This is a genomic window from Gottschalkia purinilytica (assembly GCF_001190785.1).
Taxonomy (GTDB): domain Bacteria; phylum Bacillota; class Clostridia; order Tissierellales; family Gottschalkiaceae; genus Gottschalkia_A; species Gottschalkia_A purinilytica.
In genome coordinates, this window is sequence record NZ_LGSS01000002.1 from 230,686 (window position 1) to 288,356 (window position 57,671).

Consider the following 57,671-nt stretch of genomic DNA (forward strand, 5'->3'; position numbering starts at 1 on the left):
GTGGAACATCTTGAAATGTAATAGCAAATACTAATGAACTGTTTAAAATTATTACTATGAAAAGAACTAAAGACAGAACTTTGTTTTTTGTTATATTCAAAATACCATCCCCTTTTTCGACTTTATCTGCTACATTTTTTATATTCTTTATTATATAGTAATGTTCCTGTTTATTTTCCAACTTTGTAGTTAGAGTTTTTTTATATTTGAGAATTCTTATAAATACCTAGTGTCTTATCTTGATTCTTATTTAAGTATATATTGAAAAATTTATTACATATTTAATAAAAATCATTCAAGCCTAGAATGACTATATTACTCACTCTAGGCTTGAATTGCTTACTTAATTATTCATTTGATTTTTTAGTTCTTCTATTTCTTTTTGTGTTAGTTCTGTAACTTCTTTTATAAACTCCACTTCCATTCCTTTTTTTATTAAGTTTTTGGCTATTTTTACTGCTTTCTTATACTCTCCTTCTTCCCTAGCTTCTTCTATCTTAGTTGCTTGGTCGTGGAGTTCTGCTTCTCTTGCTTCGTATAGCATTCTTGTTTTTTTGTCTTTGCTCATAATTTCTAAGATACTCGTTGCTTTCTTTATTTTTTCATTTTTATTCCCCAACACGTCAAGCACCTCCTTTTTATCAGCTTCTAAGAACATCATCCATTCAACCGTTTCATCGTCCTCATCTATCTTTCCTTTCAACTTTTCATCCCTTAATTTTGGTAGCTCCAAGAAATGTATCTCCAATACATCTGTTAACTTGTATGATGTGTCATCTTCTATTATATGATACTTAGAGTGTACTTTATCGAGCGGTGTACTTACAAAGTCCAGTATGTTTATTGTTACACACTTTCTTAGTTTTGAGTAACTATCTCCTGATTCTATGTTTCCTGTGTACATTCGACTCCAATAAAAAAGAGTTCTTTCTGCCATATACTTTGTATAACTTAGTTGTATTTCTATATCTATTTCAGTTCCATCTTTTAATTTTACTCTTATATCTAATATTCCTTTTTTGTCTTCTACAAATTCTCTTGTCAGCTCTGTATTTATTAGTTCCAGTTCCTCGAATCTTTCTTCTTTTATTTTCATTACTGCACTTAAGAATGATATCAATATGTCCTTATTCTTTGGGTCACCGAATAGCATTTTAAAGGCAAAATCATTTTTAGGAGACATTAGAAATCCTTCATTTGATTCTATCCTTCTTACTTTACTTATACCCTTTTTAACCAAATCGTTCACTCCTAATTACTTTTATGATAATACTCTTCTAGACCGATTATTCTCATAAGTATATATATTAGATGATGATTATATTATTTGTAAATTTCGTATAATTTCGAGTCTTTCTTACCATATAAGAAATTTTTATACAGTATCTGCTTTATGGTTTGGTCTTTTCTTAATTTTTTAACTGTTTTTCATCCTGCGCAACATGTAATTCCTGTACTTCTGCAATTATATTAACTTTTTTACTTATGCACTCTAATAATAAAGTGTTTTTGTCAATTTTACTATCCATTTTCTTTAAAAGTTTTATTATATCTAAATTCACGCTATCACCTATTTAATAAGTACTATATTTATATTATAACATTTATTTCCTAATGATAGCTAAGAAAAAAGCTATCTATAAGAGTATATTCATATAATATTTTTAGTAAAAATATACAAGCCTAGAATATAGTTTTCATATTCTAGGCTTGTATCATTAGTTCGATTATTTATTCAATAATTTGCTTATATTAAATCTATTTTTATATAGCTTTACGCAAATAGAGACTTTATTTTTGAAATGATAGAATTTGCATGTTTCTTTGGTAGAACTTTAGAAGAATTTTTTTCCATTTTTAGTTCAACTACTATTGGATCATGGTCACTTACTCTTCCCCCTGCTTGAGTATATTCTGAGTTTATATTTACTATATCTACCTTTGTTTTATCCGCCGCTTTATTATCTACTAAAATATGATCTAGTACTTGTGAGTTTCCCTTATACATATAGTTGAATCTTTCTGATACTGGAAGATTTTCAATCGTATTTGTAAATTCATTTCCTTTTAATATGTTTAATGTTTCTGAAAACTCAAAGTCATTTAAATCTCCCAATATTACTACATTTGCATTTGGACTATTTCTAAGTATTTGTTTAGAAAAATTATTTATTACCTTTGCTTGTTCATGCCTTATAGTTTCACTACTTCTTAATGGTGGTTGTGTTGATCCAAACGCCTTATCATCCCCACTCTTTGAATTTAAGTGATTTCCTATTACAAATATTTTTTCTCCTTTAAATTCAAACTCTGCTACTATAGGCTTTCTACTAGACTTAAAAGCACTATTTAAAGGATCTATTCTTCCAGGATTTAAAGATAAGTTTTCCCCTTTCATAGATACCCCAGTTACAGCATCTCCCTTTTTACCCACGTCTACCAGACTTACTCTTTGTGGCTTATATACATAACCTACCCTTATATTTCCTCCTGGTTCTCCCCCATCCTGTCCATTTTCAGGTGATATATCTGTATATGCATATTGCGGTCCACCTGCTTCTTTTATTTTGGTTATAAGAGATTCATAAGTTTTGCTTCCATCTGTCACTTCACTTGTTGTATTTCCGTCATTGTCTTGCACCTCTGCAAGTCCTATAATATCAGGTGAACTTAAATCTTCTACTATAGATTTAGCTATTTTATTTATTCTATCAGTATCTTTTGGTGAAAGATTTTCAACATTATAAGTGGCTATTGTAACTTTATTATTTTTAGGCTTTAGTTTTGTTTTTTCTGAATCCCTTTTCTTATTTGAAGGTACTATCTGCGGAAGCTCCTCTGTATTTAATATATTGTAATTTCCGTAACTATAATCAACTATACCTACAATAGAATCTTTAAATTTATCTCCTGTTCTTACATTTAATGAATCTGTAACACTATTTGTAAACTTATCAAGTATTATAAGTATCTCGGGATTTCCAACATAGTCTGAAAGCTTTATACCATTATGAATTGTTAGTTTGTTACGAGAAGCTTGTCCATTATCTGGCAACACATATACCTCTTTATACTTAGGTGATGAACCTGTAATTAGTGGATTATTTACTTTTACTCTCATATACTCAATACTTTCGTAAAAGTCTATAGCGTCTTCTTCTGGATCAAATACTGTAAAATTATCATTATCTACTACATCTCTAGGCACTTGTTTTCCACCTATACCTAGTACTATAGGTTCTGGAAGGGCATTGTTACTTGAAATTACTTTCAATTTTGGATTTTTGATTTGAGTTTTACTTAATTCTCCTTTATATGCGAATTCATCAACTATTCCATCTACTTTTACTTTATCTCCTATCTTTACCCCTGGTGCTTTACTAGTATACACATATATTGCATCTGATGTTTTATCATTATTATCTGACAATACATCTTGCACATAGAATCCTTTAGATTCAACTCCAGTCACTATACCTAAAACATTCTCCACTGACTTACCTTTATATGGTGATATATGACTTTCTCCTTGAATAGAGCCTATTCTTAGGCTATTTTCGACATCTTCTGGATTACCATTTTCTCTTTTACTAATATCCTCTATAGTTCTTATCATAAGTTGATAGTTATCATATTGACCTACAGGTGAAGTTATAGTTATGGTTTCACCTACTTTAAAAGTATCTGACGGTATCTTAGGATCAAGATATCTGTCTACTCTAAGGTCTATAGTATCTTTTCCATCTGATAATACTACAGTATATCCTATATTCTCTTTTCCTACCGACTTTACTTGAACATTTTCTAACGTTACAAGTTGTCCTTCTACATTTTCGTCTAGTTGGAAAATCTTAAGCTTTTTAGCTTGTGGGAGTTTATTATTAGATGAGATTAATTCTACTAAAGGTGATTTAATTTCCTTTAACCCTCTATATTCATATAAGCTGCCTTGTATCTTTACAGTATTTCCAACAGAAAGGTCTTTATTAGATGTTTCTCCTAGGTATACATATATACCAGCAGTATCGTCTTGAATAAATACGTTATTACCGATTTTACCTGTAACTATACCTTGTACAGTTACTTCTGTTTCCAAAGGTTTTTCTCTAGCTTCTGATATAGCTATGTAGTCTTTTGAACTTTCTACTGACTTATTTACCTCTGTAGTTACAAGTTGCAAGTTATTACGCTTAACATTGTTTATATTTTCAGTTGTTGCGAATGAAGTAATGAACATTGTATTTGCTAAAGCTATACTCATACATACCTTAATAATTCTTTTAATTTTCATTTACATTCCTCCTAGTTTTTAAAATGAAAACTTGACCTTTTATAAAAGTATGGATATTAATTAAAGCCTTAGATTTGATACAAATGGTTTTTACTAATTCACCTCCTATGTTTTTTAATATTCTCTATTTGTTTTGCAGTTCCTTTCTTTTCCATGTTAATATTTGGTTAATATTTACAAAAGCTTTTTAGGTTAATAGAACCTAAAAAAGATAGAGTAAAACTCTATCTTTTCTTTTGAATAGATTATTAAAAATCTGCATTATCTTCTTGTTATATTATTAATTAAATCATATTTATTCTAGTTAGGAACTATAAGTACATTTATATTTGATTTGTGTATTATCTTAGTTGTTACCGAACCTATCAATAGTCTATCTAAGCCACTCTTACCTGATTTAGTCATTATTATCATATCGTATCCTTCTTTTGCTTTTTCTAATATTTCTTTATGAGGATATCCAACTGCATAGCATTTATCTGGATTAAATTCAGATATACGTTCACAAGCCTTATTTAAAATATCTTGGGATATCTCTTTTGATATTTCCATTCTCTCAGCAGTTAAATCTATTCCCCCATAAATTACTACTTCGTCTACATGCATTACTGTAACACTAACATCCTCTGGCTTGTACATGCTTTTAAGTGTATCAAAGGATTTCATACTTCTCTCTGACCCATCTATTGGAATAAGTATTTTCATATTTCCCACTCCTTTTTATATTTAATATATCAACCTAACCTCACGTAACTTTCTTAAATATTGTTATTAATATACCCTATTAGATATGCTGCTAACACAACTTTTATTCTAAAATATATACCAATTAGTAAAAAAAATAGTGTGGAAATAATGATATTTCTCGGGAAATTAAAAGTAAATAATCGAAATTAACTTTTTATTGGCAAAATATAAAAAACATTCAATTAGGATATAATAATTAAAAATAATTTAAAAAAATGATTCACATTTATAAGAATTTATGAGAGAATATAAGGATGTGCTTTGTTATTTTTTTTATACTTTATAATAAAAGCTTAAGAGAACTGAACAACTATTCTGATGAGTGAGGTGCAGCTAGTGAAAATAGGATTTGATCATAAGAAGTATCTTGAAGAACAGTCTAAATATATTTTAGAAAGAGTTAATAACTATGATAAACTCTATTTAGAGTTCGGTGGAAAACTTATAGGGGACTTTCATGCTAAAAGAGTCTTACCAGGTTTTGATGAAAATGCTAAAATCAAACTATTGTGTAAGCTAAGAGAGAAAGTCGAAATAATTATCTGTGTATATGCAGGGGATATAGAAAGAAATAAAATAAGAGGTGACTATGGTATCACTTACGACATGGATGTGTTAAGGCTCATAGATGACTTAAGAGGATATAACCTATTGGTAAATAGTGTTGTAATCACAAGATATGATGAGCAACCTTCAGTAACCGTATTTATAAACAAACTTGAGCGTAGAGGCATAAAAGTTTATAAACACAGATCAACTAAAGGTTATCCAACAGACGTAGATACAATAGTAAGTGATGAAGGATATGGAAAAAACCCTTATATAGAAACTACTAAACCAATAGTTGTAGTTACTGCCCCTGGACCGGGAAGTGGAAAATTATCAACTTGTCTTAATCAAATGTACCATGAATATAAAAGAGGAAAGATGTCAGGATATTCAAAATTTGAAACATTCCCTGTTTGGAATATTCCTTTAAAGCATCCTTTAAATATAGCCTATGAAGCAGCTACAGCTGATCTTAAAGACGTAAATATGATAGACTCTTTCCATTTTGATGCTTATAACGAAGTAGCTATAAACTACAATCGTGATGTTGAAACATTTCCTGTTTTAAAAAGAATAATAGAAAAAATAACTGGTGAAGAGGCTGTTTATAAGTCTCCAACAGATATGGGAGTAAATAGAGTGGGATTCGGAATAATTGATGATGATATAGTTAAAGAAGCTTCTAAACAAGAGATTATAAGAAGATATTTTAAAACTATGTGTGAATATAAAAAAGGATACGTAGATAAAGAAACTTCGCAAAGAGTAAAACTTATGGTTGAAGAGCTTAATCTAAAAGAGAGTGACAGAAAAGTTATTCTTCCAGCAAGAGAATACTCTTGTAAACTAAAAGATATGTATGGAAAAAAAGAGGCTTATCCAGTAGTTAGTATAGAACTTGAAGATGGAACTATATTAACAGGAAGAAGCTCTGAAATAATGGACTCAACAGCAGCAGTTATATTAAACGCTATAAAACATCTTGCTAATATATCAGATAATATTCATTTAATATCTCCAGTAGTACTTGAACCAATTAAAAACCTAAAAGCCAAGGTACTTGAAAATAAAAATACAGCACTAAATTGCGAAGAGATACTTATAGCTCTTAGTATATGTGCAGCTACTAACCCAACAGCTCAGGTAGCTATGGAAAAACTAGTAGAACTAAAAAATTGTCAAGCTCACTCAACTACTATATTGAGCTTAAGTGATGAACAGATGTTTAGAAAACTTGGTATTGATATAACTTGTGATCCTGAATATCCAACAGATGATCTTTTTTATAATTAATAATTATATATTTAAAGGGATAGAGTAACCAAATGCTCTATCCCTTTTATTTTATCTCAACTATTCATTATTAACTCAAAGATAATCGCTAATATAATTAACACTCAAATTGTATAAAACAAAGAATCTAACTAATAAGAAATAGTTAGATTCTTTGTTTTAACATACTTTATTATAATGTCTTTATATTGTAATTTTTTACCATCCTAAATCATATACTTTAACATTTGCTCTTAATAAACTATTATTAGTTTCAAACTTAAGTTTATATTTTCCTGGTGCTAAACCGCTAAATAATTTAGTTCCACTTATAGCTGATGATTTACCTGCAGCTATTGTGTCTCCAGTTATGTAATGTGCGTTTCCATAGTTATCAACTTTATATACTCCTATATAAAAATCCCAATTTGATGTTGGTGTACTAACTGGAGATACACTATAGTCAACTCTAGCAACACCATTATTAAGTTGGAATTCACTAGTAAAACTGCCGTAACCTCCAACATAATCGTTATATGTCACAACTTCACCAGCAGCAAATGCCTGAGTAGTAAATGTTAACATCAAGAAAGTAAAAACTAACATAATCAGCTTTTTTGATCTTTTCATTTAATATCCACCTCGTTTTTAATTTTTTAAATACCTACTTACTCTAGAATTAAGCATATTAAAATGCTTGTCCATATTTTATGTTTTCCATCTATCCCCCCTATCTATCGTATACATAATATTCTGAGCTCTATTTTATTATACATCATATTCATTTCCTTTTTTGTCAAATACTGGATAGTATTTCATTGATATTTATTGCATATATTGACATATGCTTACATATTTATATTTATTAATTCAATAAACTACATATAGAAAATAAAAGTATAGTAAAAAACTTTATTATGATCAACAAATTCAACTCAAATAAATATATACATTACTAGATCAAGAGTTTATTTATATGTGTCTATGGAATTATCAAATAGACCTTCAATAATTAATAAATAAAGAGTACATTTTTTAGCTTTTATATATTCTTCTCCTCTGTATTCTTTAAATTATTTTTTCATACTATATAAAGTCCATGTACTATATTTTTCAAATAATTCTTTAATACTTTTATCATATTTAATTATAAGTTTTATGCATCATCTCTTTAAGTTCAAATATATAATGTTTCATTTTTTCCAGCTATAAAAATATCTCCTGTTGTAGAATAGAGACTACAACAGGAGATATTTTTTTCTAGCTTATAAACTACTTTACAAGCCCTTATACTTTGTAAGATTAGTTAAATAAAACTTTCCATCATCTTTTCTTACTGCCCTATAAACCCAAATATGATTAACTTCTTCTTCAGTATTGTTAGAATAAATCATTTTGTGTCTTTCTTTAACAGTTACATCATAGTCACTTCCATCTATTGAAACTGATCTTAAATCTATTATTTCATAATCAATAAGTTCTTCTTTAGTACCTTTACTTCCTAGATTTTCTACCAATTTTAACTGCATTTCTTCAAGCTTACTATTTGATAGAATATATGGTTTTACATATCTATAATCTTTATTATTAATAGAATTCACTAATTCTACTAAGTAATTAACAACCAATTCTTTCAACTCATATTCAGTAAAACTATGACTACCTTCTTCGTATTCCTTATCAATATCTAAATAGTAGCTATTTTCAGTTTCTGCAACATCCATCTTCATACTTTTTATATATCCTTTTGGAGCTTTAACCTTCGATTGTATACTAATAGATCCATCTAAAGCTATAGGTCCAAATTTGCCTATATCTTTGACAAGAAGCCCAGTATCTTTATCATTTACATAAAGCTTTGCTTCATCATTATTTGAATAAACATTTATATATCCTGCATTTAACTTCACATCTTGTTCTATTTCTTTATCAGTATCATTATATAAATAAGCCTCTTCTTCATTTTCTACCTTACTGTATTTATCACTATATACTGCCTTTATCTTATATAGTCCCGGTACATTAAGATTATATTTTAAAGTAGAATCTTTATCAGTTTTTCCAATATCTTTTCCATCCAAGTATACCTTAACATTTGGAATATTAGAGTTTATAACTAACTGCTGTGGTTTAATATAAATTACATATTTATCGTAGAATATTTTCTCTTTGCCATCTTTCATTAAATAGATATTTCTCTTAATATTTTTATCAGTATAATCATTAAGATTTCTACCTACATCTAAATGATTTAATAACTTTACTATCTTTGAAATTTCATCTTTAGCTAGTTCCTTTGAATGATTTTCGATTCTTATACGATCCTTTAAATATTCTACGTCTCCTTTAACAATAGCATTTTCTAACTTTGACAATGGTTCATCAGCATTTACATTTTCTTTAAATAGTCTAGTCCCTATAAAAGCAAAAAATAATACTATAATAATTATTCCTATAGATAGTTCAAGTTTCCTACTCATAGGCTTCAACCTCCTGAGTAGATTTTTCCTTACCTATGAGACTACCTGAAAAAGTTGCTACAAAAGAAAAAGCAAATGATTTTATAAAAGTACCTATAACCTTAAATCCTACAAATATACCTTCATAATTTCTCCCAATTATATTTGAAACCGAGCCACTAACCTGAACCTTAATATTAGATACTAATACAAAGGCTATCATAAATAAAGAATAGCTTATTGAAAAATATAGTATATCTTTAACCAAATTACCTTTACTACTCTTCTTCATTTTTATCCCTATAGCAAAGAACAACATAAAAGATATTATTAGTCCTACATATATTAAACCCATGCCTGTACTATCAAATATCTGTCTTAATTCTTCTGTATTTATCACAGAGAAACTTTGAAGCATATTTCCATCATTAACATGAAAAGTATTAAAGTTTAATATGTACCATATATATGATGGCATTTGTAATGTAAGGATTTTATCAACAAATCCTGAATATGTATCTATCATAGTTCTATTTATGAAAAGTAAAAAAAGAGTAAAAGAAACTATATATCCAGTAAATAAAGTTAAAAGTCCATTAAACAAATACTTATATCTTTCGATAATTTCATTTTTTCTTCTAAATTTAATATATATCCCATACCCAATAAGGTAAAATAATATCGAAAGTATGAATCCATTTAATATAGCTGTTAAGAAAGAATACTTTTTAACTAAATTAAGATCAAAAATTCCTAAAGGAATATCAAACTTTCCACTTCCAAACATAGTTAATATTCCAAGTATCAATCCATAAAATAAACTGATAAGTAAACTATTCTTAATACAAAACTCTTTACTATTCTTACAATCTTTCCTTGCATTAAGTATTCCTATTATGCAGAATACAAAGAAAGGAATTATAGCTAAAATCAAAACTCCCCCTTGATATGATAGCTCACCACTTACTCCTTTACCTACACCACTAATTAATTTTAATTTGATGAAATTTGATATAAGAGTAAAATCAATAAAGTTTATGTAATCTAGACTAAAGAAAGGTCCTATTTCTCTTACTATCGCATCATCTATAGTTTTGTTTCCAAGTAATGATATAATAATGTTTATAATAAGTATTATTGCAAAAGATATACCAGAAGTTTTAAGTGAGTATAATAAGCTTGTTTTTTCTAATGTTACATTAGGAATTTTGTTAATGCTTTTTTTCTCTTTTACTTCAAATAAAGATTGTCCACAACTGTTACAATATAAATCACTCTTTTCTGTTTTTGATCCACAATCTTTACAAAACTTAGTCTCTTTTTTTGAAAGTCTTACATTTAATTTCTTACCACGTAATGCTATACCATCTTTTGAACAGTAATTTGAATAATCATCATTACTTTGTCCACATCTATGACAAAACATAAAATACTCTCCTTTAACTTATTTTAGCTCCACAACAACCACAAAAGTTTGAATCTGAAACAATCTTCTCTTCACATTTAGAACAACTTATCATTTCAATTGTTTCATTTTCTTCTTTAGAGTCCAGTTTCATTCCACAACCTTTACAGAACTTATCTTGATGGCTAAGCTTCTCTCCACAATCACAAATGATAACTGATTTTTCACTTTTAGTCTTTTCATCAATTACTTTTAAAATAGAGTATATAGATTTATCCACATTAGTAATATCAGCTACTGTATTTTCAAGCTCAGTATCTTTTAATTCATTCTCTCTCATTTTCTTATAAGCTAATTCTCCTAAAGAATATATAAGATTAAGTCTTTCATCTTCATATTCAGATAACTTTAGCTTTAATGACATAACTTCTTGTGAAGTCTGTATCTTTTCTTTTCCCTCCTTTAACTCTTTTTGAAAAGTAGAAATCCCTTTGTGAAACTTTTCTTTAAAATCGTTCATAATTTCACATCCTTTCTTATTCTCCTAAAATATGTTATATATTCTGTATTTTTATATAAATACCTCTATATTATGTTGATTTTATTAATGAATATACAGTCTAAAATAATTAAAAGAAAGAGATTGATTGATATGTGTTTGAGAAAATAGATTTATCCATATTATATAAAACAAAGAATCCAACTCATAAGAAAGAGTTAATATCAAGTTTTATTTAATGTTTTCTTGGTGACAAATCCTTTTATTTTTATATCTTTTATCTATAACTTTGGTTTTAAAAACATAATAAATATCCACAAGCTAATGAACTGAACTCTGTTTATTAGCTTGTGGTTTTCTTTATACAATTAAAAAATGAGATAGGAATATATTCCTATCTCATTTTACTTTTCTAAAGTCTATAATTATGCTACTATTGTGCTACTGTGAAGTTTATTGTATATTCTTTAGTAGTTGTTCCATCTTCTGCAGTTACCACTATTTTTGTTGCTCCTGGTAAACCTGTCGCATCTTTTACTTCTACTGTCGCTTTTGTATCTGTTGTTGTAGCTGTTACTGCTGGAACAGCTGTTGTTCCTGAAGCTAACTCAACATTATATACATCTTTATCTGAAGCAAATTCAGCTATCAGTTCTCCACCAACTTTTATTTCACTTAATGTTGCATCGTTACTTTTTGCTTGTTCTGCTACTGTGAAGTTTATTGTATATTCTTTAGTAGTTGTTCCATCTTCTGCAGTTACTACTATTTTTGTTGCTCCTGGTAAACCTGTCGCATCTTTTACTTCTACTGTCGCTTTTGTATCTGTTGTTGTAGCTGTTACTGCTGGAACAGCTGTTGTTCCTGAAGCTAACTCAACATTATATACATCTTTATCTGAAGCAAATTCAGCTATCAGTTCTCCATCAACTTTTATTTCACTTAATGTTGCATCGTTACTTTTTGCTTGTTCTGCTACTATCACTTTAAACGCTACTTTAGCAGATCCACCTTTTCCGTCTTTTGCAATTACTTCTATATTAGCTTCTCCAGCTTTTATTCCTTTTACAGTTACTTTGCTTCCTTCTACTTTTTCAACTATAGCAACTTCGCTATCTTTTGAATTAGCTTCGTAAGTTAAACCGTCAACATTTTCGAAAGCTGATTTTACATCAACTTCAACTGATTCATTAACTTTTACGTTTTGACTTTCTATTTTACCAGCATCTAAATCGTATCCTATTTCAGCTTTAACAACATATTTAATGAATCTTGAGCTATTTCCATCAAAGAATATTGTTACATTATCACCTTCTTTTAATTCTCTTAGTGATATTTGATCTAATTTATCATTATATACTTTACCTTTTGAATCTAATTCATATTTATCATTTAAAAGTTTACTTGTTACTTTTTCAACTTTAACTACTTCTCTCTTCATTTCAGTAATATTTGTGATTTCTTTACTCTTATCTCCAATTTCTACTTCTATACCTTTTACTCTAGATATCTCTTCTTGACCGCCAGCTTTTGCAACAACATTAGTACTTGCTAAATAGCTTTCTTCTCTTCCATCGATTTCTAAAGTAATTTCATATTTGTCGCCTGATTTAAGTTTTCTGATTCCTGTAACTATACCTTGTTGTTTTTCTTGTTTACTATCAGCATCAGTTTTATCTACAAAGATAGCTACTGCTCTAGATTCTTTGTCAGAGTATGACATACCTGATAATATTTTAGTAAATTCTTTTTTAGCTTCTTTTAATGTATATACTTTATATTCTTTGTGATCTTGATCATCTGCTACAGTACTATTAGCAACGAATATCAATGTACTGTCTTGTAATTTGCTTCCATTAACATATTTATCATCTAATTTAACTTCTGATTTAATAGTATCTGAAGTTCCTGCTTTTTCTATTTTTGTTACATCTCCACGATCATCAATACTTAATTTAAGTATATCATTTGTGTTTACATCTGCCCAACCTTCAAACTTTTCAACTACTTTTTTTGCTACATTATGTTTAACTATTTTTCCTTCTGAAGTTAACACATCTAGTGCATATTCATCACCATATCTTCCTGAAGGCGTTTTATTAACCTTAGCTACTAAAGCATATGAGCTAACAGCAGTTTCTCCTGTTTCTCCTACTACTAAAACTACGTTACCTTTAAAATCTAATACTACTTTTACTTTACTACCTTCATCTTTCATGCTTCCTAAAATATCTGAAGTTAATTCTCCTAAGTCTTTTCCATCTAAGTATTTAGCATTATCTCTAGACTTATAAGTTTCTCCACCTAATTTAAATTCTACTTTATCATAAACTCTTTCAATTTTTCCTTCTTTAACATTATCGCTTGTTAATACTACAGCATACTTAGCTTTTAAGTTGTAAAGAACCACATCTCCTTCTTTTAGACTACCAGATGATATTTCTTTACCACCTTTCACTAAAGTGAAATCTTTTAAATCTAGTTCGTCATCATCATAACTAAATATAACATTTTTGTTTACGTCTTCAACAACAATATCATCTTCAAGATTATAAGCATCTACATATTTTACGTCTCCATCGCTATCTAGAAGTACTCTTGCATAATCTACTCCTTTTTTAAGCGTAGTTAAGTCTGATGTATTTCCATCTATTTTGATGTCAGCATTTTTTGCTAAATCATAATCTTTTTCTTCTCCAACAAGTCTAATATCATATCTGCTATCTTTAGCTTCTTTAATTGCATCATACTTAGCATTGTCTTCTATATTATAGATATGAACAAGATCATCCTTATCATACCATACAGTTATTTTAGATTGATTAGCTCCTGCAAAGTCAAAATCTTTGTTAACTTTTAATGTTTTTGTTGCAACGTCGCCATCCTTGTCTTTATATTCAATAGTTATTCTATTTCTATCTTTGTCTACTTTTGAAACTGTACCTTTTAATTTAGTAAATCCTAATTTTTCATAAAGATATTTTGCTTCTGTTCCTTTTGTACCTGATTTAACCCACTCAGGTTGATTGTTTCCAAAAGTAACTTGAATCATTTCAGGGATTTTTAATGCATTATCTAATAATAATGCAACTAATCCTCTTGAAGCTGGTTGACCAAAGCTTCCTTTAACTCCGTCAAGTAATCCTTCTTCAGCAGCTACTGCAAGATATCCATATGGGAATCCACCTTTAGCTACTGCTGCTGGTTCGTATCCTAAAGCTCTTAATACTAAAGTAACTGCTTGCTCATAAGTAATTTGAGCTTCTGGAGCAAATTGTCCATTTCCTACACCATAAACTATTCCATTTTTTGAAGCTATGTTGATGTATCCGCTTGCCCAATGGTTAGCTGGAACATCTGCAAATGAAGTAGGGCCTTTTGCTGCTTCAGCAGCGCTACCTAATCCTTTAACTCTTACCACTGCTGTTGAGAACTCAGCTCTTGTGATAGTGTTATTTGGTCTGTATTCGCCATTTCCATATCCTCCTAGGACACCTAATGACACTAATTTTTCAACTGCTTTTTCATATTCTGTACCAACAACATCGTTTGGTGCTGCTGCAAATACAGAAGTAAAGCTTGTAAGTACTAGTGATAGTGCTATTACTAGAGATAAAATTTTCTTCATGTTTTTTGTAACCCCCTTGTATTTTTACTTTTTTTTAATTTTCTTATATTGGAGGAATTATGTACATTTGGACAGGCCGATATTCCTCCCGAAACAGCCCATCAGTTAAAAACAGGGATTAAAGGTAATCCCTGAATTATATACCTTATTATAACATGTCTATATTTGGTAGTCAACTTATAAATATGGTTTTTTAGAAATATAGGTATGATTAACTATTTTATTCTAAATTTCCTTTATTTTATAAATTTCTACCTCATATCAACATTATATAACAAATTTTAACCAGTGATATTACAGTTATGTTACAATGATAATATTTTTTGTATTTATCGACTTTTTTTGACAGTCCACGACAAAAAAAGATGCACTTTTTATATGCATCTTTTGATTTTTTATATTCTTCTTTTATGTTTTTAACACCCAGCTTTTTGTTTTGAAGCTTTTATGAATTCTCTAAATAATGGATGACTTCTAGTTGGTCTTGATTTAAATTCTGGATGGAACTGTGCAGCTACAAACCATGGATGATCTTTTATTTCCACTATTTCTACTAGCCTTTCATCTGGTGATACTCCACTTATTATTAGTCCATGTTCTAATGCCTTGTCCCTAAATTCATTGTTAAATTCATATCTATGCCTATGTCTTTCATATACTAGTTTTTCTCCATATGCTTCATATGCTTTTGAACCTTCTAATAATTTACACGGATATAATCCTAGTCTCATAGTTCCACCAATATCAACTACATCTTTTTGTTCTGGCATAAGGTCTATTACTGGATAAGGAGTCTCTGGATTCAACTCAGAACTATGAGATTTTTTTAAATCCATTATGTTTCTCGCAAATTCTACTACTGCCATTTGCATACCAAGACATATTCCTAAGAACGGCACTTTATTTTCTCTAGCATATTGTATTGCTAATATTTTTCCTTCTACTCCTCTATCTCCGAATCCACCTGGTACTAATATTCCATCAACGTGTTTCAATACTTCTTTATAATTATTTTCTTCTAACTTTTCTGAATGTACCCAATCTATATTTACATCTACTTCATTAGCTATACCCGCATGTTTTAGGGATTCTGCTACCGATATATATGCATCTTTTAATTCTACATATTTACCAACTAGTGCTATTCTTACTTTTCCTTTTGGATTTTTAACTTTTTCTATCATTTCCATCCATTCTTTTAAGTCTGGATCTTTTGCACAATTTAATTGTAAGTGTTTTATAGCTAGGTCTGGAAGTCCTTCTTCTTCCATTAATATAGGTACATCATATATAGTATCTGCATCTAAATTTTGAATAACATTAGAAACATCAAGATCACAGAATAGAGCTATTTTTTCTTTCATCTCTTCTGATATTGGATATTCTGTTCTACATACTAGCACATCTGGACGAATACCTATACTTCTAAGTTCTTTTACACTATGTTGGGTTGGCTTTGTTTTTAATTCTCCAGCTTTAGCTAGATATGGTATTAATGTGACATGAATATACATTACATTTTCTTTACCTACATCATATTTTATTTGTCTTATTGCTTCTAAAAAAGGTAAGCTTTCTATGTCTCCTACTGTACCACCTATTTCTGTTATAACTACATCTACTTCTTTTTCCTTTGAAACTCTAAATACTCTGTCTTTTATTTCATTTGTTATATGAGGTATGACTTGGACTGTCCTCCCTAGGTAATCACCTTTTCTTTCTTTATTTAGTACCGACCAATAAATTTTTCCTGTTGTAACATTGCTGTACTTACCTAGATTTATATCTATGAATCTTTCATAATGTCCTAAGTCTAAATCTGTTTCTGCTCCGTCGTCAGTTACAAACACTTCCCCATGTTGATATGGACTCATAGTCCCTGGGTCTACATTTATATAGGGATCAAATTTTTGGATTGTTACTTTTAGTCCTCTACTTTTTAGTAGTTGTCCTAATGAAGCTGCTGTTATACCCTTACCTAATGATGAAACTACACCACCTGTTATGAAGATATACTTGGTTGCAGACATGGATCGGCCTCCTTTATTTTCTATACTAAATTAAATATATAAATAAAGTATTATTTCACAGTTACACAACTATAGCATTGTATCTCACTCTAAATAATATGTCAATGAACTAACTATTCTATAAATTTTTTCCATATAAAGAACATAAAAAAGCATCCTTTAATTTAAAGGATGCTTTTTTTATCTTATCTAATTATACCTTCTCTATAATCATATTTTAGGTCTTCTTGTATATGTTTTATCATTCTGTTTATAAAAGCTGCTGCTTCTGCTCTTGTCATAACCTCGTTTGGATATATATAGCCTTCTGGTGTACCTTTTGCAAGTCCTATTTGATTTGCAACATATACTGATTTTTTAGCCCAAACAGGTATATTATAGTCATCTTTAAATGGTGTTTTAAAGTTGTAGTTTGGAGCTAATCTTTCTAATCCTAAAGATCTTATACCTATAGCTATAACTTCAGCTCTAGTTATTTTACCATCAGGTAGGAATCTGTTATCTCCTACTCCATACATTATTCCTCTATCTTTTATAGCTTTTATATAGTCATAGTCTGGAGATTTTTTACTTACATCTACAAACAGGTCTTGTTTGTCATCTTTTTTCTTTGTAGCTTTTCTTGTACTTCCTTCTTTTTCATCTTTTAAATCCATTGATTTTACTAACCATTTTGCGAATTCTGATCTTTTAGTAGGTAGATTAGGTCCAAAATATTGTTTTGTTTCATCTATAGCTTGTATACCTACTAATTTCTTAATGTCCCATTCTCCCCAATGTCCTTTTATATCTTGGTATCTAGGTATAAACATTTTTTGTTGAGTAGGTACAGTTTCGTAATATTCTTTACCGTCTCCTCTATTTCTATAAGTATCATGTAACTTACCTGAACTAGTAAAGTGGGGTAAATCATATGAATATTTTAATATAGTTTCATCTCTTTCTGTAAGTGTATATGCACCATCAAAACTAGATTGGTTCGGTATATTGTCTGAATAGTCCATTCTCTTTGTTCTGTTAAAAGAAACATCCATGTCTGCACTTCCATACCATGATACAGCATCTTTTCCTGTTCCTCTTGTATAGCTTATATCATGACGAACTTTTTGAGTTTCAGTTCCACCCCAGTAGTGATCATATCCATATATATTTCCTGTTAGTCCAACTGTTACGAGACCTTCAGTTTTATTGATATTGTAAGTCTTTTTGCCTTGCCAGTTCCCTTGTGAGAAGGTCACTATTGGTAAGTTATCGTCTAATGTAGAGTTATGAAACTGATAGTCTTGTAGTTCATATTTTGTTTTGTTACTTCCTTCAGTTACGTCTATTGTCTCTTTATATTTCTTCATATTATTTACTTCTACTACTTGTCTATTATCTGCTGATGGATTTAGTTGTCTTTCAAGGTCTAAGCTTCTGGTTAGCTTTATAGTTCTATCTTCATTGTATAGTTGATACTTATATGTTATTGACTTATCTTTTATTTTTGTTTCTATCTCGCCTTGTAATAGAGTAGGCTTTCCTGTTATATATATCATTTCTTTATATAGCTTACTCTTACTAAAGTCGCTTTCATTCTTGTGTATGCCACCTTCAAATCCAGCACTTCCTCTTTGGGCATAGCCCGTAAGAGGAAGTGTTATTATTATAGCTGTCATAATCAATGCTACTAATCTTTTCACGTTATCAGCTCCTTTTTTGGATATAAAGGATTATCTACAAATAATAATATATCCTTTGTTATTTCTTCTCATTACGTAAATATTATCTTTCGTAGATATTTGGCTCATATCTACAGGTTTACCGTTTTTGATAAATATTCCATCTTCTATATCTAATGTTATACTTGATGAATTATTTATCTTCCATGTTTGTGTTAAGTTACTCCAATCTTTTATATCTTTAATTGTGATAGTTTCGTTGTCTAAGTTTATATTTCCAATATTAGCTGTAGTTATAGCGTCTGCTTCTGAATTTGGATTTACTATATTAATAGCTAATGCAACTCCGTCTCTTACTACAGTGTATACATATTCGTTATAGTATTCATTGTATTTATTTGAACTGTGTAATCCACTGTCTAAGAAATCTTTAACTGATATTTTCTTTGGTGATGCTTCTCTAACATCTAGAATTTGAGTATCGTCAGTTATCTTAACGTAACTACGTCTAGAGCTATCTTTTTCTATACCGTCTACTATAGTAGGTCTATAAAGTTCTAGTTCACGATTAAGAACTTCTTCTATTCTACCTCTATATACCACTAACTCTGTTGTTGGCTTAGTTACTCCTTCTACTGTTATAACTGAAGCTACATTACTTCCATGAGTTACTACTGATATACTATCTCCTTGTTTTAAGTTGTATGGACTTATTAGTCTACCATCTTTTAATATGATTGTACTATCGTCAAAGTAAACATCGCTATAGTCTACTCTTATTCTTCTATCTCCATATGTTATATTATCTATTGAATTAAAGTAAGTTCTTTCATATCCATTTTTCAATATAACTCTTGATCCTTCTTCTTTACTAAAGTTATTTTCACTAAGGATATATACTTCTACCCCTACATAATTTTTAAGTTGTTGTTTAGTTATTGCTTTTCCTTCTCTAAATACTTCTAAGTTATATTTTAATGGCAATAACTTTTGACTTGATTCATTAGTCCATTTACCTTGTTTATATACTGAAGGACTTCTAAGGACTATTTCATTTTTATCAACATTATAGTGTGATATTTCACCTTTATATATATTTGATATTTGTTTTGTATTTTCTGTTAATATATATATCTTAATAGGAGTATTTCCTTGATATTCGTCAAAATCAAGTTTTATTATATCTCCTTCTTTTAGCCCATCTATTCCTACATTCACATTGTTTTTAAGGATTGGAGTATAAGATGGTACTGTATATTTAATTTGTTTATTTTCACTTATTACTGTTACTTCACCATATCGTTTGTCTACATATAGTACTGTTCCTCTTTCTACTCTTTCTCCAGGATGAATATATCCATCATCTCCTGTATCAAGATATCCATCTATTCCTACTACTTTTCCATTTAAAAGTTTCAATGTGACTTCTTGCCCATATATTAAGTTACTTAGGTTAGATCCTTGTCCATTTATTTTCACATCTACTTCTTTTATAATGTTATAGTTATGGATTCTTCCATAGTAGTCTTTTACAGATATAGTGTAATTATTTTGATCTACATTTTCTATTACTCCTTTTACCGATGCATTTTTATCCCAAAGAGCTTCTACGAATACTACTTTTCCTTCATTATTAATGTAGTATTTTATGTCGTCATAAGTATTTATACTTTCAGGTAATACCAATTGTCTATTTTTATATCCTATGAACCCACCGTTATATTTTGCATTTGATGAACTTTTAACTGATATCTCAGTTGCTGTATTGTCGTCATTTTTTATACTAAAGTGTCTTTTTTGTATATACGATCCTTCTATATACTCTGACATAGGTACTACATTATCAACTGTTCCTACTTTTATAATGTATCCTTGTTCTTTTAGTATATCTTCATGAATATTGTCCATTAGCTTAGCCATTTCTGATCTTTTAAGAGGTGATTTTGGATTGAATCTTCCTTTGTCATCGCCACTCATTATTCCTTTTTGTACTACTGCTTCTATAACTGGTATATATCCCGTGTTTATACTTTTCCAGTCTACAAAGTTAAATACCATTTGTTGATTTCTACCATCTGTATTTTCAAGTTTTGCAGCTCTGGCTATCCATACTGCTACTTGCTCTCTACTAATAGACTTTTTCCATGTATACTCTCTTTGTATTTTTTGATTTAATTGTTTTTTAATTTCATCTAACTGTTTTTTTCCTAGATTCTTATTAGCCTTATATGTTTCTAATCTTTTTGATGCTTCTCTTTCTATTTCTTTCTTTTGTCCTTCTGTAAGTTCAACTATTTTTGCTTCTTCTTCTTTAGTTATTATTCCACTTTTAGAAGCTACTTTCAGATGTCCATTAAACCAGTAATATCCCGCATCTAGTATCTGATATCCTCCTGTATCTCCTTTTTTTATTGTACCTTGTCCAATTCTTTGTCCTTCTCCTTCAAGTCCAAGAAGGCGAACTATCAAGGTCAAGGCTTCTTCTTTTGTTAGAATACCTTCTGGATTAAATCTACCTTGACCCATTCCTTTTATAACTGATAAAGCACTCATTTTATATACTGAATCTCTCGACCAATGATTCTTTACGTCATAAAAGTTAATGTTATTATAGAGTTCTTTATACTCTCTTATTCCTTCATATGAGTTCGCCGTAGCAATACTTACTCCTTGTATAGGACTTGATAGAGATGTTATTAAAATAGATGCAGTTACTAAAGCTGTCGTTATCTTACTTTTTAATTTTCCCAATCTCAACACCCCTATTTATTATGTGTGACTACATATTTACCATTTAACGTTATATAACTATAGATTCTATATACGTCTTTCCTTATTGTATAGTCAAACTCTGATTTTACTGTTGTGTTTTGATAAACTAGACCATTCTGTTCCGGAACATATCTATTGAAAGCAAATTGTGGGGAACTTCCTGAATATTTGTCTGTTATAAAAGTAAATCCTAGTCCCTCAATTTTATCCATATTGTATGTCTGCCTTCCATCTTGCAGATAGAACTTAACTTCATAGCCTTCTGACGCTTTTCTATATGCCGGTAAATTCTTAGTTATTCTAGATTTTTCAGCACTATCTAGTTTCGATATATCTATAACAACATTAGTATCATCACTTTGTCTAAAATATGAGCTATTTCTTAAAGAACTAAGAGCTACACCTACTTCTAAGTCTTTTAATCTTAAAGATGCATATCCTACTCCTTTATTAATAGTAGTTGTAGGTATAGTAAGCTTTATTTTAGTATAATTATCATATTTAGAATCTGTTAAAGCCTGTTGATATTCTTTGTAGCTAAATTCTTTAGGAAAAGCTATATTTAGCTCTCCATTAGTATAAGTTATTTTTGCTGTAGTTATATCTTTATCTTCGTATTTGCCGCCACCTTGATCATCTTTACTTTTAAGTGTGGTCGCATAGTCATATGCATATCCTCTTGATTCTCCATATTCATTTACTGCCCACAATTTAAAATAGTATCTTGTATCTGGCTTCAAGTCTTTTATTACATATTTTAAATCTGTAGTCTCTCCTAAGAACTCATAGTCATCATTTGATCTAGACTTAGCATATATCTTGTATCTATCAGCTTCTTCTACCTTATCCCATTCTAGTATTATAGATCTTTCATGTCCTGGATAAGCTCTGAATCTAGTTGGTTCACCTGGTATAGGTAGTATGAATGTTATACCATTTTTATAAGTATAAGTACCACCATCAGGATTCTCTATTCTAACATCTTTAGTTACACTTTCTTGTTTGCTATTTAGCTCAACTTTTGGAGATGTAATTTCTATAGTATTGCTGTCAATGAATTTTACACCTGTTACTTGTGTATCGCCTATAAAGATCTTTGCTCCTTGTTGGAATCCTATCCCTGATATTGTTACTTTATGTCCTCCTGTATGATGAACCTCTCTTGGATTTACCCTTGTTATAACAGGACTTGATATATAAGTAAATCCGCCTTTTTTAACAGTTTCTCCTAATGCAGAATTGTTCTTTATGAACACGTCTACTGGTCCTAATATATCACTTGGAGGAGTTATAACTACAAGTTTGTTATATGATGACTCTTCTTTTATGACTTTTGCTTCTCCTGCCCCTATTCTCACAGTTATATCATTTACTCTAAAGTCATTACCTATGATAGTTATCTTTTCTCCACCTTTTGCACTACCTTTGTTTGGTATGATTTCTTCTATAACTGGATTACTTTCTTTGTCTTTATATATATAGTACAGTGGTTTTTTAGCTGGATCTATTTGTGCAGCTGAAGAGTCTGCTATACCTCCATCTTCATTAACAACAACTATACGAAGTGGTTTGTTTACATCTCCAGCTCTTCCTTTTGGAGATTTTACGACTATTTTGTCATCTCCATTACTTCTACTTACAACTTCTGCTTCTTGATTTCCTATAAATACTTTTACTCCTTTTCTAAAGTCCTTACCATATAGAGTAAATGTTAATCCTCCATCTAGTGTAGACTCTACTGAGTAATAGTCTATTTCACTTGTACCTTTTTTAAGTACTTCTTTTTTAGGCTCTGCATTGGTAATTAAAGGTCTACTATCTGGATTTTTAACTATGATTTTACCTTTTGCAGTTCCTCCGTCTTTATTTACCACTTTAACTTCTCTTTCTCCTACACCATCCATTGGTGGAGATACTACTTCTAATGTATTTGAGTTTATATATTTTACTTTTGGTGCTAATCTTCTTGTAACTATTAATCTATCTGATTTTACTTCTATTTTTATACCTTCTAATCTAGGGTTTCCATTCTCTGTAGGTAATGTTACTATAGCTGGTTTCCCTGATCTAACTTCTAGTGAACTTTTTAATTCGTCATTTATATATACAAATATGTTCTCTTTTGAACCTGGATCTCTATTATCATATTTTACTTTTACATTTCCTAGTTCTACTTCTGAGTAAGCTCCTACTATTTGAGCCAATCCTGATTCATTTCCAAATATAACTTCTGTGTCTATATTAGGATTTATATTACTATTATCTGTATTGCTATTTATGAATCCTTCACCTACTATTGTTACTTCTGTTCCTCCAGTCTTAACTATAGTATCTGGAGTTATTGTTTTTATAGTAGGTTTTGATGTTTCATAAGTAAATCCTCTTTTTAAAGTTGTAGTACCTGCATCTGGATTCACTAATATAACGTCAACTGCTTCACCTTTTTCATATGGTGGTATCTTAACCATAAGTGAACTTTGACTAGAGTATTTTACTTCAATAGCTTCTACCCCACCAAAGTATACTTTTGGAATTGGTTCTCCTTCATCATATTTTCCATTGCCATTTGTATCTACATATCTAAAGTCTCTACCTGTTATAACTACTGTTTGGTATCCTGCTGTTGAACCTTTATTAGGATCAATTTTTTCTATAACAGGAAAACTTCCTGGTACTCTAAATGTAAATCCATCTCTTTTGGTATCTGTTGCTCCGTCATAGTTTACTACAGTTACAGGAACAGTAACTCCTGTTTTTGCATCATCAGCTACTGGATAATTTGGAGTAGTTACTTGAATTTCTGTACCATCTCCATTAACTTTTACATTTGTACCTTTTTTCTCTCCAAAATATACATCTACTTTATCTGTAAATCCTGACCCTTTTATGGTGACTACCGTCCCACCATCTCTAGTTCCGAAATCTGGTGACAGTTCATCTATCTTAGGTTTACTTTGTGGAATCTTATAGTCAAATCCTTTTTCTCTTATGTCATAAGAAGCATCTGGATTCACTACTTTTACATCTACTTTAATAGGTAAATCACTTAATTTAGGAACTACTACTCTTATTGTTTGTTTATCTATTATATAAACTCCTGGTTCTTCGTTATCTTCTTTTTTAACTTTTAATTCAAGATCTCCAAAGAATACCTTAGTTCCTGTTTCTTTCATTTCTTGTTCATCTTCTATATCATATTTCGGTATTACGAAGTCATCACCTTTTATGATTACTTCTGTACCCTCTGTACCTTCTGATGGAGCTATTTCTTTTATTTTAGGTGCTGTTTTTATAGTTGTATATTCTATAGCCCCTTCTGCTGTTCCACCATCTGAGTTTATAACTTGAACTACCTTTTTACCTGGTGTACCAGATGGTGTAATTATAGTTATTGCTTCTATATTCTTTCCTTCTTTAGTCAGTCTTTCTACTTTTTCTATCTTTGCCACTTCTCCATTTATAGTTACTATCAGTTTTATTTGATTTGAGTAATACTCAAAGTTCTCCCCTGTTATAACTACTCTTTCTCCACCGTCTGAACTAACTTTTGATGGTGATATATCCAATATCTTTGGATCAGTTTGTGGATCTTTATATAAGAATGAATCTTTTATTCTAGTTATTCCACCGTCAGGGTTATATACTATAATGTCCCTATATCCTGGATTAGTTGAAGAAGGAAACTTTGTTACTAATCTAGTTCCAACTTTATTAAATACTCCATCTACCTCTACAATTCTTTTATCCTTTTCTATAGTTACTTCTTGAACTTCTGCTTCATAGTTTTTCTTAAATTCTTCAGGGTTACTTAATGTTCCACTTAAATATAACTTTATGGTTTCATCAGTTACATTAGGTGGCACAACTAACACCCTAGGTTTGGTTATCTTCCGTTGATCATTTTCATCTACACTACTCTTTACTAAGAACCTATCACCTTTTATTACTACTCTAGGATTAATCTCATCTTCCCCATCTTTAGAGATTGATCCTATGTTAGGTGTAACTTCATTTATTATAGGTACTTTTATAGTTTCATATATGAAATCTATCATTTGCCTTTCTACATATCCATAACCATCTAAAGGCTTAGCATCACCTTCTTTTTTATAACTAGTTTCAACTTGGACAGTTACTTTTACTGCTGTATCTTCTTTTGGGTTTAATGTTACTTTAGGAGTTTTTACTTTAAGTATTTGTTCCCCTCTTTCTCCTATGCTAGTTACCTCATTTAAGTTATTAAAATCAACATCATCAAGTGAAAACTCGGCATTTTCTCCATGGAATAAAACTGTGATTTTCCTTTCTCTTATTACACCTGTTTGTCCTTTTAAAGGATTTTCGTTATCATTTTCATCAATCTTTTTTACAAATACTAATCCTTTTTTATTAGGCTCTAATTTGGCACTATCTTCATCAGATACTACTATTCTCTTATCGCCCTTAATCTCTGTTTTGGTTCTTTGAAAGTTTTCTCCATATATAGATACTACTTCTCCGCCTATTTCGTCACCTCTATCTGGATCTATTTTGGTTAAGAACATATAGCTTCCTGAGCCTATATATGTAAATGTACCTACTCTTTTTCCATCTATAGTTATATCAACTGGAACTGCAACACTTGACGCAGGTGACTTAACTACTATTATCTTGTCATTTCCATCTTTAGTTACATTTTGTATAGGTGCAACTTGATCTCCAAATTTGATACTCATTTTATCATGAAGACCTGTACCTTTTATGTGGACTTCTGTTCCTCCAGTTATAGGTCCAGCATTAGGTGTTATCTCTGTTACTTCAAATGGTGTTGGTTTTGGTAATATTTCTAATTCTCCTATTAAAGTTACTGCTGTATTATTGTTGTTATCTATAACCTTAATGTTATGTTTTTGATTAGATACAGGTGATGGAACTTTTACCTCTATCTTATCAGCATCATTATCTTGTATTTCTGCAAGCTTTCCATTACTGTTTGGATCTAGTATATATACTTCTACGTTACTCGTAGGAAAGTTATTACCAAGTACTGTTATAATATCATCTTCATTAGCTACTCTCTTTGAAATATTTGATATATTATGTACTGGTAATTTAATTTGTTGATCAGTTAAACTTGATCTTCCACCATACTTAGTTTCTATATTAATATTGCATTTTCCATCAGTGAATCCTTCTGGCAAAGTAGCCTTTATAAATCCTTCTCTTTGTTGTACAATTGGCACTATAGCTTGGATTCCATCTTTTATGATCTCTAACTTAGTTACATTATCTCTTTCTCCTACTAGGTTAAAGTTACTTCCATATACTTCTAAATATGTTTTTACTTCTTCTTTTCCATTAGAAAGCATCTTTATTTCTTTATTTACTATAATCTTTTCTATTTTAGGATCTGGGATATATTGAAATGTAGCAAGATCTCCATTTCCGTCTTTTTCTATGGTAAGAATAGCCTCACCTACATAATTATCTGACTTAGGTATATCAACCAATAGTCTTGAATCATTAATTGATTTAACCTCTGCTTTTTCCTGGCCTGATCCTGATCCTCCTTTATAATGAACAGTTGCTGTAATCTTAGTTTTATCAGTTCCAAACCCGCTACCTGATACTTCAACAAGATTACCATTACCTGCTGATACTTTATTAGGTTTTATAGATGTAATCTTTGGAGTGTCATTGGCAGCAAATGCTACTATTTGACCAATGGGTAAACTTGTAAATATCATTGCAAATAATAGCACAAATGAAATTATCCTCCTTTTCATACTTTTTCCCCCTTTATTTAAAAGTTCTTTTATTTTACTCATAATATTACATATATGATATCGGCATTATTTGTGTAAAATTTACTCTTTGTTTTGTTACAACATTATTACACAAACCCCTTGGAAAAATTAATATAGACTCTTTAATATGCATTAATAGGTGGGTAACTTAATATATTTTAATATATTAAATATTAGGGAGTGAAAGTTTATGATAGACTTTGGAACTGCTAACCCACCTGATAACCCAACAGATAGTGAAAGACATGAACTTATTTTAAATAACTTACGAGATTTAAATAGAACGGATGACTATTATAACATAATAAAATATCTAGGTCCTATGAAAGAGATAACTAAAATAGCTCCTCCTGGAAAGTTTAAGGGTAAAAAAATAGGAATAATCGGTGCGGGTGCTGCTGGACTTTCTGCTGCGTTTGAACTTAGAAAGTTGGGATTTGACATAACTATACTTGAATCCTCTAATCGTATAGGAGGTAGAATTTATACATATTATTTTGATAAAGATAAAAAGTTATATGGAGAGCTAGGTCCTATGAGGATACCTGTTAGTCATGGAACTTCTTGGCACTACTTGAATATTTTGAACTTGAACACTACATACTTTCCTCAAGACGATCCAAATGCATTTATATATATAAATAATGTTAGAGTTAGAAGTGATCCTGAAGGTGAAAATGTAAGGAGAGAAATATACCCTCTTTTTAATCTTTCCAATTGGGAAAAAAGACTTCCTTGGACATCTCTTTTACAATATACTCCTGAGTCTACACTGCTAAGTATGCCTTCAGATATCCGTAAAGAAATATTACAAATAAGAAAGCATTATCATCCTATGGTATCTTACTGGGATCATTTTAATGCTCGACAAGCCTTTCAGCATTTTGGCATTAGTAATTGTGCTTTAAATATGTTATCTGGTTTGTCTCCTATTCTAGCTGCCTTTTGGTACTACGGATATATAGAGATGTTATTTGAATTTCTTTCTCTTTCTTTTGTAGATCTATATAGAATAGAAGGAGGATTCTCAAATATAACCAAAGCTTTTTTTGAATCCTTAACTAGTTCCAATCCTAAGGAATATGAAAATATTCCAAGTAGTTCTCTAGGTAAAGTTGATTTTAGATTAAATACAAGGGTATCTGGAATATATCAAAGTTCAAATAGAAACAAAGTTATATTAAAATACAAAGTTAAGAAGAATAAAGAATATGAAGAAGAATCTTTTGACTATGTGATTTGTACTATGCCTTTTTCTATTCTTAGAACTACAGATGTTTTTCCTCCTTTTTCTAACAGAAAGCAACAAGCCATAAGAGAACTGGAATATGTTGATAGTCAAAAAACTGCATTACTCTGTAATAGAAGGTTTTGGCAAGAGGGTGGTCCTGCTCAGAGAATAGTTGGTGGAGATTCTAATACTGACTTGGCTATAGCAGATATATGGTATCCTCCTTATACTCCTAATAGTAATGAACCTGGGGTATTAATTGCATCTTATAACTTAACTACTGATGCTGTAAGAGTAGGGGGACTTCCTATAGATATAAGGATAGAAGTGATAAAAAGACAAGTAGAACAGGTTCATGGTCTAACCCCTGGTTATTTGGATTCTATAGTTGAAGGCTATGCGTCTATGGATTGGATAAGCGAGCCTAACTATTTAGGAGCTTTTGGCTATTTTAGACCTGAACAAAAAAGACTTTTGTCTTATTATACTATAGCTCCAGAATATAATAATAGACTCTTATTTGCAGGTGATCATACTTCTATTAGTCATGGATGGCTAAATGGTTCTTTTCAAACTGCAATGAAAGCTGCAAATGATATAGCAATTCATTGTAATATGTGTTGCTAGAATAAAAGAAGTGCTCAAAAGGTAACTTTAAGTTGTCTTTTGAAGCACTTATATTTAATCTTTTTATCATATCTTAACTTCCAATCATGTCTAATAATATACTTATGAATCTATTAACCACTTTCATTATGTAAAGATGACCTAGTACTTCTTCTTTTGATTTGGTTCTTAATAGTAGGTTGCTATTATACCTGTGAAATAATTCTGAATATGTATGTATATAGTCGAAAAGCTTATATGGTTCTAGAAATTTTATAGATTCTGATATTACATCTTCTAGTTTAAGTATACTAAAAATAAGTTCTTTTCCGTCTTCATCATTAAAGACAATCCCTTCATTATTTTCCGGTAAGTTATATCCTTCTTTTTCTAATATTGATATGACATTAGATGTTCTTTCATATAAGTAAGTGATTTTGAAATAGTGACTACCTAGACTATTTTGTCTTGATACTTCAAGTGGTATATCTATATCACTTTTAAATGTTTTAGATATTGACCAGAAATTTATTTCTTTCCTTGTAAGTATACTTTCTATAGGATCTTCTAATTTTACTCCATTTCGTAATATTGTTAGCTTCCCTAAGTTTATATTTTTCTTTATGACCTGATTGTCACTTTCTTTTAGTTTATGTGAATCTATCATATCATATCCTTTAGATGAAAGTATATTCTTTAGTACAAAATAGTAAGACTCAGCTCTGCTTTTTATATCTATATCTTGTTTATTTTCTATATTTAACACTATTTTTTTATTAGGAGACTTATCTATTATATTTAGTCCATTTTGAATTACCATATCTCCTACTATAGTTATCCATTTTGAATCTAAGAAAATATTTATAAATCCTGGTTCTACTATTTCTACTTTTTTTATATTTAACTTTTCTTTATTAATTGAATTAACTATAATTTCTTTTTTGTCTATGTCTTTATAAAAATTTTTTACTTTTAATATTACATTTGTAGATAAGTCTCCATTTTCTTTTGTTTTAGGAACTAAAACATCAAACTCAATATCTTTTTCTAAACTTAATGCTTTTTTTATTTCTTCTTTAAATAGTAAAAATATATCATTTATTTTTCTTATTTTCAACATTGCTACCTCTACATTATATCTATTGAAAGTTTATTAGTAGTTTCTATTGAATCTGAAATACTTAGTTGGTATATTAAGTCTATGTTTCCTCTTCCTTTATCAGAAATATTTACGTCTACATGTTTTGTAAGTATTTCCATATCCATATCTCCATACACAGTTCCATACTCTGATTTATATCTTGTACCCTGTTGAAAAACTAAGCTTGATTTATTATTTCCAAATCTCTTCATAGAAACTTTTCTATCTTCTATTTTTAGCGTGGTCGTTGCTCCTTCCATTCCTGAAAGTTCTGTTTCATCATATACTAAATAATATGTTCCTTTCTTATTATAGAACTTTCCTTCTGTTATTAACTCTATAACATTTTCTTCTCCATCTAGTGTTGTTTGAGTACCTTTTATCTTAAGAGTAACTTCTTTCATGATGCACCTCCTATAGATTCTCTATATCTACTTTTTTTATTTCGTGTATATTTCTATTTAAGATATTCCCCCCTATTCTTCTAAACTTTTCTGGATCATCGCTTACGTAATAACAATGGATAGGCTTGTCTACTTTTCCTGATAATATGTTATTCTGCTTTAGTATTTGCTTTGCTTCCTTTGCTGTTTCAAAAGCTGGATTCACTAGAGATACTCCTTCACCCATAACTTTAGTTAATGTATATCTAAGTATAGGATAGTGAGTACATCCTAGTACCAAAGTATCTACGTTGTGTTCCTTTAAGTCTAATAGGTATTTTTCTGCTGCTATTCTAGCTACATCTGTATCTTGCCATCCATCCTCTACAATTTGAACAAATAATGGACATGCTACTCCTATTACTTCTGATGATTTTTTTAGTTCTCTTATTTCTTTTTGATATGCTTCACTATTTATAGTTCCTGTGGTTCCTATTACTCCTATTTTTCCATTTTTACTTTTAGCTGAAGCTGCTTTGGCTCCTGGCTCTATAACTCCTATTATAGGTACATCGAAATGTTCTAATGCTTCTTTTAATGCCATAGCACTTGCTGTATTACAAGCTATAATAATAGCCTTTACATTCTTACTTAGTAAAAATTTTATACATTGAAAAGAATACTTCATTACTGTTTCTTTTGATTTAGTACCATAAGGTATTCTTGCTGTATCTCCAAAGTAAACTATATCCTCATTTGGCAATTGTTCTGTAACTTCTTTTAGTACAGTTAATCCTCCAATTCCTGAGTCAAATATTCCTATAGGTCTGTTATCCATATTACCGCTCCTTTCGGTTACCGTTTACTTTTAAGTGTTAATTTATATTTTCTATAGTATATATGTTAGTATTGTATCAACTATAGTATATTATATGTTAAAAATATATAAATAGCCAAATAAAACTTTAGTAAAAAAATATGAGGTAGGCTAATTATATTAGCCTACCTCATATTAAAATGTAAGTGTTCCATTTTCATCTATTATTAACCTTAAAATTTGTTCCTCTTTTCCTGTTAGTGCATTTATATATACTATGAAGTCTTCGTTTTTATATTTTCCTCTAAACTCATAACATAGCACTTCTTGATTTATTCCTTTTGGAATAATTGCAAGTCTTGTACTTGTAATGTTATAGTCTTGTTTTACTCTACTTCTAGCTTCTTCTTCACTTATTTGTGGCTCACTTATTTGTCTTTGGTGATGTTGTTGTAAGTAAAGTGTTGAATCAATTCCTACTATTTCTCCATTGTCCAATGCTACTTTAACTTTTACAAGATCTGGATACACTGTTACATTATTTTCTGTATATGCATAGTTAAATACAGCTATACCGTCATTTCTAAGAGAATAGTTCGGCTCCATATTTTTAAATCCTTTTTCTTCTAAGAACAGTCTTGCTTTTTCTTGAGCTTCTCCCATTGTTAACTTATGTTTTCCTACAGTTCTTGGATTCGCCATCCATACTACGCTTCCACCTTTTTTACTTACACTAATATATATTGCTTTTTCTTTGTCTGCATTTTCAGGTGTTACGCTAAATGTATATGAAGGTATAGTAGCTTCTGAATCTAGATTCTTTCCTGCTTCAAATTGAGTTATTTTTCTTACTTTTTTTGCTCCTAAGAAATCTTTTACTATTTTTTTAGCCTCTTCTAAAGTTACATTTTTATCTCCTAATGCTTTAGGTTTTATCTTTCTTGCTTGATCTGAGAAAGGTCCATCATATATTAACTCTGGATATTTTGTCATTTCTTCTTCAAGCTTTACTAGTTGAGTGTTTAGCATATCCTTATTTGCTTTTCTCATTTGTTTATCTTCTCTATTTCTTATTTCATCAAAGTTTAGATCACCCTTCATAATTTTTCTATGAAGTCCTGATAATTCACTTGATAAGAATGTACTATATTTACTAAGTTCATTTAGAGAGTTTCTTTGTTCTTCTGTTAGTTCTTTCCCTTCTAAATGATCTTTTATAAGTGAGTTACAATAATCTGAAACTTGTGTTAAAAACCTAGTTGTCTTACTCATGTCTGAATGCCTTATTGGCATTTGTGATAACTTTTCTTGGGCTGCAGCAGATTGTTGCATTATTTGTGATAGTAATACTATGTTTTGCTCTTTTGATTCAGAAAGTAAGGCTTTAGATAAAGATACTTCTACATTTTCTATATGATCTTTTGTATCATAGAAAAGTCTTTGATATCCATTATTAAGAGCTGTTTTATATTCTTTTCTCATGTTACTTTGATTAATTCCCCAAGCTGCCAATCCTATTAAAAGTATAGCTAAAGGTATAGCTATAAGAGCAGTTTTGTTATAATTTCTTTCTCGTTTATCCAATTATCTCACCTCCATATCTATAATCCAAACCAGTGTTTGCCTATTTTTAGCATAACTTTTCTAGACCAAATCCATTTACTAGTAGCTGTCTGAGGATTCCAATAGTATAAGCATCCATAACTAGGATCCCAACCATTTAATGCATCTCTTGCAGCTTTTATAGATTCAGCATCTGGCGTTAAATTAATTTGACCGTCTGCTACTGCTGTAAATGCAAGTGGTTGATATATAACTCCTGCTATAGTGTTAGGAAATGCTGCATCGTTTACCCTATTTAATATAACCGCTGCAACTGCTACTTTTCCTACATAAGGCTCTCCTCTTGCTTCTCCATGTATCGCTCTAGCTAGTAAATATACATCATCTTCTCTATTTACACCTGTATTTCCTGGGCTTGAAGTATTAGTAGTAAAAGTTAATCCTAATGCTCTTGCTGTTTCTCCACCTACTATTCCATCTTGTGCAAGTCCATTACTTCTTTGGAAGTTTATAACCCCTCTGTATGTATCTGCACCATACACACCATCTACTTTTCCGTTAAAGTAACCCCATCTAAGTAGTTTATCTTGAACAGTTTTTACATCTTCTCCTGTAGATCCCCAATAAAGTTGTTTCTCTTGTTGCATAAGAGCTACTTCTTCAGAAGATTCTTCTTTATTTACAACTTTATCTAACTGTTTACTTGTTTCTTTATTCGTAAGAGTATCTATTTTTGGCTTATTGTTTATATATGTCAGTCCTAGTATTGAAGCTAAAAGTATAGATCCACTAAGAAACAGAACTATTTTTTTCAAATTTTTATCCTCCCTTCAATATTGAAAAGGTTTTTTATTTTATTTGCTTAAAGTGTGTACATATATTTTCTGTAAATAATTAAGAATTATTCAAAAAAATAAGAAATAAAAAAAATAAAGTTAGAACTTTAAAGTTTTAACTTTATTTCATTATTTCTTTCATTTCATCTGTCTCATTTTTAGTTACGAATATTTTTTCAAATACCTCTGCTATTTTAGATTTTAATTTTATAGGTTGATCTTGTGGTGATTCTTCATATGTACTTGACACAATACCATATTCATCTTCTGTTAATACTTCTTTTAATCTATTTTCTGTCTTTTTATCCGTTAATCCATTTTTTGCATCTACAAAACATAGTGGAGGAAACATAACACACCACCAGTTTTGTCCATTTCCTTCACCTATGATTATTCTTACACTTTCATATTCTCCAGCAGGAAGTGTAAAATTTCCATATGATTTAGTAGGAAAAGTATGTTTTCCTAACTTTATATCTACATCATAATCCTTACCACTTTCTTTTATTTCTTTTAATGCTATATCTCTTATTTCGTTCATATTTTGCTTTATTATTTTTCTCGTCTCTTCTATAGACTTAGAATTTATAAATTTATGACTTATTTCATTAAGTACTTTGTCTCTTACTTTTAATTTCAATTCTTGATCTTCTGGTAAGTCACTATTTGCAAGAACATGAAATCTTATAAGTTTGTCCTTATAAGTTTCGCTAGTTTTATAATATTTTTTTGATGCTATAATTCCAATACTTATTATAACTAAAGAAAACATAATAGTAATAAAAAATCCCTTTTTATTCTTAATAGACATGATGATAACCCCCTAATAAAAAAATAATTATAATTAACGTTCGTATTTATCAATATTTTTTATGGTTATCATTAAGTATTAACAAAAAGGAACTTTCTAAACATATTATTTTATACTTCCTGTCCTTCTAAATCTAGCATCCACACTCACATTTATCTTTACTTCTGGAAATATGTGATCCCAATCATTCTTTATTTCCTTCCATAATTTCGGCTCAAACTTACTTATATAATCACCTATTCCTACAACATCAGTATTAAGTTCTTTTTGTAACTTATTTAACGTATAATCTATTTCACCTTTTATTACCTGTTCTGCTTTCTTTTCTAACTCTTTTAAAAAATTGTCATTACTTAATTCAGGTTTACCATTCAATATATATTCTGAAGTTCCACCTTCAGTTGTTACCTTTATATCCATAACTATTTTGTCATCTTCTATTCTCAGGTTTCTAAATACGTGTATGTCATGAGTTATATAAGGGATTGTTATATTTTTATGTATTACATTGAATATGTCATTATTAGACTTTTTCTTTAATATTGATACTGCTCTAGTTTCTTTTACTCCTAACCAGTCTATAAATTTATAGTCTTTTATTAATGCACTTCCTTCTACCTTTACTTCATCTTTAGCTGAACTTACTGTAACTTTAGGTATTAATGCCGTCTTAGAAGTCTTTAAAGATGCAACAACTTCTTCAAGGTTTTGAGGTATATATGTAGAAGTAACTTTTGGTTTTTCAGTTAAGTCTTGTAGATAAGAAGCTACTAACGGCTGTATTTTAGGATTTGCTTCTACTATTTCGTCTCCTCTTCCTTCTGCCACAAATAACTCTAGTTTACGAGTTATGTCGTCTTGTCTATTTAGTGCATCTATCATTTGTCTAAAATAAATCGGATTTTTTGTTACATCTAATCCCATTACTGCAACTTTCATATGCTTAAAAAATGTATTTCCTGTCGCCTTAGATGAAACCTGTCGACTTCCTTCATAAGGGTTTTTAGCTACTGTTTTTAATACATGTTTTACTTTGGGGCTCTTACCTGTAGTCTTAGTTTGTATGTTTTCAAAGTTAGGCATAACATAAGTCATAGTGAATTTATTTTCTGAAGGTTTTTTAGTTTTTCTACCTTCTCCGTTCTCATCTTCATCTTTATATAAATCCATTGCAACAGACATTATAAAGAGTCTTTCATTTATCTCTACTCTATCCCAACATCCTGTTGTTAAAGTTAGTATAATAATAAATACGATTATCATTTTTAATAATCTATTTATCATATTGTGTCCTCCATTTCTTTTTAAACCACATTACTAGAATAAATACTATAGGTATAACAAATATAGTAATTCTATCTAAAGTTCCTGTATATAAATCAGTGTATTCATAAACTTCAGATATATTTTGTGGTACAGTGCTTAAAAAATATATTAAAAGCATAATTGGTATTACAAAAGGTTTTTCACTTTTAGCTTTAAATAGTCTGCTTATAGTAAGTGAAGATGTAAAGAGTATAGCTGATAAAGTTGTAAACATTATAAGAATCCAAATTGTTATCATAATACCATCAATATTCTCAATAAAAGCACTTGGTATTTTTACACTTCTCATAAGAGACATAAATGGCCATATTTGACTTTCTAATAGCTCTTTTCCATACTTTCCTAGTGTCAATAAATATATTACTAAATTAAAGGCAATTACTATAACTACAGCCCATAAATTATATTTCAGCAGGTCTTTTTTATCATCCTTAATGAATGGGGTAAATATGTAAATCATCTCAAATCCTGAAATTGATAAAAGTATTTTTGATATAGAACTTATTATATCTTTTATGGAAACATCAAATAAAGGAAAATAGTTTGAAAAATTTATGTCTACCGCAACAACTAAAATTACAAATATAACTGGTACAAATATTACAGGAGTAACTAAAGTAAATATCCTAGCCATACTTTCTATTCCACTTCTTACTGAATGTGCACATACAATAACTATTGTTATTCCTATAACTTGTATTGGTGTTGCATTTAGTAAATATACTCTTATAACTTCCATGAAAATCCTCAAGACTAAAGCTCCAGCACTTAAAATATGTAGAAAAAATATAAAACTAATAAGATTTGCTATAGGTGTAGGGAGTAAATCTTTTCCAAACTCCACCAAAGTTTTTCTTTCATATCTTGCTGCTACCTTTGTCATAATCACTACTAGAATCATTAAAATTATACCTGCTATTATTAAGGAAATCCATCCGCTACTTCCTACTTCAGCAGCAAGAACACTTGGTAAGTTTAAAACTCCTACTCCTATTACTGTATTGACTAGCAGTAATAAGTTCTGAGTCTTATTTATATTATTATTCCTATCCATCATATAAAAACCCCCCTACCTTATACTTCCTATTCTTCTGATTCTTGCATCTACTTTTACATTTATATCTACTTTTGGAAATATGCTATCCCAATCATCTCTTATACTTTCCCATAAATCCGGTTCAAATTTACTTAGATGTTCTCCTATTCCTATGAGATCTATATTAAGGTCTCCTTGTAACTTATTTATTGTAAAATCAATTTCTCTTTTTATTCTTTTTTCTGCCGATTTTTCTATCTCCTTTATTATCTTACTATTCATAAGCTCTGGCTTTTCATCTTGTAGATATTGCTGTATTCCCCCACTTGTAGCTATCATTATATCCATTGATATTTTATCATCTTCTATTTTTGCCTTTCTTCTGACTCTTATATTGTCTACAATATATGGTATATCTACTTCTTTATAAGGCACATCAAAAATATCAGCTTGAGATCTTTCTTTTAAAAATGCAACTGATCTAGTCTCTTTTTCTCCTAACCATCCTATAAATCTATAGTCCTTTATTGCTGCACTTCCTGCTACCTTTATTTCATCTTTAGTTGCTGTAACTCTAGGTATTAAAGCTGTTTTATATTGTTCTAAAGATGTAGCTACTTCGTCTAAAGTTTGGGGTACATATATTGACATCACATTTTTTTTATAAGCTAGTCTCCATAAATACTCACCTACCTTAGGGATCATTTTAGGATTAGTACTCAATATGTCATAAGCATCTCCTTGTGCTACGAATAAATTTAATTTACGAGTTAACTGATTATTTCTTAATAATCCATCTAAAAGCTCCCTTAGATAAATTGGATCTTTCACCAAATTACTTCCAAATACTGTAATTTTGCAATGTTTATAATAAGGATCAGTGCTCATCTTATTTGCAAATTGAACACTTGCCTCATAAGGATTTTGAGCTTCAGTTTTAAATACAAAGTTAGCCTCCTCTGGGTGTTCACTACCTGTTTGCACTGTTTTAAGATTAGGCATAGAGTAGCTAATTGCATATCTATTAACATATGGATTTTTTAGTTCGCTAGCTTCTTCTCCCTTATGTTGTTTAGCTAAATCCATTCCCATAATAATTACATAGTCACGTTCATTTATTTCTATTCTGTCCCAACATCCTGTTAATAAAATAGATATCATAGTAATTAATGCTACAATTCTAAGTCTTTTACTCACTACTCTTTACCTCCTTTCTATTCTTATATAAATATATAAAGAATAGTAAAATAGGTATTATAACTGTTGTAACTATTTCTATTCTATTAAGTATTAATAATCTAAATTTAATTATCTGATCATAATTTTGTGGTATACTAGCTATTATATAAGCAATAACGATACAAGGTATTACAAATGCTTTTGAGTCTTTGCTCTTAAACATCTTACTTAAAATTACAGATCCACCAAATAAAAAAGTTGTTAATGAAGAGAATATAAGTAATATCCAAATAGCCATCATTATGCCATCTAAGTTTTCAATAAATGCATTTGGTATATCTATACTAATCATAGCAGCCATAGTTGGTACTAATTGACGACTAAGCATTGCTACTCCTTGCTTTCCTAGTATTATTACATAAGTTGATATATAAAATACTGTAACTATTAACATTGCAAAAACATTATATTTTAATAATCCCTTTTTATCATTTTTTATATATACAGTAAATAGAAATATAAGTTCAAATCCTGAAAAATTCACTGGCATTTCTTTTAAGGATGTCATTAAATCCTTAAAAGAAAATCTAAACGCGGGTAAATAATTCATAAAATTTATTTGTGTTATTAAGACAATTCCTATAAATAAAGTAGGTATGATAATTACCATGGTAATTATCATATACATTCGCCCCATAGATTCTATCCCACTTCTAGCCAAATGTGCTATAGCTATAATCATTATTACTCCTACAATTTGTGGTGGGGTCCGTGGTAATAAAAATATTCTTACAACCTCTATAAGAGACCTTAATGCAGCACCAGTTTTCACTGTGAACGCTATGAAATATAAGATACATATAATCTTTAATATGAAAGCAGGAACTAGCTCTTTTCCAAATTCAACTATTGTTTCATCAGAGTATTTTAATGCTATTTTAGTTACCATTACAGTAAGAATCATACTTATTAATCCAGCTATTAATAGAGTTATCCAACCACTTGTCTTCATTGTACTTGCTAATACATTTGGAAAGGTAAGAATTTCTATACCTATCACAGCATTTAAAATTATAATCATATTTTGAGTTTTATTTATTCTATTATTTTCATGCATCATGATATATCCACCATCACATCTTATATTTTATTCATCACTAGGAGGCTGTAAGTCTTCATCTTTAAGTTTTCCATAGTGAGGTCTATACCTCATTCTAGGTAATGGAACTCTTATGAATGTATCTTTAAGATCATCATTAAACTTTCCTAAAACTGATATTGGAGAAGTATAAGGAATTCCAAAGCTTGAAAGATTACACAAGTGAGTTCCCATCACAATCAGTCCTATCATTATTCCATAAAAACCAAAGCTTGCTGCAAGTACCATAAATGCAAAAGTTAATATTCTAGTAGCTATAGAAAAAGTATAGTTTGGTAATGCAAATGAAGCTATGGTGGTAATAGCTACTATGATAACCATGAGAGGACTCACTATACCTGCTTCAACAGCTGCCTGACCAATAACAAGACCACCAACTACTCCTATTGTAGTACCTATAGGTCCTGATATACGAGTTCCAGATTCTCTTAAAAATTCTATTGTAAACTGCATCATAAATGCCTCTATGAAGGATGGAAAAGGTACATTAAGTCTAGTAGCTGCTATATATAGTGCTAAATCTGATGGAAGTATTCCTGGATGAAAAGATGTTATCGCTATATATAAAGCAGGTGTTAAAATAGAAATAAATGCTGCTGCATATCTTATGATTCTCATAAGAGCCGCAAGTGGCCATCTTTCATAATAGTCTTCTGAAGATTCAAAAAAAGTTGTAAATACTGCTGGTGCTATCAATGCAAAAGGAGTATTATCTACAAGTATCCCGACTCTTCCTTCATATATAGCTGCTGCTACGGCGTCTGGTCTTTCTGTACTTTCCAATTGTGGAAATAATGAATAGTTACTGTCCTCTATAAATTCTTCTATATAAGCACTATCTAATACTGCATCAATATCAATCTTTTCTATTCTAGATCTAACTTCTTCTAATACTTCTTTATCAATTATATCTTCAATATAAAGTAATGCTATATCTGTTTTAGATCGTCTTCCTACCTTCATGTATTTTACTTTTAACTTTGTATCTTTTATTCTTCTTCTAACAGAGCTTATACTAATCTTCAAAGTTTCATTAAATCCATCTCTAGGTCCTCTTACTAATGCTTCTGATTCTGGCTCATCTATTCCTCTCATATGCCAGCCTCTAGACCCTACTATTATAGCCTTTTTATAACCATCTATAAGAAGTACTGTGTCTCCTGACAACATAGCATCTATACATTCTGTTAAGAAGTCTACTTCTTCCATTTCTGAAGCAGATAAATTTCCTTCTTTTATAAGCTTATACAGTCCTTTTTTTATGTTCTCAGGTTCTCTTCCCCTTGCTTCTTGCATTAAAGCTTTTGTAATATTTTGTGTTATTAAGGCCTTATCTATAAGACCATCTACATAAGCTATAGCCAGTCTGCTACTTTGATCTGTTCCTACTAAAAATTCTTTATAAACAATATCATCACAGTCTTTGAATTCTTCCTTCAATATGTCTAGATTCTTATCTATATTTTTTGAAATAGGGATCCTATTATCGTCATAATTATTATTATCATCATTGTTATTTTTTTTTCCTTTTCTACCAAATATTAATCTCCTTAAAAGACTCATACTCTTCCTCCTTAAAAGATCCTAACACCTATAAAAGCAACTACTCCTACTACAATACACAAAATGTCTAATACCTTTACGATCTTCCACACTCTCTCTTCACCTTTTAGCTTTAACCATCTTCCATCTACTATTAGCCCGTATACTCCTGCGAGAATAACAAAAACAAAAAAGTATGCATCAAATATATATCTTAGAGTTTGTATGTCCACAACCATCATCCCCCTAGTTATTTTTCAGTTATTACATATTAAAAAAGTTATACATTTTCATTTATTAATCTTTACCAATTTGAACAATGTTATACAAAAAAATAGTGACCATATTAATATGGTCACTAAATATATTTTAATTACATTTGGCTTTCTGTTTTCTTCTTTGCTAGGTAGTCTCCTATACTATATATATGATCCTGAGAAGCCTCCTTAGCTTCCTCTGACTCTCTTTCTTTTATTGCATTTTTTATTTTTTCATGTTCTTTCATAAGCTCTACCCCATTATCATATTCAGTAAAATAAATTACTCTAAATCTTTGAACATGATCTCTAAGTCCCTCTACTATGCTTGTAAGTTTTTCATTTTTAGCTGATCTTAATATAACATCATGAAATTCTGTATCTTTATCAATCATTCCTTCTGTATCTTTAGCTTTAACACAGTCAATAAATTCTTGAGATTTTTTTTCAAGTATTTCAATTTCTTCTTCTGTCATTCTTTCTGCAGCTAATGAAGCTGCTAATCCTTCTAGTAAAGCTCTTATCTCTAATACATCTAAAACATCTTTTAATGATACATCTGCTACATATGCTCCTTTTCTAGGAATCATTACAAGTAGCCCCTCTAACTCTAACTTTCTTATAGCCTCCCTCACTGGAGTTCTACTAACTCCTAGTGTTTCTGCAAGTTGAACCTCCATAACTCTTTCTCCAGGCTTTAATTTGCCATTTAATATAGCTTCTCTTAATGTTTCAAAAACTATATCTCTAAGCGGCCTGTACTCTTCTATATTTATCTTTTCTATATCTTTCAACACAATTTCTCCCCTCCTAAATAGTTTTGGATGTAATGACTGTGTTTACTTTTTTGTTTAACTTTTCCTTACATTTTTCTAGATCATTTTCATTTTCAAATATTCCAAATACTGTAGAACCACTGCCACTCATTATACTGCCTATAGCTCCATTTTCTATCATGTCTTTTTTTATTTCATTAATTATAGGATAGTCTTTTATCGTTACTGATTCCAATACATTTACCATGTTTTTTGCCAAATAATTTGTATCTTCTTTTTCTATACTCTCTATAAGTTTACTGGTATCTGGACGAATTTTAATATTTTTAAGATCTAATGAGTTATATACATAAGCTGTTGATACCTCTATTCCTGGATTTGCTAGTAGTATCAGTTTATTTGAAAAACTTTTAAGCTTTGTAAGTTTTTCTCCTATTCCTTCTGCTAGTGCAGTTCCTCCCATAATACAATAAGGAACATCTGCTCCTATTTTTACTCCAATGTCCATTAGTTCTCTTTCTGTAAGTCCAAGATTCCAAAGTTCATTTAATCCTTTTAATACTGCCGCTGCATCTGTACTTCCACCTGCAAGTCCTGCCGATATAGGTATATTTTTATTTATATTTATTCTTACACCTTTTTTTATATTAAATTCATTAGACAGTGTATACCATACTTTGTATACTACGTTTGACGAATCTATAGGTAATTTTTCATTATCTGTCACTATTTCTATATTTTTATCTGTTTCTTCTATAGTTAGTGTATCTTTTAAGTCTATTTGTTGCATTATCATCTTAAGCTCATGGTATCCATCTTCTCTTCTTTTAATTACATCTAACGAGAGATTTATTTTCGCATATGCATTCATAGTAATGATTCCCATTTGTCTATCTCTCCTATTGTAAATTTAATCCTTTAGTATAGTATAATATATTTTGTCCATAATATAAAAATTATTTTAGCAAATCTAAGCAATTTAAATAAAAAATAACCCTTTTAAGGCTATTTTAATAAACCATTCTAATGTTAACATTTATAAAAATAAAAAATCTTCTTTGACATATTATATATTAATCAAAGAAGATTTTCATTTACTTAATTTGCTTTATTTAATTAGTACCCAAACATCTGACTGTCCTGGAGTATTTCCTTGTGTCCAATACTTGGCTTGATAAGTGTGACCATTATAAGTTACTTTATCTCCTCCGTTATATGGTTTATTTTTACTCCACTCTACTACAGTGTCACTTAATAACTTCCATACATCAGATTCTGATGGATTATTCCCTTGTGTCCAATACTTAGCCTCATATTCAAGTCCATTATAAATGACTCTTTCTCCACCAAGATACACTTTATTAGGATCCCACTGAGGTAAGTCATTACTAACTTTCTCTTTTGTCTTTACAGTTATAGGTTCACTAGTAGCATAGTTTCCAGCCTCATCGAATGCCTTTACTGTATATATATAGGATATATTTGGTGTTAACCCTGTATCTGTATATGTAAGGCTAGTTGTTGTACCTATCTTTTCATCATTACGATATATTTCATATCCTTTAACGCCAATATTATCTGTAGATAGATTCCATTGTAATGTAATAGAATTTTCAGTTTCAGATATAGACTTTATTTGTGTTGGAGCTGTTGGAGCTTGATTGTCTTTATCTTGTTCTCCATCTTCTCCATTCATTATTTCATCAACATTTGAGTCTGTTAACTGCCAAATAGGCTTTGTTAATTGAGGTAAGTTTTTTATCTGCCCCTTTGTCTCTGTAGTAGGATATAGTCCCCACTTTTCAAAAAACGGTGTTAGATTATAATTAGCAGTTTTAGATGCTGTAACTATAAAAGTTTGTATTTTCTCAGCATCAGTTCCTGGTAATTTTGATTGTGGCATTTCACGATACGTACGTTGTATTGTTGGATAAAAATCATCACCAAATCCTAAATGAAGTTGCCAAAACATCACTAGCTTTAAAAATAAATCATCATTACTGTTAAAATCTCTAGATGGTTGTTGTAAATATTTAAATGCTTTATCATATACTTTTTCTTCTTCTAGTCTAGTTTGGTTTCCAAAATGTTTTTGAATTGCTAATGAATATATATTGTTTGTAACTTCACCTGTACCTCCCCACATCCAAGCTCTCTGTTGATATGTATGTCCAAGTTCATGCCAAGGTCCCCATCCATCATGTTTAAATTGATATGAATTTAATATCTTATCTACAGCTGCCGAAGCATATGCAGTGTGATTATACCATGCATACATCCAATATCCTTCTTCACTAGTTTCTCTAAAGTGGTATCTATATGTTGTAGGTTTATGTCTATAATCTTTATCGTTTTTATCCAAACCTGTTAATTTATTAGCATGCTCTATCGCTTCATCAAAATACTGTAACAACTTTTCAGGGTTATCAACATGTCTAGATTGTTTTATTCCTGCAGTGATAATTGCATGTTTTGAAACTAGTTCAATAACTGGTACGTCACCATATGTACTTAGCATATTCTTCCAATCACTTAATGTATTCTTTCCTAAAACAAAGTAAGGGATTTTTTGTCCTCCTTCAATTGTTACTGTTGGAGGTATATTAGTTTTCTCACTTTCATTTATAAGATAAACAATACCACCTTCTGGCACTGAAATTTCATTTTTTCCTAGCGATAGTTGAATTCCGCTTTTATTACCGTCTTGATATTTTTTAAGAACAGGATCAGAAATTACAACCCTTGGATATACTATTTGATCTGTAGAGCTTAAATGAATAGTTATAGGCTCATTTGGCTTCTTATAAATACCTGTCGATAAGTATTTACTTGGTCCCATTTGATATCTTTTAGTTGCAATATCTTGATCGAGATTTCCATTTTGTTCTAATGTAATAGTTGTTATATTTTCCTTTGTACTTGTTGTATAATTATCGTTTTGAACTACTACCGGACTAGCATAGGCCATATATTCTGAAACAGGTGTAAGTATTAATCCCGATGATAGTACAAAAGCACAAGCTCTTTTTAGCTTCATTTCGATGTGATCCTCCCTATATTATGGTTTTATATACTTTTATAGATCGATCTTGATTACGATTTTACAACAGAGTTCGATAGCCTACAAGCAAATAATTCCATAATATACAAAAAAGGTATTTATTCCTACAAATATTTCCCTTATAGAACTATAGGTTTAATATTCTTTCTAATACAAAAGCATTATAAGTAATAAAAAAGTATGCTATTTGTCTTAGCATACTTTAGTTTTTTAAATTTATTTTTTTGTTAAAATTTAAAATTCACTTGTTTCTCTATTATAATTTTTTCTCCTGGCATTATATTATCAGGACTCACAATGTCATTGGTTTTAACTATTTCTTCAACTGTAGTGTTATATCTTTTTGCTATATCCCATATAGTATCAGATTTTTGAACTATATATATTGTAATACTTGGTCTTTTACTCTTATCTATTAACTCTTCTGTTTCTAATGCTTCTGTAACTATATCTATGTTTTTAACTCTATTGATAGAAACAACATTTTTTATAGTAGCTTCTACTTCTACCTCACTATTATTAGTTTTCTTATAGTTTATATTTGATAACAGATTGTCAACTTCTAGCTCTAAATTACTCGTAGAGTCTTCTATATCTATATATGTTCTAAATGGTATCTCCTGTTTCTTACTTCTTAATCCACCATCTGATTGAGATAAATATAGTAGATCTACTTCGAGTAATCCTTCTACTATGGCCTTTCCTTCTATCACTTTATGATCACTTATTACTGGTCTTCCATTTATATTGCATACATTTTTAATTGCTTCTTTATCTTGAGATACATCTATTACTCCTTTAATTTGTTCTTCAGAAGTGCTATGACTTATATTTTCAGTTACAAATATTTTTTGTTTTTTAATATCGAACTTTTTAACAGTAGAATAAGTATCTACTGTAACTTCTTTTTCTGTTTGAGTATAAACTTTAGCTTCTATTTTAACAGTTGATTCTATATCAATTATTCTTGGTCTTTGTTCTAAATCTTCTCTTATATCATAGTTTATCCTACTTGATTGGAGTTTCAGTATACAATCCATATCATTTAAGGCACCTGGAACCTCTACAAAATGAGTAAACGGTAACTCCTGAGTTATGTAACTTATTTTATTGTCTTCATCATCTGCAAAGTACATAATAAAGCACTCTACTACACCAGCAACTATTATTTTTCCTTCAACTACTTTCGCTTCTTTTTCGTAAACTTTTGTATCTATTCTAAGTATATCTAAAATATCTGGCTTATCCTCATGTAACTCAAATGCCTCTTTTACTATAGTTAGTGCTGTATTAGATCCTATTACATCATTATACTTAATCGTTTCTTTAAGTATTTGTAAATCTTCACTACCTTTTATGTCTTTAACTATATCTATTTTATTATCTGATATTATTTTACTTGATATATTAAGTACCGTTTTAATTCCAACTTTATAGTCTGTTAAAGGCACAAATTCTATATGTTCAATATCTACTCTTACATCTGTAATTGCATTATCTACAACTTCATCCATTACTATTTCTTCTCTAAAATCAGTACTTGCATCTAAGCTATGTACAGATTGATCCTCTTCTTCTGCATTATAAAGAATTTTAAAGTTAACTAATCCGCTCACTAAAATTTTATCTTGAAGCACTTTTGTACTTGTAACTTCAACACTCCCATCTACCGTTAATAATTCACTTATCTTAGGCTTAGATTGCGGAACAGATATTTCCCCTTCCACTAAAGATTGAACTTTTTCTTTTCCTATTAGTTGGTCTATTTTTAACTGGTCTTTAATAAGCTCAACTGCCATTTTACTCCCTCCTCTTATATCAAAAAAGCTTGGTGTTGGATTCTTTATAGGTTCTTATGTAAAATGATATGCTTAGGTGTCCTAAAAAATTACTTTTAAATAACAAAAAATCCACAATTCATACTATTTTAATAATATGAGTCATGGATTATATTTATGATTTCATTTTATTTTACTTTATTGATATCGCAAGTTCTCTTAATATCTTACAAGCTACCGCTGTTGATACTCCACTTGGATCATAGTGTGGAGAGAGTTCTACTAAGTCTGCTCCTACTATATTCAGTTTTTTTATTTTAAGTAAAATATCTATTATATCTTTAAAGAATATTCCTCCTGGTTCAGGAGTTCCTGTTCCAGGCATAACTGAAGGATCTAGTACATCTATATCTATAGTTATATATACAGGTTTATCACCTATAGTTTGTATCGCCTCATCTAGTCTATCATAAGTAAACTTAGTTAATATTGTATGCTCTTTTGCCCATTCAAATTCATATCTTTCTCCTGATCTTATTCCATACTGATATATTTTTTTATCTCCAACTAACTCCCATATTCTTTTCATTACCGTAGCATGTGATAGTTTTTCATCAAATAGTGTCTCTCTCAAATCAGTATGTGCGTCAAAATGTAGTACATATATATCTTTATACTTTTCATAAATTGCCTTTACCGCTGGATAAGTTACTAGATGTTCTCCACCTATCATAAGTGGTATCTTACCATCATTAATTATAATTCTACTAAAATCTTCTATTACATCCAGCACTTTTTGAGTATTTCCTAAGGGTAATTCTAAGTCTCCTACATCACATATCTTTTTATCTATTAAGTCTTCATCATGATATGGACTGTAAGTTTCAAGTCCATAGGATTCATTTCTCATAATTGTAGGAGCAAATCTTGCTCCAGGTCTGAATGATGTCGTTCCATCAAAAGGTGCTCCAAACATAATTATGTCTGATTCTTCATACTCACTATCAAAGCCTATAAACGTGTGAACATTCTTATTTTTTTGCACTGTCTATCATCTCCCTAACATAAGTAGGTAGTGCAAATGCTCCAACATGTAAGTTTGTATTATAATACTTAGTTTTTAAGCCTAAGCTTTCCCATACTTCAGGCTTAAAGTCTTTTATAGGATGTAATACTTTTGATGCAAATCCAAATAACCAGTGTCCTGAAGGATAAGTAGGAATATTATATTGATACACTTCTGATATAGGAAATATTTTTGACAATTTTCCTGTTGATCTTATCATAGCTTTAGCATCTTTTTCATAATAAGGACTCTCATTTTGATTTACTAATATTCCATTTTCAGTTAATGCATTATAGCAGTTCTTATAAAACTCTGTTGTAAATAATCCTTCTCCAGGTCCTATAGGATCTGTGGAGTCCACTATTATAAGATCATATTCTTTTTCTTTATTCTCTACAAACTTTATACCATCATCAATGTGTAGATTAACTCTCTTGTCATCTAATTTTGATGCTGTAAGTGGTATAAATTTTTTCGATACTTCAACTACTAAAGAATCTATTTCCACCATGTCTATATGTTCTATATCTTTATATCTTGTAAGTTCTCTTACAGTACCACCGTCTCCTCCACCTATTACTAGTACTCTTTTTATATTTGGATTTGTAGCCATAGCAACATGAGTTATCATATCATGATATATAAACTCATCCTTTTCTGTAATCATTACAAGACCATCTATTGTTAAAACTTTTCCAAACTCATAAGTATCCAGTACATCTACTTTTTGAAAATCACTTTGACCTGAGAATAAATGCTCTTTTACTTTCATTGAAAATCTAGCATTGTTTGTATGTTCTTCTGTATACCATAACTCCATTTGCTTCTCCGTCGTGTAAAACTTACAAAACTTTATAATCTATTATAAAAGTTTATGTTTACTTCCTTGTTCATTGTGTCCGATTTTGCTGATAGCTACTTTCGTTTGGTCCGACACTCCAAAGGCCTAAACTCGGATATAGTTTACCCTACATATTAACATTATCTTTTAAGTAATATATGTTAATATAACGGATTATACCTCCTTTTTTATTTATTTGACCTATTTTTATAGAATTATATTGCTTTAGCTTTAAAATTATCTATCTCTAAATTTTCCTCAGATGAAAATCTTTTTATCTTATCTACCATTCCTCTAGGAACTTCTAATGTTTCAGTTCTATCTGCTCCTAGCTTATTTTTTAAATGTTCAAATGCAATCCATGGGTCTACTTCTTCTCCACATGTAAATAAATCTACAGCTGCATATCCGTATTCAGGCCATGTATGAATAGTCAGGTGAGATTCTTGTATTACAACTACGCCACTGACTCCCCAAGGATTAAATAAGTGAAATACACTTTTTACTATAGTTGCTTTAGCTTTTTCAGCAGCTTGATTCATATACTCTTCTATCAGTCCGTGGTCATTTAAAATTTCCTTATCACAGTTGTAAAACTCTACTAGTATATGTCTCCCTAATTGTTCTATTTTCATAACTTACAGCCCCTTTCCACTTTATTCCATTTTGCAAAAGTAATCTTTTACTATATATTTTGTTTATATTTACTAAACATTTTAGCAAAAAAAATTTGATTAGCTTTATTAAACTTTAAGTTTACACCTAATAAATATACTACATTTTTTTGAAATGTCAATAACTTTTCTGAATTTTATTTATTAATTATGTCCTAGGGTTATACATAGTTTGACCACAATTAAGCATTTTTACTAAACTTCAAGTTAAGTTATATATTACTTTATGTTTTTTATGCTTTTTAATAAATTAATTATTATAATCATCATTTTTTTATCTTATGGCTTTTATTTCAATCAAAAATATATAAAAATAGCATAATTATTATCTTAAGTTTTTTATAATAATCATATATAATTTTGGAGATCTATATAAGCCAATTTAATTATTATAGTTAAGTTTTTAATCTATTTAATGATAAAGCAAAAGGAACTATTTGTTCATATGAACAAATAGTTCCTTTTAATAATTAATCTTACAGACTATCTAAAATCTATTTTATATATTATTTATTTTCTTACAAATCCCACTACTCCGTCTTGCAGTTTTATTTTATACCATCCTTCAGGTATATCTGCTAATATGTATGTTTCATCTAGACTATCTATGTTTCTTATTACTCTACTCTTTGTGCTTTTTCCTTCATAGACCTTAACATTTTTTACTGCATTATTTTCATTAATTCCTTGTTGTGTGTCTTGTGTATTGTTTTGATTATCGACTTTTCTTACAAAGCCTACCACTTCATCTTGAAGCTTTATTTTATACCATCCTTTAGGTATATCTGCTAATATCCTTACTTCATTTAAATTATTTATGTTTCTTATAACTTTACTTTTAGTACTTTTTCCTTCATAAACTTTAATAATTTCCGTTGCATTATTCTCATTAGTATCTTGTTGTTCTTGTTTTTCACTTTCTTGTTTTAAACTGCTTGTACTATTTTTAGGGTCTTTAGCCTCTTTATTGATGTCATTTGGACTGCATCCATATAATGCTAAAGATAACATAATTATAATTGTTAAAATTCTCATAAAAAACCTCTCCTTTATTAAAATTACTATAACTATAAAAACAACAATCCATCCTAGTTGTAAAGGATGGATTATCGTTAACTTATTTTTATTTTTTGCTCTTCATCGCATATAGTTACTTCGATTGTTTCCGTTAATATATCAGAATAACTGTAAGATACTCTCCTTATAGTGTCATATCCACCGTTAATTTTTACTACAAATATGCTTGGATATGCGTTCTCTATTACTCCTTCTTTCACTACTGTCTTTTTTCTGCCTTTGTTAGCTTTCAGTCTCACTTTACGTCCTACATAGTTTTCTACACTAGCTCTTATATCGGCTAATGAGTTTTTCTGTACCAACAAATCACCTTCTTTCAGTATGTGACATAATAATATTATCACATATTTTGTCAAGTGTCAATTGTAAAACTTTAATTTTACTACATCTACCAAGGTATTGTCAATTAAAACTTTTTAACAAAATAATAAGTCTTATTAACATTTAAACTATCACTTACAGTAGTTTAATATACCATTTGTAATAGCTCTTACAATGCTGTCTATATACTTATTATCTCTGAACTTTATCTCTTTTTCTGGGTTAGTTATATATTCAAGTTCTATTTGTATAGAACTAACATATACTTCTCTTAGAAGATACAAATCAGCTATTCTTATACCTCTATCTAATATGCCGGTATTTTGTGATAAGCTTGACATTATAGATTTGGCTAGATTTTCTCCATCTATGTCACTTCTAAAATGATATATTTCACATCCATGTATAGAAGGGTTCGAATAAGCATTCATATGAATACTCATGAAAAAAGAAGGTCTAATTTTATTTGCAAATTCAACTCTTTTCTTTAGAGAAATATATTCGTCATGGGTTCTTGTAAGCTCTACTACTGCACCTAGCTTTTCAAGTGATTTCTTAAGTTTTTTAGATATTTTCAATACAATATCTCTTTCTCTTAGCCCATTTATTCCTGTATAATCTCCGCTATTTTCTCCTCCATGTCCTGGATCTATTACTATTATCTTTCCATTAAGGGGTTTTTCTATGCATGGCTTTTCAAGTTTCTTTATTTCTACTCCTGTAAAGTAGTATTTTAGTATTTCTTCAGAGCTATAACCTTCTTTTGCCATTTTATTTGATCCGAACTGACAAAGTCCAAGTCCATCTCCTTTACCTATCGTATTAAATGTTATAACATTAGGTAAAAAGCTAATTCTAGTAGAATCAAGATCTAATAAGTCCATAATGTCTGTTCCTTTGAACTTTTTACCTGCTATTTCTACACTAATAATTCTACCATGTTCGTCTCTTTCGATATTTTCTATAAATCCTTTTATATCACTTTTTACAAAAGGACTAGGCTTTGGAAACTTTACATCAAGTTTTGCCTCCAAGTCTTCTATCCTTATTTCTTTATTTTTTTCCCAGTTAGGTGACTCTTCACATTTATCACATAAAACTCTTCTAAGATATATTACTTTATTCGATATTACATTTTCAGCATTCTCAGTAGATCCTCCACAAGTATCATGAAACCTAGGAGTTATAGGTCTACCATTAATAGTCATTATAAGGTCTTCTGTTTCTTTTACTGCTTTTGTTATCTTTTCCATGTTCTTTTCATATTCTTTTTTCCACATCATTTTCAGGTTGTCTTTATTTTCTATATTTATACAATGTCCATCATCACAAATATCACAATTTGAGTTCTTTGAACATCCCCTACCACCGTATCTCTTCATAGATTTAACAATTTGGGTTCTAGCTATTATAGCTTGAGCCTTTATAGCTTCTAACTCAAAGTCTATGTTAACTTGTGATGCAACTACCATTATAACTGCATCTTCCAATGACATCCTAACTACTTTTTCCTCTTTGATTGCAAATATATCTATATAAATTTGATTCGTTTCACTCATAACTCTCCCTCCCAATATATTTCTATAAATAGATTTTATCTATAACTAATAGTTCTAAGACTCTCTTTTACGTAAGATGCAGATAAGAACTTTATCTAAATAAAATTTCACTTTATCTAAAGATTATTCTGATAATAGTTTTTGCATAGTCACATCTTTGGATATAATTGTGTATATTATATCTTATGAACTTATAAGGTGCTTGGTGAATTTAAAATATTAATTCCAAAAAAGAAGGAAATTGGAATAAAAAATATAATCTTAATACTTAAGATTACTTACTGTTCTTAGTCATTTTTTGTTTCAAGGAATATAATTGCAAGGAGAGAGAGCTTTATGAAAGGAACTATAGTATCTACTTGGATAAAAACTTCTAGAAAACTTTACGGGGATTCTACGGTTGACGACGCTTTATCATCTGTAGGGTTTTCTGAAGATAAAGTATTTAAGCCAACTGAAGATGTGGACGATCAAGTTGTAAAAAAGCTAATAAATCATATATCTCAATCTGTGGGTAAATCTGAAGATAACATATGGAAAGATATCGGCATTGACAATATAGTTACCTTTTCTAAGGATTATCCTGCTTTTTTTAAGCAAAAAAATCTATATTCATTTTTAAAATCTATGTATGATGTTCACGTAGTTATAGCTAATAGAATCCCAGGAGCTAGACCTCCTCTTTTAAATTTAAATCCAATAGACAGCTACACTGCTGAAATGTCTTATGAATCTAAGAGAGGGATGTTCGCATATTTTCATGGTATGCTAGAAGGAACTGCAAAGTTCTTTGGTGAAGAAATAGAAATAGAAACCATAGATAAGACAGATAGCTCAACTAAAGTACACATAACTTTTTCTGAAGAAATACATCTTTATAAATCATATTGGTTTAATAAAATATTTTCATTAGGATTTATAAAAAGCATTGAAGCTAAATCTGCCATTGCAAGCTTATTATTTATTGGAATTCCGTCTTCTATAATTTATAGTCTTATAGGTAAAAGCGCCGGTATAGGTAGTGTCATGATACTAAGCATTGTAGCCCCATTTTTCATAACCAAGTTCTTGCTTTCACCTATGAAAAATATTTTTAATCAAATAAAAGATTTAAAAGATAGAAACTATTCTGAAAGTGTAGAGATATCAACCAATGACTCACTTGAAGATTTGAATAATTTGATAACTGAATACAAAAATACATTAAAAAGTGATTTTGTAGGATTCAAAGGTTTAACTGATGAACTAAGTACTTTCAGTGATAAGTTTGAAAATATATCAGTCAATATGGGAAATATATCAAAAGAAATTTCAGGAGTTGTTGAAGAAGTTGCCCAAGTAGCTGTAAGTCAGGCAGAAGAAACCGAAAGTTCTGCTTATGTTTTAAATAATAATATAACTACTTTAAATAAAATTGTTGAAAATGAAAATTCTAGTAAAGATGAGCTTGAAGATACTGTTGAAAAAATAAATAAGGATTATGAAGAACTTAAGTTAACTTCTACAAATCTTAAAAATATACTATTAGAGTTTTCTAGAGTTAAAGAAAATAGCCTACTTCTACAGGAAAGAGCTAGAGAAGTTAATAAAATAGTTGAGGCAGTTGAAAATATATCTGACCAAACTAATTTATTAGCACTAAATGCTGCTATAGAAGCCTCAAGAGCTGGAGAGTTTGGTAAAGGCTTTGCAGTAGTAGCAGAAGAAATAAGAAATTTAGCAGAAGAATCTAAAGATGCTGTTAAAAGCATTAATAATAACTTAGTCTCATTTATATCTGACATAGATTCAGTAGTTAATCAAGTTGAAAATCAGTACACTATTCTTGAAGATGAAAATACTAAGCTTTCTAGTGTAGCTGATAGTAATCATGCAACAGTTGAGTCTATCAGAAATGTTTCTAAATCTCTTATTAGCATGATAAATGAACTTACAGAGGAAACTGACTCTATAAATAAAGTTTCTCTAAGTATAGAATCTCTTGCTGCTATAGCGGAGGAAAACTCAGCTTCATCAGAAGAAGTTAGTTCAAGTGTAACTACTTATGCTCGAGAACTTGAAAAAATGATGGAAAATATATCAGAGTTTAAAAGAGTATCAGAAACCTTCCGTGGTGATCTAGGAAAATACACACTATAAATAAAAAGCTATCCCCAAAATATATTAAAAATATAATTTTAGAGATAGCTTTTTTTATATACTTATAACTTTTATATAATTTATTTCTGAATCTTCAGTTCCTTGTAAAAGAGTTTTTTGTCTTTTTAATATCTCTACATATTCTATCATTTTTTTTGTTATTCTTTCTCCTGGAGCTACTATAGGAATTCCTGGTGGATAAGCCATTATAAATTCTCCACTTATCTCACCTTCTGCTTCTTCTAAGCTTATTACTTTCTTTTCGCTATAAAAAGCATTTCTTGGAGATATCACAACCTCTGGATTTTCAAGTATTTGAGTTTTATCGTATACTATTTTACTTCCTCTGAATCTATCACTTACATCTCTTAGTGCATATATAAGCTTATTTATCGAGTCTTCATCATCTCCTATACTTATAATAGCTAAAATATTATATATATCTCCCATTTCTACTTGTATGTTATATTCATCTCTAAGCATATCATAAACTTCAAATCCTGTAAGACCAAGATCAGAAACATTTATACCTAGTTTTGTTTCATCAAAATCGAATACTCCTTTTTCTCCTATGAGTTCCTTTGAAAATGCATAGTAACCTATAATCTTATTTATCTCTTTTCTAGCATACCTGCTTAGTTTCAATGCTTTATCTAACAGTTCTTTTCCTTTCACTGCTAATACTTTTCTAGATACATCTAAACTAGACATTAAAAGATACGAGGCACTTGTAGTCTGAGTAAGTTCTATTGCTGTTCTCACGGAGTTTGGATTAATAAGTCCTTCGTTAAGTAATAGCAATGAGCTTTGTGTAAGTGCACCTCCTGTTTTATGTGAGCTTACAGCACACATGTCAGCGCCTAATGCTATTCCATCTTGTGGAAGTTCTTGATGAAAGTTAAAATGAGCTCCATGTGCTTCATCTACTAAAACAGCTATTTTATTTTTATGTGCTATTTTTACTATATTTTTAACATCTGAAACTACACCATAATAAGTTGGATTTATAATGAGTATTGCTTTTGCATCAGGATGTCTAATGATAGCTTTTTCAACACTTTCACATGAAATTCCCATTGCCATACCTAAAGTTTCGTTTATCTCAGGCTGTATATATACAGGTTCTGCTCCACTGAGTATAATTCCATTTACAACTGACTTATGTGCATTTCTAGGTAGTATTATTTTATCTCCTGGTTTACATACTGCCATAATCATGGCCTGTACAGCTGAAGTTGTTCCATTAACTAAGAAGAATGCATGATCTGCAGAATATGCATCTGCTGCTAACTCTTGTGCATTTTTTATAACACTTTTAGGATTATTTAGATTATCAAGAGGCTTCATAGAATTAACATCTACTTCTAATACTTTGGGACCTAAAAATTCTTTAAACTCTTGTAGACCTTTTCCGTGCTTATGGCCAGGCACATCAAAGGGAGTAACATTCCTCGCATGATACTCTTTTAAAGCATCAAATAAAGGAGTTTTATTTTGGTTTAACATCATAAAAAGCATCACTCCTTTTATTTCAAAAAACTAAGCACAATTGAAATTCATTCTATATTCTTGATTTTTAGTTGTCAAAGGTAATTTTAGTAAATATACACTTATTATATTTACTATTTATGTAATTTTCTTTAATTTACACGTTATTATATTTTTTTAATAAAAGTTAAAAATAAATATAATAAAAAAAGCTCTGTAAAAATTTACAAAGCTTTTAAAACATATTTTTCTTAGCCAATATGATTGCAGATAATCCTGATACGCCGATAGCTATACCTACAATTATAAAAAATCCGTTAGGATTATTGCTAAATGGTAGTCCTTTGACATTCATTCCATAAAGTGACGCTAGAATATTTGGTATTGTCATTACTATTGTTATAGATGTTAAAAATTTCATTACTATATTTAAATTATTTGAAATTACTGAAGCAAATGCATCCATTGTTCCACTTAATATATTACTATATATATTTGCCATTTCTATAGCCTGTTTATTCTCTATAATAACATCTTCTAGCAGGTCTTTATCTTCTGGATATCTTTTTATAACATCCATTCTCAATAACTTTTCCATTACTAGTTCATTTGCCTTAAGAGAAGTTGAAAAATATACCAAACTTTTTTCTAAAGCTAGTAATTGAATTAATTCTTTATTCTTAGTTGATTTGTGTAGTTGTTTTTCAATATTGCTACTCATCTTATCTATTTGCTTTAGATATAGTAAATATCTAGTAGCAACTCTAAATAATATTTGAAGTAAAAATCTTGTTTTCTTAAATGTGAAGAACGACTTAACCTTATTGTTTTGAAATTGTTGTAATATATAACTTTCTTTCAAACATGTTGTGACTATATGGTCGTCTAGTATCATTACCCCTAAGGGGATTGTATAATATACATATGATTCATTCTCTTCCTCAACTATAGGTATATCAACTAATATATACATTTCATTTTGTTCTATCTCAATCCTTGAACTTTCTTCATCATCTAGTGGAGCTTTAAGATAATCAATGTCAATATTTAATGATTTGCTAATATTTTGTAACTCCATTTCTGTTGGATTTGTAAGCATAACCCATGATCCTTTTTCAGGACTTTCTAATTCTTGTAACGTTCCTTCTACTGTTTTATATATATTTATCATTATACTCACTCCTTTCTGCCATTTAGAAACTACTTTTCTATATTCTATATGACAGTGGAGTCAGTCATTTCTAATGTCTCTCCTTAAATGACTATCTGGTCATTTAGTGTCGTGTATGATGGAAATAGAAAAGTAGTTATGTTGATTTTTAATATCATCCAAATCCTCAGACTAGGTCCTTCGTCCATTTCCACCACTCCCTTTTATAATTAAAATAGCAAAGACCTCTCACTATCAAGTGAAAGGTCTTAAATATGCATTAACCTAATACACCCTATTCTATATTATTCTATAGGAGTAAGTTTTGCAATAAATTTTACTTTTTTTAAAGTAAAACTTATATGGTAATTTTTACTTCAAGTATTTATCTAATACAGTTATTATCTCTTCTATCTTCTGTTCTCCTTCACCTTGAAGGATAGCATCTTTTACACAATTTTTTATATGTTGTTCTAACATGTTTAAATTTGCCTTTTTTAATAACCCGCTAACTGCTAGCATCTGTTTTGAAATATCTACACAATATCTATCTTCTTCAATCATCTTTATAATTCCATCTATTTGGCCCCTAGATGTTTTGAGTAAATTTAAAGCCTTTTTTCTACCCTCATTCATTATAATGCTCCAATCTAACTTATTATTCTATTTCAACTACATCAAAACCTATACTAGTTATAGCATCTGATAATGTTTTGTCATCTACTCCCTCAACTTCTACTACTGCTTTTTTATAT

At 29.7% G+C, this 57,671-nt stretch carries 43 protein-coding genes (2 of these 43 only partly in view); 3 read left to right on the forward strand and 40 right to left on the reverse strand.

The window, feature by feature from the left end; all coding sequences use genetic code 11:
* The 5 genes from CLPU_RS02890 to CLPU_RS02905 form a co-directional block, all read right to left on the reverse strand.
* Positions 1-100, reverse strand: the 5' end (the start) of a protein-coding gene (locus tag CLPU_RS02890; RefSeq protein ID WP_050354138.1) for an S-layer homology domain-containing protein. The gene continues 881 nt to the left of window position 1, outside the view; 100 of the gene's 981 nt are visible here — the first part of the coding sequence; the start codon lies at positions 98-100; its stop codon lies off the left edge, out of view.
* A 243-nt stretch (positions 101-343) separates the two neighbouring features.
* On the reverse strand, positions 344-1,240 hold the full coding sequence (locus tag CLPU_RS02895) for an Rpn family recombination-promoting nuclease/putative transposase (RefSeq protein ID WP_200898457.1): 897 nt from the start codon (positions 1,238-1,240) through the stop codon (positions 344-346).
* A 169-nt stretch (positions 1,241-1,409) separates the two neighbouring features.
* Positions 1,410-1,562 (reverse strand): hypothetical protein, encoded by a 153-nt coding sequence (locus CLPU_RS17785; RefSeq protein ID WP_157857694.1) that lies wholly within the window; start codon positions 1,560-1,562, stop codon positions 1,410-1,412.
* A gap of 212 nt (positions 1,563-1,774) precedes the next feature.
* Complete coding sequence (locus tag CLPU_RS02900; RefSeq protein WP_050354139.1) at positions 1,775-4,291, reverse strand: endonuclease/exonuclease/phosphatase family protein; 2,517 nt, start codon at positions 4,289-4,291, stop codon at positions 1,775-1,777.
* A 300-nt stretch (positions 4,292-4,591) separates the two neighbouring features.
* The gene (locus CLPU_RS02905) at positions 4,592-4,996 is read right to left on the reverse strand and encodes a universal stress protein (protein WP_050354140.1); all 405 of its coding nucleotides are present in this window, start codon (positions 4,994-4,996) and stop codon (positions 4,592-4,594) included.
* 378 nt (positions 4,997-5,374) lie between these two features.
* Here CLPU_RS02905 and CLPU_RS02910 point away from each other — a divergent pair, with 378 nt between their 5' ends.
* Positions 5,375-6,880 (forward strand): DUF1846 domain-containing protein, encoded by a 1,506-nt coding sequence (locus CLPU_RS02910; RefSeq protein ID WP_050354141.1) that lies wholly within the window; start codon positions 5,375-5,377, stop codon positions 6,878-6,880.
* A gap of 198 nt (positions 6,881-7,078) precedes the next feature.
* Here CLPU_RS02910 and CLPU_RS02915 read toward each other — a convergent pair whose 3' ends face one another.
* The 9 genes from CLPU_RS02915 to CLPU_RS02955 all read right to left on the reverse strand — a co-directional run bounded on the left by CLPU_RS02915 (position 7,079) and on the right by CLPU_RS02955 (position 27,078).
* Positions 7,079-7,489: a hypothetical protein gene (locus CLPU_RS02915; RefSeq protein ID WP_050354142.1), complete on the reverse strand. Its 411-nt coding sequence runs from the start codon at positions 7,487-7,489 to the stop codon at positions 7,079-7,081.
* A 647-nt stretch (positions 7,490-8,136) separates the two neighbouring features.
* Positions 8,137-9,339: a TcaA 3rd/4th domain-containing protein gene (locus CLPU_RS02920; protein WP_050354143.1), complete on the reverse strand. Its 1,203-nt coding sequence runs from the start codon at positions 9,337-9,339 to the stop codon at positions 8,137-8,139.
* Entirely contained in the window at positions 9,332-10,744 is a 1,413-nt protein-coding gene (locus CLPU_RS02925; protein WP_050354144.1) for a zinc ribbon domain-containing protein, read from the reverse strand. Before CLPU_RS02925 ends, CLPU_RS02920 begins: the two co-directional genes overlap by 8 nt.
* A 13-nt stretch (positions 10,745-10,757) precedes the next feature.
* Positions 10,758-11,243, reverse strand: a complete 486-nt coding sequence (locus tag CLPU_RS02930; RefSeq protein ID WP_050354145.1) for a zinc ribbon domain-containing protein — start codon at positions 11,241-11,243, stop codon at positions 10,758-10,760.
* Between the two features lie 412 nt (positions 11,244-11,655).
* On the reverse strand, positions 11,656-14,850 hold the full coding sequence (locus CLPU_RS02935) for an S-layer homology domain-containing protein (protein WP_050354146.1): 3,195 nt from the start codon (positions 14,848-14,850) through the stop codon (positions 11,656-11,658).
* Between the two features lie 416 nt (positions 14,851-15,266).
* A complete protein-coding gene (locus tag CLPU_RS02940; protein WP_050354147.1) occupies positions 15,267-16,880 on the reverse strand; it encodes a CTP synthase in 1,614 nt (537 codons plus the stop codon).
* Between the two features lie 185 nt (positions 16,881-17,065).
* Positions 17,066-18,562 carry an S-layer homology domain-containing protein gene (locus CLPU_RS02945; RefSeq protein ID WP_050354148.1) on the reverse strand — a complete coding sequence of 499 codons (1,497 nt, stop codon included), beginning with the start codon at positions 18,560-18,562 and terminating at the stop codon, positions 17,066-17,068.
* Positions 18,563-18,592: 30 nt separating this feature from the next.
* Positions 18,593-21,292 carry an S-layer homology domain-containing protein gene (locus tag CLPU_RS02950; protein WP_050354149.1) on the reverse strand — a complete coding sequence of 900 codons (2,700 nt, stop codon included), beginning with the start codon at positions 21,290-21,292 and terminating at the stop codon, positions 18,593-18,595.
* Positions 21,293-21,303: 11 nt separating this feature from the next.
* A complete protein-coding gene (locus CLPU_RS02955; RefSeq protein ID WP_050354150.1) occupies positions 21,304-27,078 on the reverse strand; it encodes an IPT/TIG domain-containing protein in 5,775 nt (1,924 codons plus the stop codon).
* Positions 27,079-27,289: 211 nt separating this feature from the next.
* Between CLPU_RS02955 and CLPU_RS02960 the strand changes: the two genes are divergently transcribed.
* On the forward strand, positions 27,290-28,957 hold the full coding sequence (locus CLPU_RS02960; RefSeq protein WP_050354151.1) for a flavin monoamine oxidase family protein: 1,668 nt from the start codon (positions 27,290-27,292) through the stop codon (positions 28,955-28,957).
* Between the two features lie 73 nt (positions 28,958-29,030).
* Here CLPU_RS02960 and CLPU_RS02965 read toward each other — a convergent pair whose 3' ends face one another.
* The 22 genes from CLPU_RS02965 to spoIID form a co-directional block, all read right to left on the reverse strand.
* The gene (locus CLPU_RS02965; RefSeq protein WP_235436090.1) at positions 29,031-30,053 is read right to left on the reverse strand and encodes a DALR anticodon-binding domain-containing protein; all 1,023 of its coding nucleotides are present in this window, start codon (positions 30,051-30,053) and stop codon (positions 29,031-29,033) included.
* An 11-nt stretch (positions 30,054-30,064) separates the two neighbouring features.
* Positions 30,065-30,481 carry a YwiB family protein gene (locus CLPU_RS02970; RefSeq protein WP_050354153.1) on the reverse strand — a complete coding sequence of 139 codons (417 nt, stop codon included), beginning with the start codon at positions 30,479-30,481 and terminating at the stop codon, positions 30,065-30,067.
* Between the two features lie 10 nt (positions 30,482-30,491).
* A complete protein-coding gene (gene murI, locus CLPU_RS02975) occupies positions 30,492-31,298 on the reverse strand; it encodes a glutamate racemase (protein WP_050354154.1) in 807 nt (268 codons plus the stop codon).
* A 174-nt stretch (positions 31,299-31,472) separates the two neighbouring features.
* Entirely contained in the window at positions 31,473-32,861 is a 1,389-nt protein-coding gene (gene ypeB / locus CLPU_RS02980) for a germination protein YpeB (protein ID WP_050354155.1), read from the reverse strand.
* 17 nt (positions 32,862-32,878) lie between these two features.
* A complete protein-coding gene (gene sleB / locus CLPU_RS02985) occupies positions 32,879-33,655 on the reverse strand; it encodes a spore cortex-lytic enzyme (RefSeq protein ID WP_050354156.1) in 777 nt (258 codons plus the stop codon).
* Positions 33,656-33,797: 142 nt separating this feature from the next.
* Complete coding sequence (gene spoIIR / locus CLPU_RS02990; RefSeq protein ID WP_050354157.1) at positions 33,798-34,487, reverse strand: stage II sporulation protein R; 690 nt, start codon at positions 34,485-34,487, stop codon at positions 33,798-33,800.
* Between the two features lie 105 nt (positions 34,488-34,592).
* Positions 34,593-35,771 (reverse strand): Ger(x)C family spore germination protein, encoded by a 1,179-nt coding sequence (locus CLPU_RS02995; RefSeq protein WP_050354158.1) that lies wholly within the window; start codon positions 35,769-35,771, stop codon positions 34,593-34,595.
* Entirely contained in the window at positions 35,761-36,870 is a 1,110-nt protein-coding gene (locus tag CLPU_RS03000; RefSeq protein WP_050354159.1) for a GerAB/ArcD/ProY family transporter, read from the reverse strand. The genes CLPU_RS02995 and CLPU_RS03000 overlap by 11 nt, the downstream gene beginning before the upstream one ends.
* A 12-nt stretch (positions 36,871-36,882) precedes the next feature.
* Entirely contained in the window at positions 36,883-38,046 is a 1,164-nt protein-coding gene (locus CLPU_RS03005) for a Ger(x)C family spore germination protein (RefSeq protein ID WP_050354160.1), read from the reverse strand.
* Positions 38,039-39,148, reverse strand: coding sequence for a GerAB/ArcD/ProY family transporter (locus CLPU_RS03010; protein WP_050354161.1), 1,110 nt, complete (start codon positions 39,146-39,148; stop codon positions 38,039-38,041). Before CLPU_RS03010 ends, CLPU_RS03005 begins: the two co-directional genes overlap by 8 nt.
* Before the next feature lie 27 nt (positions 39,149-39,175).
* Positions 39,176-40,750, reverse strand: a complete 1,575-nt coding sequence (locus CLPU_RS03015) for a spore germination protein (protein WP_050354162.1) — start codon at positions 40,748-40,750, stop codon at positions 39,176-39,178.
* 11 nt (positions 40,751-40,761) lie between these two features.
* Positions 40,762-40,962, reverse strand: a complete 201-nt coding sequence (locus tag CLPU_RS03020) for a CLC_0170 family protein (protein ID WP_050354163.1) — start codon at positions 40,960-40,962, stop codon at positions 40,762-40,764.
* A gap of 140 nt (positions 40,963-41,102) precedes the next feature.
* Positions 41,103-41,783, reverse strand: coding sequence for a GntR family transcriptional regulator (locus tag CLPU_RS03025; protein WP_235436091.1), 681 nt, complete (start codon positions 41,781-41,783; stop codon positions 41,103-41,105).
* A 13-nt stretch (positions 41,784-41,796) separates the two neighbouring features.
* On the reverse strand, positions 41,797-42,648 hold the full coding sequence (gene ispE / locus CLPU_RS03030; RefSeq protein ID WP_200898459.1) for a 4-(cytidine 5'-diphospho)-2-C-methyl-D-erythritol kinase: 852 nt from the start codon (positions 42,646-42,648) through the stop codon (positions 41,797-41,799).
* 222 nt (positions 42,649-42,870) lie between these two features.
* Positions 42,871-44,799, reverse strand: coding sequence for a M60 family metallopeptidase (locus tag CLPU_RS03035; RefSeq protein WP_050354164.1), 1,929 nt, complete (start codon positions 44,797-44,799; stop codon positions 42,871-42,873).
* A gap of 251 nt (positions 44,800-45,050) precedes the next feature.
* Complete coding sequence (locus tag CLPU_RS03040) at positions 45,051-46,622, reverse strand: DUF3794 and LysM peptidoglycan-binding domain-containing protein (protein ID WP_050354165.1); 1,572 nt, start codon at positions 46,620-46,622, stop codon at positions 45,051-45,053.
* A gap of 172 nt (positions 46,623-46,794) precedes the next feature.
* Positions 46,795-47,646: an agmatinase gene (speB, locus tag CLPU_RS03045; RefSeq protein ID WP_050354166.1), complete on the reverse strand. Its 852-nt coding sequence runs from the start codon at positions 47,644-47,646 to the stop codon at positions 46,795-46,797.
* The gene (speE, locus tag CLPU_RS03050; protein ID WP_050354167.1) at positions 47,633-48,487 is read right to left on the reverse strand and encodes a polyamine aminopropyltransferase; all 855 of its coding nucleotides are present in this window, start codon (positions 48,485-48,487) and stop codon (positions 47,633-47,635) included. The genes speB and speE overlap by 14 nt, the downstream gene beginning before the upstream one ends.
* A gap of 236 nt (positions 48,488-48,723) precedes the next feature.
* Positions 48,724-49,143 (reverse strand): adenosylmethionine decarboxylase, encoded by a 420-nt coding sequence (speD, locus tag CLPU_RS03055; RefSeq protein ID WP_050354168.1) that lies wholly within the window; start codon positions 49,141-49,143, stop codon positions 48,724-48,726.
* Positions 49,144-49,692: 549 nt separating this feature from the next.
* Positions 49,693-50,217 carry an SH3 domain-containing protein gene (locus tag CLPU_RS03060; protein WP_050354169.1) on the reverse strand — a complete coding sequence of 175 codons (525 nt, stop codon included), beginning with the start codon at positions 50,215-50,217 and terminating at the stop codon, positions 49,693-49,695.
* A gap of 77 nt (positions 50,218-50,294) precedes the next feature.
* The gene (locus CLPU_RS03065; protein WP_050354170.1) at positions 50,295-50,561 is read right to left on the reverse strand and encodes a Veg family protein; all 267 of its coding nucleotides are present in this window, start codon (positions 50,559-50,561) and stop codon (positions 50,295-50,297) included.
* Between the two features lie 150 nt (positions 50,562-50,711).
* Positions 50,712-52,139: a stage II sporulation protein D gene (gene spoIID / locus CLPU_RS03070; protein WP_050354171.1), complete on the reverse strand. Its 1,428-nt coding sequence runs from the start codon at positions 52,137-52,139 to the stop codon at positions 50,712-50,714.
* A gap of 336 nt (positions 52,140-52,475) precedes the next feature.
* Here spoIID and CLPU_RS03075 point away from each other — a divergent pair, with 336 nt between their 5' ends.
* Entirely contained in the window at positions 52,476-54,278 is a 1,803-nt protein-coding gene (locus tag CLPU_RS03075) for a heme NO-binding domain-containing protein (protein ID WP_050354172.1), read from the forward strand.
* A gap of 54 nt (positions 54,279-54,332) precedes the next feature.
* Here the strand turns inward: CLPU_RS03075 and CLPU_RS03080 are convergent, their stop codons facing one another.
* The 4 genes from CLPU_RS03080 to CLPU_RS03095 all read right to left on the reverse strand — a co-directional run.
* Entirely contained in the window at positions 54,333-55,787 is a 1,455-nt protein-coding gene (locus CLPU_RS03080; protein ID WP_082154042.1) for an aminotransferase class I/II-fold pyridoxal phosphate-dependent enzyme, read from the reverse strand.
* Positions 55,788-56,001: 214 nt separating this feature from the next.
* Positions 56,002-56,937 (reverse strand): magnesium transporter CorA family protein, encoded by a 936-nt coding sequence (locus CLPU_RS03085; RefSeq protein WP_050354174.1) that lies wholly within the window; start codon positions 56,935-56,937, stop codon positions 56,002-56,004.
* Positions 56,938-57,288: 351 nt separating this feature from the next.
* Positions 57,289-57,552, reverse strand: coding sequence for a metal-sensing transcriptional repressor (locus CLPU_RS03090; protein ID WP_050354175.1), 264 nt, complete (start codon positions 57,550-57,552; stop codon positions 57,289-57,291).
* A gap of 22 nt (positions 57,553-57,574) precedes the next feature.
* Positions 57,575-57,671: the end of a heavy-metal-associated domain-containing protein gene (locus CLPU_RS03095; RefSeq protein ID WP_050354176.1), read on the reverse strand. 110 nt of this gene lie beyond the right edge of the window; only the last 97 of its 207 coding nucleotides appear in the window; its start codon lies beyond the right edge, outside the window; the stop codon is at positions 57,575-57,577.

What these genes read in the sequence shown, in the direction of transcription:
- CLPU_RS02900 (WP_050354139.1), bottom strand. Translation starts at nt 4,291, where the DNA reads ATGAAAATTAAAAGAATTATTAAGGTATGTATGAGTATAGCTTTAGCA.
- CLPU_RS02905 (WP_050354140.1), bottom strand. Translation starts at nt 4,996, where the DNA reads ATGAAAATACTTATTCCAATAGATGGGTCAGAGAGAAGTATGAAATCC.
- CLPU_RS02915 (WP_050354142.1), bottom strand. Translation starts at nt 7,489, where the DNA reads ATGAAAAGATCAAAAAAGCTGATTATGTTAGTTTTTACTTTCTTGATG.
- CLPU_RS02920 (WP_050354143.1), bottom strand. Translation starts at nt 9,339, where the DNA reads ATGAGTAGGAAACTTGAACTATCTATAGGAATAATTATTATAGTATTA.
- CLPU_RS02925 (WP_050354144.1), bottom strand. Translation starts at nt 10,744, where the DNA reads ATGTTTTGTCATAGATGTGGACAAAGTAATGATGATTATTCAAATTAC.
- CLPU_RS02930 (WP_050354145.1), bottom strand. Translation starts at nt 11,243, where the DNA reads ATGAACGATTTTAAAGAAAAGTTTCACAAAGGGATTTCTACTTTTCAA.
- CLPU_RS02935 (WP_050354146.1), bottom strand. Translation starts at nt 14,850, where the DNA reads ATGAAGAAAATTTTATCTCTAGTAATAGCACTATCACTAGTACTTACA.
- CLPU_RS02940 (WP_050354147.1), bottom strand. Translation starts at nt 16,880, where the DNA reads ATGTCTGCAACCAAGTATATCTTCATAACAGGTGGTGTAGTTTCATCA.
- CLPU_RS02955 (WP_050354150.1), bottom strand. Translation starts at nt 27,078, where the DNA reads ATGAAAAGGAGGATAATTTCATTTGTGCTATTATTTGCAATGATATTT.
- CLPU_RS02960 (WP_050354151.1), top strand. Translation starts at nt 27,290, where the DNA reads ATGATAGACTTTGGAACTGCTAACCCACCTGATAACCCAACAGATAGT.
- CLPU_RS02970 (WP_050354153.1), bottom strand. Translation starts at nt 30,481, where the DNA reads ATGAAAGAAGTTACTCTTAAGATAAAAGGTACTCAAACAACACTAGAT.
- murI (WP_050354154.1), bottom strand. Translation starts at nt 31,298, where the DNA reads ATGGATAACAGACCTATAGGAATATTTGACTCAGGAATTGGAGGATTA.
- spoIIR (WP_050354157.1), bottom strand. Translation starts at nt 34,487, where the DNA reads ATGTCTATTAAGAATAAAAAGGGATTTTTTATTACTATTATGTTTTCT.
- CLPU_RS02995 (WP_050354158.1), bottom strand. Translation starts at nt 35,771, where the DNA reads ATGATAAATAGATTATTAAAAATGATAATCGTATTTATTATTATACTA.
- CLPU_RS03000 (WP_050354159.1), bottom strand. Translation starts at nt 36,870, where the DNA reads ATGATGGATAGGAATAATAATATAAATAAGACTCAGAACTTATTACTG.
- CLPU_RS03010 (WP_050354161.1), bottom strand. Translation starts at nt 39,148, where the DNA reads ATGATGCATGAAAATAATAGAATAAATAAAACTCAAAATATGATTATA.
- CLPU_RS03015 (WP_050354162.1), bottom strand. Translation starts at nt 40,750, where the DNA reads ATGAGTCTTTTAAGGAGATTAATATTTGGTAGAAAAGGAAAAAAAAAT.
- ispE (WP_200898459.1), bottom strand. Translation starts at nt 42,648, where the DNA reads ATGGGAATCATTACTATGAATGCATATGCGAAAATAAATCTCTCGTTA.
- CLPU_RS03035 (WP_050354164.1), bottom strand. Translation starts at nt 44,799, where the DNA reads ATGAAGCTAAAAAGAGCTTGTGCTTTTGTACTATCATCGGGATTAATA.
- CLPU_RS03040 (WP_050354165.1), bottom strand. Translation starts at nt 46,622, where the DNA reads ATGGCAGTTGAGCTTATTAAAGACCAGTTAAAAATAGACCAACTAATA.
- speE (WP_050354167.1), bottom strand. Translation starts at nt 48,487, where the DNA reads ATGGAGTTATGGTATACAGAAGAACATACAAACAATGCTAGATTTTCA.
- speD (WP_050354168.1), bottom strand. Translation starts at nt 49,143, where the DNA reads ATGAAAATAGAACAATTAGGGAGACATATACTAGTAGAGTTTTACAAC.
- CLPU_RS03060 (WP_050354169.1), bottom strand. Translation starts at nt 50,217, where the DNA reads ATGAGAATTTTAACAATTATAATTATGTTATCTTTAGCATTATATGGA.
- spoIID (WP_050354171.1), bottom strand. Translation starts at nt 52,139, where the DNA reads ATGAGTGAAACGAATCAAATTTATATAGATATATTTGCAATCAAAGAG.
- CLPU_RS03075 (WP_050354172.1), top strand. Translation starts at nt 52,476, where the DNA reads ATGAAAGGAACTATAGTATCTACTTGGATAAAAACTTCTAGAAAACTT.
- CLPU_RS03080 (WP_082154042.1), bottom strand. Translation starts at nt 55,787, where the DNA reads ATGATGTTAAACCAAAATAAAACTCCTTTATTTGATGCTTTAAAAGAG.
- CLPU_RS03085 (WP_050354174.1), bottom strand. Translation starts at nt 56,937, where the DNA reads ATGATAAATATATATAAAACAGTAGAAGGAACGTTACAAGAATTAGAA.
- CLPU_RS03090 (WP_050354175.1), bottom strand. Translation starts at nt 57,552, where the DNA reads ATGAATGAGGGTAGAAAAAAGGCTTTAAATTTACTCAAAACATCTAGG.